This is a genomic window from Streptomyces sp. NBC_00289 (assembly GCF_041435115.1).
Lineage (GTDB): Bacteria > Actinomycetota > Actinomycetes > Streptomycetales > Streptomycetaceae > Streptomyces.
The window spans coordinates 6,599,814-6,657,339 of record NZ_CP108046.1 but is presented as its reverse complement, the minus strand read 5'-3'; the positions used below and the strand labels follow the sequence as shown (position 1 = coordinate 6,657,339).

Here is a 57,526-nt window from a genome sequence, read left to right as displayed (position 1 = left end):
CATCTTCATGGCCGCGCTGCTCGACGTACCGACGGAGCAGTACGAGGCGGCGGAGCTGGACGGCGCGTCGGCCTGGCAGCGCTTCCGGTACGTCACGCTCCCGAACATCTCGCCCATCGTGATGTTCGCCGTCGTCACCGGCGTGATCCAGACGATGCAGTACTACACACAGCCCCTCATCGCCGGAAAGGTCGCCTCGGGCGTGATCCAGGGCGCGGGCACCCAGTTCGAGCCCGGCTACCCGGACAAGTCCACCCTGACCCTCCCCCAGCTCGTCTACAACCTCGGTTTCCAGCGTTTCGACTACGGCTCCGCCTGTGTGGTGGCACTGGTGCTGTTCGTCCTGTCGATGGCGTTCACCGCGTTGCTGATGCGGCGCCGGGGCGGTCTCATCCAGGCAGGTGACTGATGACTCAGCTACTCGACAAGCCCGTGGAGTTGACGGCGTCCGTCTCTCCCGCCGAACGCACCGCCCGCCGCCGGGCCGTGCTGGAATGGATCGCGGTCCACTCCATCGGTCTCGCGGCCGCCCTCTTCTTCACCCTGCCCTTCGTGTTCGTCGTGCTGACCTCGCTGATGAGCGACAGCCAGGCACTCAGCCGCGATCTGATCCCGCACAACTGGGAATGGGGCAACTACCGGAAGGTCTTCGACACGCCGGGCTTCCTGACCTGGTGGAAGAACACGCTGATCTACGCCGGACTCGGCACCGTCCTCACCGTCGCGTCGTCGATCCCGGTGGCGTACGCGCTCGCCAAGTTCCGGTTCCGCGGGCGGAACCTGTCACTCATGCTGGTGATCTCGATGATGATGCTGCCGCCGCAGGTGGTCATCATCCCGATGTACCTGTTCTGGGCGAAGCAGCTGGACCTGTCCGGCACCCTGTGGCCGCTGATCATCCCGATGGCCTTCGGTGACGCGTTCTCCATCTTCCTGCTGCGCCAGTTCCTGATGACCATCCCGAACGAGTACCTGGACGCGGCGAAGGTGGACGGCTGCGGCGACCTGCGCACCCTGCTGCGGGTCGTGCTGCCGATGGCGAAGCCGGGCATCGCGGCCGTCGGACTCTTCCAGTTCTTCTACGCCTGGAACGACTACTTCGGCCCGCAGATCTACGCCTCCGAGAACACGGCGGCCTGGACGCTGAGTTACGGCCTGGAGTCCTTCAAGGGCGCGCACCACACCGACTGGAACCTCACCATGGCCGCCACCGTGCTGGTCATGGCCCCCGTGATCCTCGTGTTCTTCTTCGCCCAGAAGGCGTTCGTCGAGGGTGTCACGCTCACCGGAGTAAAGGGTTAGCTGCATGAAACTCACCGTGGTCGGCGGAGGCTCGACCTACACACCCGAACTCATCGACGGCTTCGCGCGGCTCAGGGACACCCTGCCCATCGAGGAACTCGTGCTCGTCGACCCGGCGGCCGAGCGCCTGGAACTGGTGGGCGGTCTGGCCCGCCGGATCTTCGCCCGGCAGGGCCACCCCGGCCGGATCGTCACGACGGACGACCTGGACGCGGGCGTCGACGGGGCCGACGCGGTGCTTCTCCAGCTCCGTGTCGGCGGCCAGGCGGCCCGCGAGCAGGACGAGACCTGGCCGCTGGAGTGCGGCTGCGTCGGACAGGAGACGACGGGCGCGGGCGGCCTGGCCAAGGCACTGCGCACGGTCCCGGTGGTGCTCGACATCGCCGAACGCGTCCGCCGTACCAACCCGGACGCCTGGATCATCGACTTCACCAACCCGGTCGGCATCGTGACCCGCGCCCTGCTCCAGGCCGGCCACAAGGCGGTCGGCCTGTGCAACGTGGCGATCGGTTTCCAGCGCAAGTTCGCCGCCCTGCTCGGCCTCACCCCAACGGACATCCACCTCGACCACGTCGGCCTCAACCACCTCACCTGGGAGACCGGCGTACGGCTCGGCGGCCCCGAGGGCGAGGACGTGCTGCCCCGGCTGCTGGCCGAGCACGGCGACGCGATCGCCGCCGACCTGCACCTGCCCGGCCCGCTCCTCGACCGCCTGGGCGTCGTCCCGTCGTACTACCTGCGCTACTACTACGCGCACGACGAGGTCGTCCGGGAACTGCGGACCAAGCCGTCCCGGGCCGCGGAAGTGGCCGAGATGGAACGGCAGTTGCTGAAGATGTACGGCGATCCGAGCCTCGACGAGAAGCCGGAACTCCTCGGCAAACGGGGCGGCGCCTTCTACTCGGAGGCGGCCGTGGACCTCGCGGCCGGGCTGCTCGGCGGAGGCGGGAGCCCCTACCAGGTGGTGAACACCCTCAACCGGGGCACGCTGCCCTTCCTCCCCGACGACGCGGTGATCGAGGTGCAGGCGGCGGTGGGTCCCAAGGGCACCACCCCGCTGCCCGTGCCGCCCGTCGACCCCCTGTTCGCCGGCCTGACGGCGAACGTGACGGCCTACGAGGACCTGGCCCTGGAGGCAGCCCTGCGCGGCGGCCGGGACCGGGTGTTCCGAGCGCTGCTCGCCCACCCCCTCGTCGGGCAGCACGCGTACGCGGACGCCCTCACCGACCAGCTGATCGCACACAACCGGGAGCATCTCGCGTGGGCATGACCGCACGTGTCCTCGCCGTCGACGCGGGCAACAGCAAGACCGACGTGGCGGTGGTGGCGACCGACGGGACCGTCCTCGCCACGGCCCGCGGCGGCGGGTTCCGGCCGCCCGCGGTGGGCGTCGAGGAGGCGGTGGACACCCTCGCCGAGGCCGTGTCGCGGGCCTTCGCCGCCGCCGGGACCAGCTCGGTCGACCACGTGTCGGCCTGCCTCGCCAACGCCGACTTCCCCGTCGAGGAGGAGCGGTTGGCGGCCGCGCTGCGGGCCCGCGGCTGGGGCGCGAGCGTCGAGGTGCGCAACGACACGTTCGCGATCCTGCGGGCCGGCATCACCGAGCCGCGGGGCGTGGCGGTCGTCTGCGGCGCGGGCATCAACTGCGTCGGCATGCGGCCCGACGGGCGCACCGCCCGCTTCCCCGCGCTCGGCCGGATCTCCGGCGACTGGGGCGGTGGCTGGGGCCTGGCGGAGGAGGCGCTGTGGCACGCCTCCCGCGCGGAGGACGGCCGCGGCGGCCCGACCGCGCTGGCGCACACCCTGCCCGCCCACTTCGGGCTCGGTTCCATGTACGCCCTCGTCGAGGCGCTGCACCTGGAGGACGTCGAACAGGACCGCCGCCACGAGCTGACGCCGGTCCTGTTCGCCACGGCGGCCGCCGGCGACACGGTCGCCCGCGCGGTCGTCGACCGCCTCGCCGACGAGGTGGTGGCGATGGCCACGGTGGCACTGACCCGGCTGGAGCTGCTGGAGGAGGAGACGCCGGTACTGCTGGGCGGCGGCGTCCTGGCCGCTCGACACCCCCAACTGGACGACGGAATACGGGAGTTGCTGGCCGTACGGGCGCCGAAGGCGGTTCCCCTGGTGGTGGCGGCGCCGCCGGTGCTGGGAGCGGTGTTGCTGGGGTTGGACCGGGTGGCGGCGGGAGCGGAGGTGCACGAGCGGGCGCGAGCGTACTTCGGGTAGCGCACGCCCTCGCGTACGCCCTGGCCGGCGCGGGAACCGAACCGATTCCACCGGCGTATTCATGGAGAGGGGGTGGCGCGGGGCGCGGCTTCGTGCCGGAATACCGTCAAGCACACTGCGATCCCATCAAGATCCAGTGAAGGCCGGTGCGAATGTCAGTGTCGGCGGTGATACTTGCGACGACGGATGACCATGGGGGAGGTCAAACAGTGACACACCCGACGAAGAGCAGCGCGGCGCCACCACCGGGTCCGGGCGTGCCCACGATGCCGGCGATTCCGCCGCAGCCGGGCGGGCCGGGCCGGTCCCCCGCCGCCCCGCCGGTCGCCACGCCCGCGCCCGCCCGCCGCACCGCCTTCGCCGAAGGCCTCGACCGGCTGCGCGCGGGCGCCGCCACCGAGCCCGGCCGGCTGCGCGTCATCGGTGCCGTCGTCGCACTCCTCGTCGTCGCGTTCGGCGCCGTCACCGCCTGGCAGATGACCGAGCGGGCGGCCGCCGCCGACGACGTACTGCACAACAGCCAGCCCCTCAGTTCCGCCGCGGCCGACATCTACCGTTCGCTCGCCGACGCCAACACGGCCGCCTCCAGCGGCTTTCTCGCCGGCGGCGAGGAGACGGCCGCCACCCGCACGGTGTACGAGCAGGACATCGACAGCGCCGCCTCGGGGCTGGTCGAGGCGGCCGCCAACTCCGACCCCGGCTCCCCCGCGGCGAAGACCATCGCCCGGCTCAACGAACTGCTGCCGCAGTACAAGGGCCTGGTCGAGCAGGCCCGCACGTACAACCGCCAGGGCTTTCCGGTCGGCGGCGCCTATCTGCGGTACGCGAACGAGAAGATGCAGAAGGAGATGCTCCCGAAGGCGGAGGATCTCTACACCAAGGAGAACCAGCGCCTGAGCGCCGACTACGGCGACGCGACGCCCTACCCGTGGATCGCCATCGGTCTCGGCGTGCTCGCGCTGGCCGCGCTCGGCTGGGCCCAGCAGCGCAACTACCGGCGCACGAACCGGGTGCTGAACCACGGCCTGGTCGCCGCGACGGCCGGCACCACGGTGGTCCTGCTGTGGCTCGTCGTCGGCCACAGCCTCGCGCGCGCCGGCCTCGACGACTCCTACGACCACGGCGTCCGCTCCCTCAACGTGCTGCACGACGCCCGCATCGCCTCCCTCAAGGCCCGCGGCAACGAGAACCTGACGCTGGTGGCCCGCGGCGCCGAGACCGTCAAGGTGGGCGGCGAGACCCTCGACTCCTACGACGTCGACTTCGGCAAGGACATGGACACCCTCGGCAAGGGCCTCGCCGCGGCCGCGAAGCTCGCCGACGACCGGTCCGGGCAGCAGCCGGTCGCGACGGCCGAGAGCAACATGACGGAGTGGAAGAGACGCCATGCCTCGGCCCGCGATCAGGACGACAACGGCAACTACGAGCGGGCGCTGGCCCTGGTGATCGGCGCCAAGGGCGCCACCGGCGAGTGCTTCGCGGGAGTCGACAAGAACCTCGACAGGGCCCTGCAGCACGAGGAGGCCGAGTTCAAGCAGGCGGCCGGTGACGGCCGGAACGCGATGACCGGGCTGCCCGAGGGCGCCGCCGTGCTCGCGCTCCTGGGCGCGGCCGGCGCTCTGCTGGGTATCGGGCGCAGGCTTTCGGAGTACCGGTGAAAGGGGGCGTGACCATGCGCGCGCGACGCTTGCGGGCCAGCCTGCGCGGCTGGGGCGGGGTGGGTGCGATGGCGGTCGTCTGCGCCCTCGCGGTGGTCTTCACGCTGCTGCTGCCGCTGACCCAGTCGCGCGGCGACGGCAGTACGGGCACCGGCGGTCCGGGCCTCGCCCGCGGCAGCCAGGTACGTGCCGACGACCACTGCGCGGACCCCGCGATCAAGAAGGCCCCCGAAGAGCAGACGCTGTCCCCGTCCGGCGCGGACGGGGACACCATCGCGAAGATCAAGGCCCGCCCGGGCGAGAAGCGCAAGCTGATCGTCGGCGTCGACCAGAACAGCTACCGCTGGGGCTACCGCAATCCGAACAGCGGCCCGTCCGGCGACCTGGAGGGCTTCGACATCGATCTGGTGCACCGGATCGCCCAGGAGATACTCGGCGACCCGGACGACGTCGTGTTCAAGGCCATCCCCACCAACCAGCGCATCCCGGCCCTGCAGAGCGGCAGCGTCGACATGGTCGTCCGCACGATGACCATCTCCTGCGACCGCCTCGACGACGTCGCCTTCTCCGCCCCCTACTTCAAGACGGGCCAGCAGGTTCTGGCCCCCCGGTCCTCGGACATCAGCGGGTACGACGACACGCTGGCGCACAAGAGGATCTGCACGGCGGCGGGTTCCATCGCCAACACCCGGCTGACGGCGGACCACGACGCCAAGAAGCTGATCGCCTCCGCCGTCGTCGTCCCGCCCGTCCCCAACCAGCTCGACTGCCTGGTCAGGCTGCAACTCGGTGAGGTGGACGCCGTGGTCACCGACGGCGCGCTCGCCGCGAGCCAGGCCGCCCAGGACCCCACGGTCGAGCTCAAGGGTGGCACCTTCACGGACGAGTACTACGGCGTGGCCATGAACCGGGGCGCCGACGACCTGGTGCGCCGGGTCAACCAGATCCTGGTGGACTACCGCAAGGACACGACGGACGGCTGGCAGGCCTCGTACGACAGATGGCTGTCGGCCACACTGAACAAGGACTCGACGAAGTCGGAGCCGCCCCCGCCGGTGTATCTGCGGACGAGCTGACGGACCGCACCACCCACACACCGGCACCACAACCCACAGCAGCGAGAGGTGATCGATGGGCGTCACGGACCCCGCCGGGCCGGTGATGGACCGGGACGAGGTGGACCGTGCGCTGGCGCGGCTCGGCGCGGAGCACGAGGCCATCGAGACCTCGCTCCTCGCCCTCCAGGACCACGCGGGCCGCAGACTCCTCGAGGGCGCCGACCTCACCGGCACCACCAAGGAGCGCTGGGCCACCGCGGACGCGTCGATCACGCTGCTGTGGGCGTACTTCGACGCGTACACGGACGCGCTGCGTTCCGCCCGTGACATCCGCTCCCGCCGCCGCTGGTCCAGCCGCGAGGACCTGGCGGAGCTGACCGAGCTGCTGCGGGGCGAGTCCGTCACGGTTGCGGGCTCCACCACCGCCACGGCCAACGCGCCGACCCTGCATGGCGGTTCGGGGCGACTCAGCGAGCGGTTCTCGCTGGTCACCCTCGTGGACCGGATGAACGAGCTGTACGCGACCTCGCTCGACATGGTCGTCGCCGCCGACGCGGTCTGGTCGGCGCTGCCCGCCCGGATAGACCTGCTGGCCGCGGAGCTCCAGCGCACCCGCCGGCTCGCGCACTCCGTCGGGGTGCGCCCCGGCGAACACCCCGCGGGCGACGACCTGGAGCGCATCACACGCGTCCTGACGTCCCTGCGCGAGCAGGTGGTGTCCGACCCGCTCGCCTTCTGGGTCCGCGCCGAGGGGCGAAGCACCGCGCCGGGCGGCGGCAGGCCGGACACCACGGTGTACGACCGTGAGGCGCGTGCCCTGGAGGACGTGCGCCGGGAGATCGACGCGGTGCTCACCGTGCGGCAGGACGCGGAGCAGCGGCTCGTGCGGCTGCGGGACGTGCTCAGCCGCGCCGACCGCACGCTCGCCGAGGCGCGCACGGCGCGCGGCGAGGTCCTCGCGAAGATCGCCGCCACCGAGGTGCCCGTGGTCAGCGGCCCGCCGACCGTGCTCCAGGAGCAGTTGGCGACGGCGGCGGACTACCGCAGACACGCCCAGTGGCACCGGCTGTCTCCTCTCCTGGAGTCCCTGGAGCGGAAGGCGGAGGACGAACTGCTGCGCGCCCGCGAGTCGTTGACCGCGGTCACCCAGCCGCTGGCGGTCCGCGCGGAGCTGCGCGGCCGTCTCGACGCCTACCGGGCGAAGGCCGCCCGGCACGGGCTGGCGGAGGACTCGCTGCTGATCGAGCGGTACGACGCGGCGCGGCGCATGCTGTGGAGCGCGCCCTGCGACCTGCGGGTGGCCGAGCAGGCCGTGCTGCGCTACCAGCACGCGGCCGCCGAACAGCTCGGCGCCCCGCGGCTGCCGGAGCAGGGCGGGCCACAGGACCGGAGGGGACCGGGCCGTGAGTGAGAAGGGGGACGCAGCGTCATGACCGATGCACAGCAGACCTGTCAGCGGCCCGGCTGCGACGGGGCGTACGAGGACATGGGCGGCGGCGAACTGTACTGCGACACCTGCGGTCTCGCGCCGGTCGTGTCGGTGAGCGGCCCGGCCGGATCGCCGTCCTCCGGTGTCGGCGCCGCCGGGGGGAGCTCCCGGGGTTCGGGCAGCACCGGCGCGCGCGTCGGCAGCCGCGGCAGTTCCCGTACGTCCTCGCAGTCGTCGAAGTCCCGGCGCTCGGTGTCGGGCCGGCTGTCGCGCTCCGTGTCGGGCCGCTCCACGGGCCGTTCGGTGTCGGTGCGCAGCTCCGGCTCGGCCTCCGGTTCGTCCACCCGCGGCCGACTCGGCGCCGGTCTGGTCGAGGTCCCCGGGGTGCCGCGGCCCGACCCGCGCGCGATGGTGCTGGAGAACCCGGAGGTGCCCGAGCGCAAGCGGTTCTGCTCGCGCTCCGACTGCGGGGCGCCGGTGGGGCGTTCGCGGGGTGAGCACGCCGGGCGCACGGAGGGCTTCTGCACCAAGTGCGGCCACCCGTACTCGTTCGTCCCGAAGCTGAAGGGCGGCGACGTCGTCCACGGCCAGTACGAGGTCGTGGGCTGCCTGGCGCACGGCGGTCTCGGCTGGGTCTACCTGGCGGTGGACCGCGCGGTGTCGGACCGCTGGGTGGTCCTCAAGGGCCTGCTCGACACCGGCGACCAGGACGCGATGGCCGCCGCGATCTCCGAGCGGCGCTTCCTCGCGGAGATCGAGCACGCCAACATCGTGCGGATCTACAACTTCGTGGAGCACCTCGACCAGCGGACGGGTTCGCTGGACGGGTACATCGTCATGGAGTACGTCGGCGGCAAGTCCCTGAAGGAGATCGCCAACGGACGCCGTACGCCGGACGGCAAGCGGGACCCGCTGCCGGTGGAGCAGGCCTGCGCGTACGGCATCGAGGCCCTGGAGGCCCTCGGGCATCTGCCGCCGCAACCTGCTGTACTGCGACTTCAAGGTCGACAACGCGATCCAGACCGAGGACCAGCTGAAGCTGATCGACATGGGCGCGGTGCGCAGGATGGACGACGACGAGTCGGCCATCTACGGCACGGTGGGCTACCAGGCGCCGGAGGTCGCGGAGGTCGGCCCGTCGGTGGCGTCCGACCTGTACACGGTCGCCCGCACGCTCGCGGTGATGACCTTCGACTTCCAGGGCTACACGAACGTCTTCGTGGACTCCCTGCCCGACCCCGACCACATCGAGGTCTTCCGCCAGTACGAGTCGTTCTACCGGCTGCTGGTGCGGGCCACCGACCCCGACCCGGGCCGCCGGTTCGCCTCCGCGCAGGAGTTGTCCGAGCAGCTGACGGGCGTCCTTCGCGAGGTCGTCTCGCTCCAGACGGGGAAGGCGCGGCCCGCGCTGTCCACGCTGTTCGGTCCCGAAGTGCGGGTCACCGACACGGAGTTGTTCCCGAGACTGGACGGCGAGGTCTCGAGACTGGGGGCGCGGGTGGTGCGCGCCAAACGCGGCGCCGCCGCCCCGGCCACCGCCTCCGCCTCCCCGGCCCCGGGCACCGCTCAGGCTCCGGGCGTTCCGCCGGCACTCGCCGGGCAGCCGTCCCCCGGCTCCGCGAGCATCGTCAGAATCGTCGACGCCGCCGCGGCGGCCCTCGCCCTGCCCGTGCCCCTGGTGGATCCGGCCGACCCCAACGCCGGGTTCCTGGCGGCCCTGCTGACCACCGCGCCGGCCGAACTCCTCGGGGCCCTGGCCGGGGCGCCGGCCCAGTCGACCGAGACCCGGCTGCGGCAGATCCGCGCCTGGCTGGAGAACGGCGACGCGCACGCGGCCCTCGAAGCCCTGCGGAGGCTCGAGGAGGAGCGGCCCGACGACTGGCGGGTCGTCTGGTACCGGGGCGTGGCCGCGCTGGTGACCGGCGACCACGAGGGCGCCGCGCTCGCCTTCGACGCCGTCTACGACGCCTTCCCGGGCGAGCCGGCACCGAAGCTGGCCCTCGGCCTGTGCGCGGAGGTGCTGGGCCAGCTCGACAACGCCGCCGAGTACTACCGCCTGGTGTGGTCGACCGACCCCAGCTATGTGAGCACCGCCTTCGGGCTGGCCCGCGTCCAGCTCGCGACGGGCGACCGCCGAGGCGCCGTACAGACACTGGAGTCGGTGCCGGAAAGCTCCATCCACTACACGGCGGCGCGGGTGGCGGCGGTCCGCGCACGGCTGCGTCAACGCACGGCGGTCGCCGGTGACGTACCGTTTCTGGACGACCTGGTGGCGGCCGCGGGGCAGGTCGAGGCGCTGGACGCCTACGGTCTGGATCCGGCCCGCCGTGAGCAGTTGTCGGCCGAGGTGCTCGGCTGCGCGCTGGACTGGATACTCTCCGGGGGCCAGGGTTCCGCCCCTGCCCCGCTCTCGGCTCCGGCCGGGCAGGGGGACCCCCATGCCGCCGGGGGGCGGACGCTGCTCGGCAGCGACCTGGACGAGCGGGGCCTGCGCTTCGGCCTGGAGCGTTCGTACCGCACGCTGGCCCGGCTCGCCCGCGGCGGCGAGGAGAGGATCGACCTGGTGGAACGAGCCAACCGTTACCGCCCCCGGACGTGGGTGTAGTTGATGTCGCAGATGCCCCAGTTGTCCGCCTGCCCGAGCTGCGAGGAACCACTCGAGTCGGGTGACCGTTTCTGCGGTGCGTGCGGATACGACCTGTCCGCTGTCACCGCACGGCCGGACGACAACCCGACCATCGCCATGAACGGCTGGACACCGTCCGCGGCGGAAGCCGACCCGTCCTGGCCCGTGGCCCCCGAGCCCGGCAGCTCCGGCCGTCCCGCGCCGGTGCACCTGCCGACGGATCTCCAGGGCACCGACTCGGGCGGCGGCGCGCTGCCCTCGGCCGTACCGCAGCAGCCGGCCCCTGTCACGGGCTCACCGGTCTCCCCCGCCTCGGGCGTACGGTTCGACCGCGGGCCGGAACCCGAGGAGTACCCGCTGCAGGCGCCCGACCCGCGCGCGACCGCCGAACCGCCGACGCCGGCCGCGGGCACCCGGGTGTGCGTGGCCTGCCGGGCGGGCCGGGTCGACGACGACGGCTACTGCGAGAACTGCGGGCACGCCCAGCCGCGCGAGCGCGACCACATGGAGCAGGAGGCCGGCCCGGTCGCCGCGGTCAGCGACCGCGGGCTGCGCCATCACCGCAACGAGGACGCCTTCGCCCTCGGCACCACCGTGCTGCCGGACGGCTCCCCCGTGCTCCTGTCGGTCGTCTGCGACGGCGTGTCCTCGGCGACCCGCCCGGACGACGCCTCGCTCGCCGCGTCCCGGGCCGCGAGCGAATCGCTGCTGGCGGCCCTGCCGGCCGGCACGCATCCCCAGCAGGCCCTGCACGACGCGATCATCGCGGCCTCGCACGCCGTCAACGCGCTCGCCGAGGAACCGGCCACCGCCCGAGAGCACGCCCCGCACCAGAACGCCCCCGCCTGCACCTTCGTCGGGGCGGTGGTGACCGCCGGGCTGCTGGTCGTCGGCTGGGTCGGTGACAGCCGCGCCTACTGGGTCCCGGTGGACCGCGCCGCACCCCCGGCCCGGCTCACCGAGGACGACTCGTGGGCCGCGCAGATGGTCGCCGCCGGTCTGATGAACGAGGCGGAGGCGTACGCCGACGAGCGCGCCCACGCGATCACGGGCTGGCTCGGCGCGGACGCCTACGAACTGGAGCCGCACACCGCTTCCTTCAAGCCGGACCGGCCCGGTGTGGTGGTGGTGTGCTCCGACGGACTGTGGAACTACGCGGAGGCGGCCGAGGAGATGGCCGAGGTCGTCCCCCTGGACGCCGCGGTGCGCCCCCTGCACGCCGCCCAGGTACTGGTCGGTCACGCCTTGGACGGCGGGGGCCACGACAACGTAACAGTGGCGCTCCTGCCGTTCCCTGCCCCGCCGCGGGGGGCAGGATCGGCGTAGGCCCCGTCTTCGGACTCCCGTCCGCCCCACCAGGCCCCTGTAGGCACGCTCGCCGCAGGGCCGCTCGCCGGGCGACGACGGGAATCCGACGACATGGCCGAGGGCCGCGTACGGGGAAGCCCGGACGGACCGGTGGGGACCGGTCCGTCCTCAGTCATCGCTCCGCTTCGGCGGAGTACGAGGGGGATGTGAGCAGGCATGGCCAATTTCTCGAAGTCGAACGTGCCGCAGTTCGCGGTGGACGTCTACCAGAACGAGTTCCTGCCGGAGGGCGGCCGCGAGGTCAGCGCCATCGTCACGGTGACCGCCACCGGAGGCGGCACCGTCGGCAGCGCGGCCGCGACGCCCCACCACTACACGCCCGGACAGGGCCCCTCCGCGGCCGTGGCGATCATGGTCGACTGTTCGGGCTCGATGGACTACCCGCCGACGAAGATGCGCAACGCCCGCGACGCCACGTCGGCGGCCATCGACACCCTGCGCGACGGCGTGCACTTCGCGGTGATCGGCGGCACCCACGTCGCCAAGGAGGTCTACCCCGGCGGCGGGCGCCTCGCGGTCGCCGACGCCACCACCCGCGACCAGGCCAAACACGCGCTGCGCAAGCTCACCGCGACCGGCGGTACGGCCATCGGGACCTGGCTGCGCCTCGCCGACCGCCTGCTGTCCTCGGCGGACGTCGGCATCCGCCACGGCATCCTGCTCACCGACGGCCGCAACGAACACGAGTCGCCCGAGGACCTGAAGAGCGCCCTGGACTCCTGCGCCGGACGCTTCACCTGTGACGCCCGAGGCGTGGGCACCGACTGGGAAGTGAAAGAAGTCACAGGGATCGCCTCCGCCCTGCTCGGCACCTCCGACATCGTCGCCGACCCGGCCGGTCTCGCCACCGACTTCACGCAGATGATGGAGACGGCGATGGGCAAGGAGGTCGCGGACGTGTCGCTGCGCCTGTGGACTCCGGTCGGCACGGCGGTGAAGTTCGTCAAGCAGGTCGCACCCACCGTCGAGGAACTCACCGACCGCCGCACCGAGGCGGGCCCGCGCTCCGGCGACTACCCCACCGGCTCCTGGGGGGACGAGTCCCGTGACTACCACGTCTGCGTCGAGGTTCCGGTCGCGGGCCTCGGCCAGGAGATGCTCGCCGCCCGGGTCGCGCTGGTCGTGCCGCAGCCCGACGGCAGCGCCCACAACCTCGGCGCGCAGGGTCTCGTACGGGCCGTGTGGACCGACGACATGGTCGCGTCGACGTCCATCAATCCCCAGGTCGCCCACTACACCGGGCAGGCCGAACTGGCACAAGTCATCCAACAAGGGCTGGATCTCCGCAAAGCGGGAGACTTCGACGGAGCAACGGCCAAACTGGGTCGGGCCGTTCAGCTCGCGGGCCATTCCGGAAACGCGGATACTGCGAAACTGCTTGCGAAGGTGGTGGACGTGGTCGACGCCGCGACAGGTACTGTGCGACTGAAGGCGAAGGTCGCGGAGGCCGACGAGATGACGCTCGAAACTCGGTCCACAAAGACTGTTCGTGTAAAGAAGTGACCTGGTACGTCACGAGCCCGACCCTCCCGGGGTTGGAGAAATCCGGTCGAAAGGCCGGAAAAGGAGAGGGGGAAGCGCCGACATGCCGACATGCCCGAACGGACACCAGTCGGGTTCCGACGACTGGTGCGAGGTCTGCGGTCACCGCATGGCCGGTGCCGTGCCCCCGCCCCCTCCGCCCCCTCCGCCCCCGCCGCCCGGCGGCGGTTACGGCTTCCCGCCCCAGGGCCAGCCCGGCGGTCGGCCGCACCTGTCCGCCGTGCCCGACCACGAGCCGGAGCTCTGCCCGCAGTGCCGTACGCCCCGTGAGGGCGGCGCGCCGTTCTGCGAGGAGTGCCGGTGGAACTTCCTGACGAACACGGCGACTTCGTACACCCCGGCCGCCCCGCGCCCGCAGGCGCCCGGCCCCGGCCAGGCCCCCCGCTTCCAGCAGCCGCCCGGACCGTCCTACGGCGGCGGTGACTCCTACGACTACCAGAGTTCGCGCCCCTCGCAGATGAACCGGCCCGCCGAGCCGATCCCGCCGTACGGCGGGGACCCCTCGCGCCCCGCCGGCCCGCAGGGCGGCCCCGGTGGTTACGGCGGCCCCGGTGGTCCCGGCCAGGCCGGCCCTCCCGGTGGCTACGGCGGCCAAGGGGGCCAGGGTGGGCAGCCCGGCTATGGCGGTCAGGGTGGCCCGGGCGGGCAGTCCGGCTACGGCGGCGACCCGTCGCGGCCGGTTCCGCCGCCGCCCGGACCCACGCAGGGCGGACCCGGCGGGCAGGGCGTTCCGCAGGCGTACCAGCCGTCCGCTCCCATGGGTCAGGGCGCCCCGACCGGCTATCCGCAGGAGACCAGGCGCCCCCAGCAGGGCGGTCCGTCCTTCGGCGGCGGTGACGACGACTGGGTGCTCCCCCCGCCGTCCGCCACCGCGCCCGGCGGCGGCTACGGCTATCCGCAGCCCGGTTCGGGCCAGGCCCCGCCCTCGCCGCCCAACCTCGGCTTCCCGCAGCAGCCGGCGACCTGGACGGCGACCATCGGCCCGGACCGCGAGTACTTCATGGCGATGATGCACCGCTCCGGCCCCGAGGCGGCGGGCCTCAACCTGCCCGCGTACTCGCCGGAGCAGCAGCGCACGCTCACCGGCAACCAGATCACCATCGGCCGCCGCCGCCACTCCACCGGCGACACCCCCGACATCGACCTGTCGGTGCCGCCGGAGGACCCGGGCGTCTCGCACCAGCACGCGGTCCTGGTCCAGCAGCCGGACGGCAACTGGGCGGTCGTCGACCAGAACTCGACGAACGGTACGACGGTCAACGGCTCGGAGGAGCCGATCCAGCCCTTCGTCCCGGTGCCGTTGCAGGACGGGGACCGGGTGCACGTGGGTGCGTGGACGACGATCACCGTCCGCCGGGGCTGACCCGCCGTCTCAGCGGAGGGGCCAGGTGTACGGCCCCTCCGGATCGTCCAGCCAGGCCCACTCGTGTGCGCCGTCGACCGTGATGCCGTACCGCTCGCGCCTCGGCATGTCCTCGCGCTCCCACAGTTCATATGCCTCCCGCGGTTCGAGGGCGCCGCGCGTCAGGGCCAGCAGGAAGCGGAACAGTTCGTGGTCCGCGGCCCGGCGGGGCACCCCTTCCGGCCGCCTCGGTTCCGTCTCCGGCTCCGTACGGTCCGCGCCGCGCAGGGGCACGAAGTAGGCGGGTGTGTGCAGGAAGCGGCCCTCGGCGTGCCCGGCGTTCCGCACCGTCAGGGCGATCAGTCCGGTCGCGAGCGGGGCGAGGACACGGGCGCCGGGGCGGCACTGGGCCGGCCAGGCGAGCGGGATCGACGGCAGGGTGCAGGTCGCGATGATCCGGTCGTAGGGGGCGCGTTCGGGCACTCCACGGGCGCCGTCACCGGTGACGACGGCCGGGTGGTGGCCCGCCGCGGCCAGATGCCGTCGCGCCGACTCGGTGATCTCCGGCTCCAGGTCGACGGTGGTGACCAGGTCGTCGGCACCCAGTCGGTGGGCGAGCAGGGCCGCGTTGTAGCCGGTGCCCGCCCCGATCTCCAGAACCCGGTCACCGTCCCGTACGCCCAGTTCGACCAGCATCATCGCCATCAGGGAGGGCTGACTGCTGGAGGAGACCAGCTCGCCGTCGCGCAGCCGGGTGGCCAGCGGCGCGTCCGCGTAGGCGCCGCGCAGCCAGCGCTCGCGGGTGCCCGGGTCCGGGCTCTCGCCCCAGCGCCGTTCGTAGCCGCCCCGGATGCCGACGTAGTAGTACGGCACGAAGAGATGGCGCGGGACCGCCTCGAACGCCTGCCGCCAGACCGGGTCGGCGTCCCAGGCCCCGCTCGCGTCGATCTCGCGCACCAGGGCGGCCCGCGCCGAGAGGGCGAGGCCGGACAGGTCCCTGTCGAGGGCGTGAGCGCTCATACGTCCACTGTGCTGCGGGACGCGGCGCGAGGCGAGCGCCGGAACCGGCCGATCCGGAATCACCTGGTCCGCCGGAGATCGGCCGATCTGGAACCAGCAGGTCCGCGCGGGGCGATCGCCCGGTTCCGGGGGCGGTCCGGGGGCAGGTCCTAAGCCCCAAGTCCTCGGTCATCCCGTCTGAGACCATGGACGGGTGAAAGAGATCCGGCGCGGCACGCTTCAGGAGCAGACCTTCTACGAGCAGGTCGGCGGGGAGGACACCTTCCGTCGCCTCGTCCACCGTTTCTACGAGGGAGTCGCCGAGGACCCGGTCCTGCGGCCCATGTATCCCGAGGAGGATCTGGGTCCGGCCGAGGACCGTCTCACGCTGTTCCTGATCCAGTACTGGGGCGGTCCGACGACGTACAGCGACAACCGCGGCCACCCGCGGCTGCGGATGCGCCACGCCCCCTTCACCGTCGACCGCGCGGCGCACGACGCCTGGCTGAGGCACATGCGGGACGCCGTCGACAGCCTCGGCCTGTCCGAGGAGCACGAGACGACGCTGTGGAACTACCTGACGTACGCGGCCGCCTCGATGGTCAACACCCCGGACTGACACGCTCGTAGGCGCGTGTGCTGCGTGGCAGGTGGCCCGAAGCGGGGGCGTGATGCGCGGGCCCCAAACGGCGGGGCGTGATGTTCGGGGCTGACGCGCGGATTCCGGTCGTAGAACGCCGGATTGCGGTCACAATACGGTCAAGGCCGGTCTACAAGCGCTTACCCCTGCCCCGCCGCCTCTGACAACATCGCCCGGAGTCGGACATCGGCGGGGGGCCGGGTGACGGGGGTTACGGGGTTCGTCGTGCTGCGGGCGCGGGCACACCGCCTGCTGCTCGCCGCCGCGCTGCTCACCGTCCTGCTGACGACGGCCGTGCTGGCGACGCTGACCGCCTACTCGGGCGCGATCGGCGACGCGGCCCTGCGCCACTCCCTGAAGGACCCCCGCAACGCCGCCGACACCGCGCTGATCGTCAAGGCCGACGTGCCGGCCGCCGGTCGCGCGGCCGCCGGTCGCGCCGTACGCGAGGGAGCCCGGCAGATCTTCGGCGGACTGCCGGTGACCGTGCGGACGCTGGTCCGCTCGGGCCCGTACGCCCTGCCGCGCCCGCCGAGAGCCGAGCGGTCCGAGAACCCCGACCTGACGTACTTCGCGGCGCTGGACCGGACACAGGTGCGGGTCGTCGCCGGACGACTGCCACGGCCCGCCGACGATCCCTCCGGTTCCGGCGAGAGGGTCGAGACCGCCCTCCCCCGGACCGCCGCCCGGGCCCTCGGCCTGGCTCCCGGCTCCCGCCTCACCCTCGTCGACCGGCTCGGCGGCCCGAGGACTCGCGTCACGATCACCGGCCTGTACGTGCCCGCCCGGGCGGACGCGACGTACTGGCAGCTCGACGACCTGCGCGGGCGCGGAATCACCGAGGCCGGCTTCACGACGTACGGACCGATGCTGGCCGATCCCGGCGTCCTGAGCGGCGACAGGGTCAGCGCCGGGCGGTCCGCGTGGCTGGTCTCGGCCGACTTCTCGGCCCTGACGACCGGACGGATCGACGCGCTGCGGGAGGCGGCCCGCGCCGGGAGCGCCGCGCTGCGCAAGCAGCCCGCGCTCAGCGGTACGACGGCCGCGGGCACCGCACTGCCCGAGGTCCTCGACCGGGTCGACCGTTCGCTGCTGGTCTCCCGTTCCACGCTGGTGATCGTCGCGCTCCAGCTGGTGCTGCTCGCGGGCTGTGCCCTGCTGCTGGTGGCCCGGCTGCTGAGCGCCGAGCGGGCGGGCGAGACCCGGCTGCTCAGAGCGCGCGGTGCCGCCCGGTCCCGGATCGCGGGGCAGGCCGCCCTGGAGGCCCTGCTGCTCGCCGTCCCCGCGGTGCTCTGCGCTCCGCTGCTCGCGGGGCCGCTGACCGGGCTGCTGGCCGGGCAGGGGCCGCTGGCCCGGATCGGGCTACGGCTGGAGGTACCGGCCGGCGGGGGCACCGAGGTGTGGCTCGTGGCGCTGGGTACGGCACTGGGATGCGCGCTGGCGGTGACGCTGCCCGTGCTGAGCTCCGACGGGTTGGGCTCCGGACGGCTGCGGGCGGCGGCGTCCTCCCTCGCGCCCGGGCGGGGCCGGACCGCGCCCCCGGTCACCTCGGGGCGGGCCCGGGCGCTGCCCGGCGCGGTGCGCGGGGGCGCCGACGTGGGGTTGCTGGTCGTGGCCGGTGTCGCCTACTGGCAGCTGCGCCGCCAGACGTCGGGCGTGGTCACGGAGGACCTTTCCCGGTCTCGGCCCGGCTCGGGCGGGGGAACCACCGTCGGCACCCCCGGCATCGACCCGCTGCTGGTGGCCGCGCCGGCGCTCGCCCTGCTGGCCGGGACGGCGCTCACCCTGCGGCTGCTGCCACCGGTGGCCGGGCTGGCCGAACGCCGGGCGGCCGGCGGTCGCGGTCTGACCGCCGCGCTGGCGGGCTGGCAGCTCAGCCGCCGCCCGATGCGCGGTGCGGGCCCGGTGCTGCTGCTGGTCCTCGCCGTCGCGCTGGGCCTGCTGGCGATCGGGCAAGGGGCTTCCTGGGACCGCTCGCAGGACGACCAGGCGGACTTCCGGGCCGGAGCGCCGGTGCGTGTCCTGGGCACCGGGGAGAGCGGCCCGGGCCGCACCGACGAGTACGCGGCCGTCCCGCACGTACGGGAGGCCGCCCCCGCGGTCCGTGCGACGCTGCCGCTGTCCGGCAACCGCACCGCGACCGTGCTCGCCCTGGACACCGCCCACGCCGCGGACGCCGTGCTGATGCGCCCCGACCTGGCCGCCGACCCGATGCGCCCCCTGCTGGCGGAGCTCGCCCCGAAGGGGGCGACAGCGGGCGCCGAGGTCCCCGCGGGCACCGCCCGGCTGCGGCTGACGGCGACCCTGCGCAGCTCGGACCGCGCCGCCGCGGCGGACGTGACCGTCACGGTGGAGGACAGCCATGGCACCCCCTACCGGCTGCCCGCCGGTGAACTCCCCTCCGACGGCCGCCCGCACGCCCTGGACCTCACCGTCTCCCCGGGGCCGCTGATGCTCACGGGCCTGGAGCTGGTCATGCCGCAGCCGTTCGGCCGGCCGCGGCAACAGCGCCTGTCCCTCGACGCGTTGACAGCCACGGACACCCACGGAACGGTACGGCGGCTGCGGCTTCCCACCGCCTGGACGGCTGTGGCGGAGAGCGACGCGGATGCCTCGTCCGGGGACACGAGCACCCTGCCGACCCGGCCACGCGCGAGCGGTTCCGGGCCGCCGGCCATCGCGTACGGAACGGGCTATGTGCCGCGCGAGCAGACGTGGGGCGTCTCGACGCTGACGGTGCGCATGCAGGTGGCTCAGCCCGCCCGTCCGGAGGTCACGGCCGTCGCCACCGACCGCTTCCTCGCCTCGGCGGGAGCGGGGGTCGGTCAGCGCGTGGACGTGACGTTCGGTGCCCGTGAGGTGCCGGTGCGGATCGTGCGCTCGGTCCGGGGGCTGCCGACCGCGGCCGAGGAGGAGAGCGGGGACGTGAGCGCGGAGCCCGGAAGTTCCGTGAACGGTGGGAGTGGCGACACGGCCGGTGGCGGTGCCCTGCTCGTCGATCTGCGGTCGGTGAACCGGGTGTTGGAGGCGCGGTACGGCGAGGGCGTCACGCCCACCGAGTGGTGGCTCGCAGCCGATCCCGGCGAGGCCGCCGGGGTCGCCGCCGCCCTGCGGGCCCGGCCGGACCTGGATCCCGCACAGGTGGTGGTGCGGGACGAGATCGCCGCGCGGTTGCGTGACGACCCGTTCGGCGCGGGCCCCGAGGCCGCGTTCACCGCGGCGGCCGGGGTGGCGGCGGCGCTGGCGGCGGTCGGGTTCGCGGTGAGCGCGGCGGGCTCGCTGCGGGAGCGGGGCGCCGAGTTCGCGGTGTTGCGCGCCCTGGGCGCCCCGCGCCGCCGGCTGGCCCGCACGATCGCCGTCGAGCACGGGGTGCTCGTGGCGTTGGCGCTGCTGGTCGGCGCGGCCCTGGGGACCCTGCTGACCCGGGCCGTGGTCCCGCTGGTCGTCCTGACCTCGGAGGCGAGCCGGCCGGTGCCGCCGGTACTGGTCGAGCTGCCGCTCGCGCCGGCCGCCGCCCTGCTCGCGGCCGTGGCGCTCACTCCGCTGCTGGTGACCGTCGCGCTCGCGCTGCGGCGGACGGACCAGGTGGCCTCGCTGCGAGAACAGGGAGGTGAGTGAGATGAAGGCGGCCGTCCCCGCACGGGTCGTGGCTCCCTGGGTTCGCACCCGGCTGCGGGCCGCTCCCGGCGCAGCCGTCGCCCTCGCCCTCCTGGTGGCGCTGACCGCGTGCCTGGCGTCCGCGTTCCCGCGGGCGGTGGACCGCTACGAGGACGCGGGCCTGCGCCGGTCCCTGGAGCAGGCCCGGCCCGACCGGACCACCCTGCAGCTGTACGCCGAGATGTCCGACGCCGATCCGACGGCGGGCGGGTGGGACGAGGCCATGCGCCCCGAGGTCCTGGGCCGCCAGTACGCCCAGGTCCTCGCCACGGTCCGGCCGCCCCTGGTCGTCGACCGCGACCAGTCGACGTACGGCGTGCGCACCGCGAAGAACCTGGTCGCGCTGGACCGCTGGCTGCCCATGCCGAGCGGGCTGCCCGCGCGGGTGAGCCTCTTCGCGCAGCACGGCCTGGCCGACCACGCGACGATCCGCACCGGCCGCCTTCCACGCGCGGACGGCCGCGTCACCTCGACCACGGCCGAGGTCGAGGCCGCTGTCACCGCCGAGACCGCCGAGCACCTGCACATCAAGGTGGGTTCGGTGCTCCACGTACCCGTCACGCAACGCGCCCCGCTCGCCCTCCGCGTCACCGGCATCCTCACCCCACGCGACCCCGCCGGCGCCTACTGGTCCACCCAGCCCCTGCTGCGCGCCCCCTCGCAGGCCCGGGAGCCCAACTCCGGCCCCGAGCCGGACACGTACTGGCTCGGCGCCCTGCTGCTCGCCCCCGAAGCCGCCCCCGTCATGCCGGCGACGGGCGGAGAACCCTGGCGCTACTGGCAGCTGGCCCCTTCCCTCAGCGGCCTGCACGCCCACGACGTGCGGCGCCTGCGGTCCGCCGTGGCCTCCCTGGAATCCGGCCCGGGCCTGCGCGGGATCCGCTCGGCGACCGGCCCCCTCACGAACGTCGGCACCAGCCTCGACGACGTGCTCGCCGCCTACAGCCGGCTGCGGGCGGGCGTCGGCCCACTCGTCGAGGTGGCCGCGTTCGGCACCGGCACGGTCGCCGCCGTGGTCCTCCTGATGGCGGGCGGCCTCGCCGCCGACCGCCGCCGCCCCGAACTCGCCCTGCTGCGCGCTCGCGGCGTCTCCCTACGGGGCATGACCGGCCGGCTGCTCGCCGAGACCGCCGTGGTCGCCCTGCCCGCGGGCGCCCTCGGCCTCGCGGCCGCGCTGCTCGCGGTGCCCGGCGGCCGCGTCGCACCCGCGATCACGGCGGCGGCGGTGGTCACGGCCACCGCCTGCGCCACGCTGCCCCTGCGGGCCGCGGCCGCGCACCGGGGGGTACGCGTGCACGGCGGCCGCGGCGACGTGACGTCCGTACGGCCGTCCCGGCGCCGTACGGTCGCCGAGCTCACCGTGGTGGTGCTGGCGGCCGGCGCGGTGGAAAGCCTGCGCCGGCGGGGCGCGGCGGGCTCGGCCGGCGACGGGCTGACCTCCCTGGCGCCGGTGCTGGTCGGCGTCATCGCGGCCCTGGTGCTGGTCCGCCTCTACCCTCTGCCGCTGCGCGGACTGGCCCGCCCGGCCGAGCGGCTGCGGGGCGCGGTGGGTCACCTGTCCCTCGCCCGCGCGGGCCGCACGTCCGCCTCGACGGCACTGCCCCTGCTGGCGCTGCTGACCGCGCTGACCACGGCGGCCTTCGGCGGCTCGGTCCTCGCGGGCGTGCGCGAGGCCCGGGACCACGCGGCGCTCCTCGCCGTCGGCGCGGACGCCCGCATCGACTCCTACGACCCGCTCCCGGCCGCCCTGCCCGACCGCGTCCACCGGACCTCCGGCGTGCGCGGCCTGACCGAGCTGAGCATCGCGTACGAGGCCCGGCCGAACGGCGCAGGGCAGCCGGTACCCGTGGTGGGAGTCGACCCCGGCGCGTACGCGGAGCTGGCCCGGCACACGGACCTCGGACCCTTCGGCGCACGGGAGTTGCGGCGACGGCCGGCCGACACGCAGGCGCCCCTGCCCGCCCTGGCCTCCCCGACGGTCGCCGAGGCGTACGGCACGCGGCCCTTCCCCGTGCTCCTCGGCGACGGCACCTCCGTCACCGTCCGCGTCACGCTGGTCCGGGATCGGACACCTGCGGTGTCCGGCGCCGACTTCCTGGTGGTGGGCCGCGCCGGGCTGAGCCCCGCCGCGGCCCGTCCGACGGCCCTGCTCCTGACCGGCGACCACCTGGACGCGGGCGCGCTGCGCCGGACGAGCGGCGCCTTCGGAGCCGTACACCTGCGGTCCGAGGAGCGCGCGCGATACGTCGACTCGCCCCTCCAGTCCGGCGCCGAACGCGTCTATACGGCGGCGGTCGCGGTCGGCACCGGTTACGCCGTCCTGGCCCTGCTTCTCGCCCTGCTGCGCGCCGCCCCCGAACGTGCCGCCCTGCTGGCCCGCCTCCGCACCATGGGGCTCATCCGCGCCCAGGCCCGCCGCCTCCTCGTCCTGGAGTCCCTCCCCCAGGCCGTCGTCGCCGCGGCGGGCGGCGCACTGACCGGCTGGGCGACCATCCGCCTCCTCTCCCCCGGCGTCGACCTGACCACCATTGCCCTGGCCTCCGTCCAAACCGTCTCCGACAAAGCCGAGTTGCAGGCGGACGCCCTGTCCTTGACGGTCCCGGCCCTGTCGGTGCTGCTGTTGGCGGTGGGCGTCGCGGTGGGGCAGGCGTGGTGGTCCGGGCGGAGGGGCGCTGTGCGGGAACTGAGGGCGGGGGATGCGCGATGAAGTGCCCCGGTGACTGCCGCGCCTGCGGGGCACCGAACCTGTCCGCGAACCCCCGCCCAGGAGACCGCCGATGACGACGAACCCCACCCTCGCCGACCTCGCGCACCGCGTGGCGGAAGGTCGCAACCGCCCCGCCTACGGCCACGACGCCCTCATCACCTGCGACCGTCTGGTGCGCGTCTTCAGCATGGACGGCATAGAGGTCCAGGCCCTCCAGGGTCTCGACCTGCTCGTCCGCGAGGGCGAACTCATGGCTCTCGTGGGGGCTTCCGGCAGCGGCAAGTCCACGCTCATGAACATCCTCGCCGGGCTCGACACGCCCACCGCCGGCGCGGCCCGGGTGGCCGGCCGCGATCTGCTCGCCATGACCGCCAAGGACCGCCTCGCCTATCGCCGGCACGTCGTCGGCTTCGTGTGGCAGCAGACCTCCCGCAACCTGTTGCCCTATCTGACCGCGGCCCAGAACACGGCCCTGCCGATGCGACTGGCCGGCGACCGTCCCCGCGGAGCCCGCCGGGCCCACGCCGAACGCGCCCTGGAGCTGCTGGAGTTGCTGAACGTGGCGGACTGCCGCGATCGCCGCCCGCACCAGATGTCGGGCGGCCAGCAGCAACGCGTCGCCATCGCCGTGGCCCTGGCCAACAACCCCGCGGTCCTGCTGGCCGACGAACCGACCGGCGAACTCGACTCCCACACCGCGGAACAGGTCTTCGCCGCCTTCCGCACGGCCAACGAACGTCTCGGCACCACCATCGTCATCGTCACCCACGACCAGGCGGTCGCCGACGAGGTCCGCCGCACGGTGGCCATCCGCGACGGCCGCACCTCCACGGAGGTTCTGCGTCGCCACCAGGTCGACGCGACGACCGGCCACGAGACGGTGGTCGCCCGCGAGTACGCCATGCTCGATCGCGCGGGCCGCCTCCAGCTCCCCGCCGACTACACCGAGGCCCTGGGCATGCGCGACCGGGTGGCCCTGGAACTGGAACCGGACCACATCGGCATCTGGCCGGACGACAGCGAACAGGGCTGACCACAGCGATCAGGTGAGTAGGTTCCGGTCCCGCATGTGCCGGTGGCGGTGGCGGTACCAGTCGCTGTACCAGTGCTGGCAGAGGGCAGGCGGTAGGACCGTGTTCAGCGGACGCTGACGTCCAGGGTCCCAAGCCCCGCCCTGCGTACGGCGATCGATCCGTAGGGCGTGCGCAGCCTGAGCCATGCCCCCGACGAGAACAGCCCCAGCGGCGCGTCCTCGGGAGCCCGGGTGCTCTCGGAAACGGCGGAAGGCCGGAGGAAGCCCAGCGACTGGGCCGCGTGCACGGCCCGCACGGTCAGCGGGGTGTCCCCGACCGTCCGGGACCAGATCTCCCGCCCGACGCGGTCGAGTTCGGACCGCGTGCGCTGCTCGGGCGCCAACTCCTGCGTACGGGAACGGAATTCGGCGACCGCGGCGGCGACCATCGCGCGCAGGCGCTCCGGCTCCGGCAGACCTGGCTCGGCCCGCCAGCCACCCCGCGGCGGCAGCACCCCGGCCCACGGCGGACCTGTCACCGCGGCCGGAACGGCGGCCGTGGCCGCGGACTCGTCCACCGCCTCCAGGAGTTCACCGGCGGACACCGTCACGTCCAGGCTCACGTCGAGCCCGTTCTCGTACGGCTTGGCGAGCCGCACCGCGCGGACCGCCAGCACCTCGAAGGACGGCGGCCGCCCGAAGACGGCGAGCGCGGTCCCGGCCGCCTGGAGGCGCACCGCGGCCGCACGGTCGTAGTGGATCAGCCGGGAGAGGAAGGCCGCGAGGTCCGCGGCCTCCCCCACGTCGGCGAGGTGGAGCACCGTCATGCGGCGACGGCCTCCTCCTCGTCGTCGTCCCGGTATTCCGCGAGGAACTCCCGTTCCTCCGCGGTGATCCGGCGCGGCCGCTGCGCCTCGAAGTCGAACGGCACGATCACCGTCAGGGCCCGGACGTAGACCTGGTCCGGGTCCTTGACCTCGTACGTGAGCGTGAAGGAGGCCGCCCTGATCTCGGTGACCCACAGCTCGATGTCCACGGGCGAGTGCCGGTGCACGAGCTGCCGCTTGTAGTCGATCTCATGCCGCGCCACCACGGACCCCTGCTGGAAATCCTTGTCCGGGCGGAACAGGAAGTCGATACGGGCTTCCTCCAGGTACCGGAGGAAGACCACGTTGTTGACGTGGCCGTACGCGTCCATGTCCGCCCAGCGCAGTGGGCAGCGGTAGATGTGCCGCAAGAGATCAGCCCCGGGTCAGCTTCTTGTAGGTGGCGCGGTGCGGACGAGCGGCTTCCGCCCCGAGACGCTCGATCTTGTTCTTCTCGTACGACTCGAAGTTGCCCTCGAACCAGAACCACTTGGAGTCACCCTCGTAGGCGAGGATGTGCGTGGCGACCCGGTCCAGGAACCACCGGTCGTGGGAGACGACCACAGCCGCGCCCGGGAACTCGAGCAGCGCGTTCTCGAGGGAGGACAGGGTCTCCACGTCGAGGTCGTTGGTCGGCTCGTCGAGGAGCAGCAGGTTGCCGCCCTGCTTGAGCGTGAGCGCGAGGTTGAGGCGGTTGCGCTCACCGCCGGAGAGGACTCCGGCCGCCTTCTGCTGGTCCGGGCCCTTGAAGCCGAAAGCGGAGACGTAGGCCCGCGACGGCATCTCGACCTGGCCGACATTGATGTAGTCGAGCTCGTCCGAGACGACGGCCCACAGCGACTTCTTCGGGTCGATGTTCTCGCGGCTCTGGTCGACGTACGAGATCTTGACGGTGTCGCCGACCTTGATGGAGCCGGAGTCCGGGTTCTCCAGACCCTGGATCATCTTGAAGAGGGTGGTCTTGCCGGCGCCGTTCGGCCCGATGACGCCGACGATCCCGTTACGCGGCAGGGTGAAGGAGAGGTCGTCGATGAGGACCTTCTCGCCGAAGGCCTTGCTGAGGTTGTTGACCTCGACGACGACGCTGCCCAGACGCGGGCCCGGCGGGATCTGGATCTCCTCGAAGTCCAGCTTCCGCATCTTGTCCGCCTCGGCGGCCATCTCCTCGTAGCGGGACAGACGCGCCTTGGACTTGGCCTGACGCCCCTTGGCGTTGGACCGCACCCACTCGAGCTCTTCCTTGAGCCGCTTCGCCCGCTTGGCGTCCTTCTGCCCCTCGACCTTGAGGCGGGAGGCCTTCTTGTCGAGGTACGTGGAGTAGTTGCCCTCGTACGGGTGGGCGCGGCCGCGGTCCAGCTCGAGGATCCACTCGGCGACGTTGTCGAGGAAGTACCGGTCGTGGGTGACGGCGACGACGGTGCCGGCGTACTTGGCGAGGTGCTGCTCCAGCCACTGCACGGACTCGGCGTCCAGGTGGTTGGTGGGCTCGTCGAGGAGCAGCAGGTCGGGGGCCTCGATCAGCAGCTTGCAGAGCGCGACGCGGCGCTTCTCACCACCGGAGAGGTTGGTGACCGGCCAGTCGCCGGGCGGGCAGCCCAGAGCGTCCATGGCCTGCTCCAGCTGGGCGTCCAGGTCCCACGCGTTGGCGTGGTCCAGGTCGTCCTGAAGCTTGCCCATCTCCTCCATGAGCGCGTCCGAGTAGTCGGTCGCCATGAGCTCGGCCACCTCGTTGAACCGGTGGAGCTTGCCCATGATCTCGGCGGCGCCGTCCTGCACGTTCTCCAGGACCGTCTTGGACTCGTCGAGCGGCGGCTCCTGGAGCAGCATGCCGACGGAGTAGCCGGGAGAGAGGAAGGCGTCACCGTTGGACGGCTGCTCCAGCCCGGCCATAATCTTGAGAACGGTGGACTTACCGGCACCGTTCGGACCGACCACACCGATCTTCGCGCCGGGCAGGAAGCTCAGCGTCACGTCGTCAAGGATCACCTTGTCGCCGTGCGCCTTACGCGTCTTGCGCATGGTGTAGATGTACTCAGCCAAGAGAAACCGTCCGGCAGCTTGAATTCTGGCAGTGGGCAGATACACCCCATCTTGCCTGACGGCTAGCCCTGGGGGGAAACGCGTTCCGCGGGGCGGCGCTGACCTGGTGTTTTCGCGCCCCACCCCGTAGCTCCCCCGTCACCGTCGGTTGTCGTCGACGCCGAGCCGCGTCGGGCGGTGGGCAGGGGGGAGCACGGGAGGACAGACCCTTTGATCACTCTGGAGTTGCCAAGGATCGGTTCGGCCCGGGCTCGGTCGCCCGGCACCCGGCACCCGGTCAAGCTCAGTCCCGGGGCTGAGGCTTCCTGCCGACGAGGACGAGGGCCGCGCCGCCGATGACCACCAGGGCGATCGCCGTACCCGCGATCAGGGGGGTCGCGCTGGAGCCGCCCGTTTCGGCGAGGTTGGTGTCCGCGGCGGTGCCGCCGACCGTCGCGGGGCTCGGCTCGCTGAGCGTCTGCACCGCGTCGCCGGCTTCGCTGCCCTCCGTCCGGCAGTCCAGCACGCCCGTGAACCGCTTCTGGAAGCCGCTGGGTCCCGTGATGGTGAAGTCGTACGCCTGGTCCTCCTGCAGCGGGATCGTCACCGTCCGTGACTCGCCGGCCGCGATGGTGTGCTCGCTCCCCATGAGCTCGAAGGTGAACTTCTCGTCGCCCACGTTGGCAGCGGTGATCTCCACCCCGCCGTCGGCGCAGTTCTTCGCCGCCGACAGCGCCGGTATCGCACCCTGCTCACCCCAGACCGCGCTCGCCGTGGCGGAGACCGTCGACTCGCTGGAACCGGCCAGGATCTGCGTCTGGCTGCGGCTCTCGGAGGCGAAGGCACGGCCGACCGGCACCGTGGTGGAGGCCTGCACGGTCAGCTCGGCCGTGCCGGCCGTCGCGTCCTCGGGCACGTCGAAGAAGATCTGGCTGCCGTCCGCGGCGGACGTGAGCTTCTTGCCGTTCTTGCCCACGATCCGCACCCCGCTTGTGGCGGCGTCCGCCGGCGGTGCCACCGTGACGCTGCCCGCGTTGGTGTGCACCGTGACCGGGCCGAGCAGTTCGCCGGGGTGCCCGGAGACCGCGGGCGGGTCGAGGGTCAGCGACGCCTTCGGCTCCGCCAGGGCTCGGGCGCTCTTCTCGAGGTAGTCCGCGAGCTTCTCGGCCTGCGGGTCGACGGCGTCGACGTTCGCGCCGTCCGAGTAGCGCCAGATGGCCACCTGCGTGCCGGCGGCCGCGTCCTCCTCGGTGAGGCCACTGCGGACACCCACCTTGGCGGCCAGCGCCGCGAGGTCGTTGACCTGCGGATAGGAGTTCTGCAGGATCCAACGGATCCTGCCCGCGTCCTTGTTGACACCGAGCGAAGTGCCGCTCCAGGGCGTCTCGTGGTACTTGGAGTCCTTCTGCGTGGGGTTGTGGAGGTCGATGCAGTACGTCTGCAGCGTGCCGCCGCCCTCGACGGACATCTCGAACAGGCCCGCCGAGACCTGCAGGTCTCCGGTGACGTCATGGATCACGGCCGTGCCGTACGTCTTCAGGCCGCCTATGGTGGCGGTGGCGCCGCTCTGGTCCTGCGCGGTCGCGTCGGCGGCGGCCGCACCGGCACCGGCACCGGCCAGCACGCCCGCGGCGGCGAGTCCGGACACCAGCGTCAGGGCGGCGAGGCGGACAGCGCCTCGCCCGCGCACCGACAGTGCAGTGAACGAAGAAAGCACAGAGTTCCCCTTCGAGCAGGACCCGTTGACGTGGGGGGCAGGGTCCCACCAGCAGAATCAGAAGCCACGAGAGCCACGCTCGGCATCCTAGGGACGCGGCGCACCACGCTTCCCGGTGATGCCGTCGGATGGCCGATCCGACTCGGAATCGTTATCGCCAAGATCACGAACGGGCCGGGGCTTAGCGACAAATCCACCGGTTCGGTCGGGTTGTTCGACGTGCATTCACCGATAAGCCCGCGCCGGTCAGCGTGGTGCGAAACGCGACATCACGTCACCGCGACCGGTTCCAGGCGCTGTTGGGCGGCCTGGTCTGCGGAATCCCCCGCCGGCGTCTCCCAGTTGGGCTCCGTCGGCGGTGGTGCGGCCCCTGCCTCCGGCCGGGTCGTGCGACGGAACGCCGAGGTGCCGCGGGCGAGATCGTGGCCGATCGCCACCGCGTCGATGTCCGCAGAGGTCCAGCTCTGGGCCTCGCGCGCCTCCGTGCGCACCTTCAACCGGCCGTGCACGACGACGGGATCTCCCACCGACAGCGAAGCCCCCGCGTTCGTGGCGAGCTGCCGATTGGCCCACACCGTGAAGAAGTTGGTGTGCCCGTCCGTCCACGCGTTCTTCTCGCGGTCCCAGTACCGCGAGGTCACCGCCAACCGGAACCTCGCCGATGCGCCCGACGCCAGCTCCCGGTACACCGGCTGCGTCGCCACGTTGCCCACCGCGCAGACCATCGTCTCGTTCATCACGAACCCCTCCCTCGCCCGGCGCCCGCGCCGGATTCACACGCGTACGGGCCTCCCGTACGGCTGCGTCTGCCGTGCCGGCCGCGGGACACCATGCCCGCCGCCGTCACCGTGACCACCACGAGCCCCGTCGCCCGCCGCCGTCACGTCGGCGACCGTGTTCGTCGCGATCGCCGTGCAGCCAGACTGCCCCCGCCGGGCCGATCCCGCCGAGCGCTGTGGACCACCGCCCGCCTGGGGAAAACTTCGTCACCCGGACGAGGGAACGGCCCGCCGGCCTGAGCCCGGCAGGCCCAGACCGGCGGGCCGACCCAGCAGACCCAGGCGGGCGGGCCGGAACCCAGCAGGCACAGGCGGGCGGGCCCGACCCAGCGGCCCAGGCGGGCAGAGACGGCCGACAGGTACTGCCGGCAGATATGGCTGGCAGGCACGGACCGGTAGGCACGCCCGGCAGACATGGGCGGCAGGCTCAGACCGGCAGAGGCCGCCGCAGGTACGACCGGCAACGCCGCCCGGGCTGCCGGGCTACCCGGGCTACCCGGGCTACCCGGGCTACCCGGGCTCGGGCTACCCGGTGTGAGGGTGCCGGGCAGGGCGCCGGGCAGGGCAGGCCGCCGGGAGGCCAGGAGAGGCAGTCCGTTCGGAGGCCCGGAAAGACAGTCTCCCGGGGGCTCGGAAAGACAGTCTCCCGGGGCTCGGAAGGGCAGTCCGCCGGGGCCAGGAGACGCAGCCCGCCGGAAAGACCTCACCCCACCATGGCCTACCGCGCCGCGGCCCCCGCCCCGATGACCCGCCCGTACTGCTCCCGTACCTCCCGGTATCGCAGCAGCTCCGCCGCCAGCGGATCGAGGACCCGAGCGCGCCCGCACCCGGCGGCCGCCTCGCGCAGTCGCCGCTCCGCCTCCGTGCCGTACCGCCGCGCAGGTCCCCGCGCCGCCATCCGACAGCCCCACTCGACGAGCGGTCCCCCGACGATGCCGCACACCATCAGCAGCACCGGCACCCCCAGGTTCGGCGTCATGAATCCGATGATCTGGCCGAGCAGCCACAGGCCGCCCACGATCTGGAGGATCGTCATGGACGCCTGCGCCAGCACCGCCGCCGGCCACCAGCCGGGGCGCGGCGGGCGCCCGGGAGGCAGTCCCGCGCGCGTGGCCAACTCGTCCAACGCCTCGGGCAGCCCCTGGGAGCCGCGTACGGCCGCTTCCCGCACCGCCTGCGCCCAGGGCGCGGGTAGCCCCGCCGAGGCCCGGTCGGCCACCGTCCGTACGGCCTGCTCGACGCGCTGACGTGCCGTGGCCTCCTCGTCGGCCTGCGCCCGCAACGGGAGCCGTCCCGTGGTGGGTTCGCTCCGGTCCTGGTACCAGCGCCACAGCCGCAGCCAGGGCGTCCCGCACGCGCGGTTGGCGTTGCGCAGCCAGGCGCGCTCGGCCGCCTCGCCCGCAGCCGTGGCGCCCACCGAGTCCGCGAGCCGGGCAGCGAACTCGTCCCGCGCCTGCTCGCTGAGCCCGGTCCGGCGCCCGGTGGCGTAGACCGACCGCAGCCGCACCGCCGCGGCGTCCACGTCGGCGGCGATCCGACGCCCCGGGGCCCCGCGCTCGGTCACGAAGTGGCCGAGGGACTCACGCAGTTCACCCAGACCGTCCCCGGTGAGGGCCGACACGGCGAGCACGGTCGCACCTGGTTCGCCGTGCTCGCCCAGAGCGATCCCGTCCTCGTCGAGCAGCCTCCGCAGGTCGTCGAGGACCTGCTCGGTGGCCTCTCCGGGCAGCCGGTCGATCTGGTTGAGGACGATGAACATGACCTCCGCGTGTCCCGCGAGCGGCCGCAGGTAGCGCTCGTGCAACATGGCGTCCGCGTACTTCTCGGGGTCGACCACCCAGATCACCGCGTCGACGAGGGCCAGGACGCGGTCCACCTGCTCGCGGTGCTGCACGGCCGCCGAGTCGTGGTCGGGCAGGTCGACCAGGACCAGTCCGCGCAGCTGCGCCTCCGCCTCCGCACTCTGCACCGGGCGACGGCGCAGCCGCCCCGGGATGCCGAGCCGGTCGATGAGGCTCGCCGCGCCGTCGCTCCAGCTGCACGCGATGGGCATCGCGGTGGTCGGACGGCGTACCCCGGTCTCCGAAATGGTCACTCCGGCAAGCGCGTTGAACAGCTGCGACTTGCCGCTGCCGGTGGCACCGGCGATGGCGACGACGGTGTGCTGTCCGGAGAGCCGGCGCCGCGCCTGCGCCTCGTCGAGGACCCGGCCGGCCTCGGCGAGGGTCCTGCTGTCGAGCCGGGTACGGGACAGCCCGACCAGCTCGCGCAGCGCGTCGAGCCGCGACCGCAGCGGCCCGTCGAACGCCAGCGGCGTCATGGCCTGCGGGCTCGCGCTCGTGCTCGTCACCCTGCTCTCCGCCACAGGAACGTGCTCCCCGGCGGTGCCCTCGGTGACCCGCCGCGCGATCAGCCCGTCGTCCCAGGCACTCGCGGCCTCGGTACGTCCGGACTCAGGACGACCGGACTCAGGACGACCGGACTCGCTCTCGCTACGGCGGAATGCCGTACGACCGGATTCCGTACGACCGGATTCCGTACGACCGGGCTCCGTACGACCGGGCTCCGTCCGAGCAGAGCCCGTCCGAGCGGAGTCCGCGCGACCAGCTTCCGGACGAGCCGAGTTCACGCGCCCGGCTCCCGTGGGGCCGGAGTCCGTACGGCCCGAAGCCGCCCGCTTGGTCTCCGTACGGCTGGGACTGTCACCGTCGCCGTCCACTCCCGCGCCGCCGTCGTCGCCCTCCACGCGCACGGAGTCACTGTCCGGCTCGGCGTCGCCCTCCACGCGCGCGTGGTCGTCGTCGGCGCGTTGCCCCTCGCGAGACTCCTCGTCCGCCACGTGTCCCTCCGCGCGTTCGCCGTCCGAGGCGTCGTCCCCGGCGTGCTCGTCCTCAGCAACGCCCGCAGCGTCCTCGGTGTCCTCGGTGTCCGCAGCGGCCGCGGTGTCCGCGGCGGCCTCCACCGGCGCCGGTTTCCCGACCTCCTGGTCCGCCGCGTCCGCGTCCTCGACGCCCTCCCCGTCGTCCGTGTGCTCTTTCCGCACGGCGTGATCGCTGTGCTTGCCGTGCTCGCCCTGATCGACGCTTTGCTCTGCGTGCTCCGTGTGATCGGTGTGCTCCGCGTGATCGGTGTGCTCGGCGCGATCGGTGTGCTCCGCGTGCTGGTGGTGCTGATCGTGGTCATGGTCTGTGACGGCGGTCACCGGTCACCTCTCCTTCTGCAGTACGGACAGCGCGGCGATGAGCTCGGCCTGCGGTTCCGGATGGACCTCCAGCGCGTCGAGGGGAGCGAGGCGGCGTTCGCGTTCCGAGTGCATGACCCGGTCGAGGTGGTCGGTGAGCAGCCGTCCGGCGCGGTCGCGCAGCCGCAGCGCCCCGTGGGCGCCGATCCGCTCGGCGAGCCCCTCACCGGCCGGCCGCGCCCTGCGGCCGCCCAGCAGCGCGGTGGCGACGAGCGCGGCGACGACCTCGGGGTCGGGCGCCACGCTCCGTTCGAGGTCGAGCACCTCCTCCTCGGCGTACTCCTCCAGCTCCCGCCGCCAACGCCGTACGGCGATCCCGATACGGTGCTCGGCGCTCTCCGGGGACGGATCAGGTTCGTCGAGCTCCGGGGCGTCTGCCGCCGGTTCGCGTCGCCACGCCTCCTCGACGCGCTCGTCGGCGGCGGTGACGGCGCACAGAAGGAGCGCGCCGAGGCTTTCCATGAGGGCGTCGAGCAGTTCGCCCGCGGTGCAGTCCAGCGGGAACGCGCGCCAGCGCTTCAGGGCGTCGCCGGCGAGCACGGCCCCGGCCTGGAGGCGCCCGCGTACGCGCGCGTACTCGCTGTCGTACGCCCCCTCGACGGCGTTGGTCAGCCGCAGCGCGGCCGCGTACTGGGCCGCCGCCGCGCTGGCCAGCTCGGGCATCCTGGCCTTGAGCGAGTCGAGGACGCCGTGGGCCGTACGGGACAGGGTGTACTGCCGGGCGGCGACGTCCTCCACCTGATGGGCGAGCCAGGTCCGCAGCGGGGCGACGGCGGTGGCCGGCAGGAGGCCGCCGCCCCAGGCGGACTCGGGCAGTTCGGGCACGGTGAACCGGGGCACGTGGCCGAGTCCGGCCTTGGTGAGCAGCGCGCCGTACTGCCGGGAGACCTCGGACACGACCTGGTGGGGTACACGGTCCAGGACGGTGACGAGGGCGACGTCGTACTCCTTGGCGGTGCGCAGCAGATGCCAGGGCACGGCGTCGGCGTAGCGGGCGGCCGTCGTGACCATGACCCAGATGTCGGCCGCGCAGATGAGCTCCGCGGCGAGGACCCGGTTGTCGGCGATCAGGGAGTCGACGTCGGGTGCGTCGAGGAGAGCGAGGCCGGGCGGCAGTGTCTCGGCGGTTTCCACCCGCAGTACGCGCGCGGAGCCCCCACCGGGCAGCAGCAGGTCGTCGTCCGGCTCCTGTTGGGGCACCCACACGCGTGTGAGGTCGGGCAGTACGCGCATCCCGCTGAACCAGTGATGGTCCTCCGGATGGCACACCAGGACAGGGGTCCGTGTCGTCGGCCGCAGCACGCCCGCCTCGCTGACGCGGCGGCCCACGAGGGAGTTGACGAGCGTGGACTTGCCGGCCCCCGTGGATCCCCCCACGACGGCCAGCATCGGCGCTCCGGGCTCTCTCAACCGGGGCACCAGGTAGTCGTCGAGCTGGGCAAGCAGTTCGTCGCGGTTGGCACGCGCGCGTGGAGCTCCCGGCAGGGGCAGCGGGAAGCGCGCGGCGGCGACACGGTCGCGCAGGGCGGAGAGTGCGTCGAGCAGCTGAGGCCGTACGTCCAAGGTCACCACATGCGAAGAATGCCCAATTTTAGGGGAATTCTGAAGCATATGCGCATGTCTGCGCGCCGACAGGACACATCGGGCGGAAGGGATGACTGGGACGCGGGCACAGTCCAGGCATAACGAGTACACAACACCCGGTGCGCGTGGCGCCAAAAGCGGTGCACGATTCGTACCTGCCTGCGATTATCAGGACCGCTTCACCGAACCTCCACATCAAGCCACGGAGGCGAAGCAACAGGGACAAGTGCGCGGGAGCCCTATCCTTGTCCCCGGCAACGTCACGGAACGGCCCACGCCCGGGCACCCACGACAGAGGCCACCACACCCGGCCCCCGTAGCTCAGTGGATAGAGCAGGCGCCTTCTAAGCGCTTGGCCGCAGGTTCGAGTCCTGCCGGGGGCGCAAGTCTCCGCCCTCCCTTTGGGAGGGCGTTTTTGCTGTTCAGAGCGTGTATCGCTCGGCACGACGAAGCCCCGGGCGCCCCCTCGATGATCAAGGGTGGGCTCCGGGGCTGTCCGGCTGTCACCGGGTTTTCGCGGGTGGCTGTGTCGAATACGTGTCGAAGTTCTCAGCCGAGAGGGTCAGGACCCTCTGGAAGATCTCCGGCGGCTTCGAGCCGCTTCTTCAGGTCGGGGAGCTGCCCCTCGACGCATCGGGCGTAGGTGGCCAGCAGCACAGGGACGCTGTTCCCGGCCCACTCTGCGACCTGGGCGGGCGGGATCCCGTCGTTGAGCCACTTCGTGAGGCGCGTGTGCCGGTTGTCGTACACCCGCTTGCCCGTGGGCGACTCGAAGACGTGCGGGGGCAGGACGGCCTTGCGCGCACTGCGCCAGGCCCGGCGGATGACCGAACCCGCGAGGATGCCGCCCGTTTCACCCTGGAACAGGAGTTCCCCCGGCTTGAGCTGTTCGTCCTCGATGTGCTGCCGCAGAATTCGCGTCAGAGCGGGATGTCCCGGCGCGGTGCGCGTCTCGCCCTCGGCGCGGCCCTTCAGGTCGCGCGTCTCGTGGATCTCGCCGGTGTCGGTCCACTGCTTGCCGACCTCCGGGGTCGCCGTGTGGATCAGCAGCTCGCACCACTGATCCCCGTCCTCAGAGCCGGGAAGCGTCACGTCTTCCACTCGCATGGCTACGGCTTCCTCCGGGCGCAGACCGCAGTAGTACAGCGTGGCGAAGAACGCGTGCAGTCGCTTCCCTCCACGGGGCCGGCGCCGGATCCAGTCGAGGAGTGCGGCCGCCTGATCCGCGTTCATCAAGGACCGCTTGTCCACGGCGTTACTGGTCTTGGTGACAGCCGTCGACTCCTTCCCCTTGGGCAGGGGGTTGGTCCGCAGGACGCGCCGGCGGATCGCGTGCTTCATGACGACGTTGAGGATCCGGCGGTGGCGCTTCCTGGACCAGGCAGCCGCCTGCTTGCCGTCGAGGCGCGTGTCGATGGCTCGCAGGATCTCGTCGGCCTTCTCCGGGTCCTCCCAGGCCGAGACTGGAAGGGAGTTCCGTTCGACCCACCTGAGAATGGTCACCACGTCCCGGGGCGCTTCTGCTCGCCGGTTGGCGTTGAACGCCCATTCACGCACCGCGGTCCGCACGGCGACAGGGTCGAACTGAGTGGGCTGGACACGCAGCAGTGCGATGGTGGTCGCCGTGAGGGCCTTCGCGGTGTTCTTGCGGCTGTTCGCGCCGAGTTGAGGCCAGCGGAAGTCCATGTACTCAACGGCGAACTTGTACCAGCTCGTGGCGGCCGACTTGGAGCGATGAGAGACCGGCAGGCCGGTGGCAACGACGAACGCCTCCCCCTTGCCCGTCGCCTGTATGAGTTCGGAGCGGAATCCCTCGGCCAGCGCAGCGGTGCGGAAGGGCTCACGCCAGCGCTTGCCAGCAACCACCCAGCGCACTGTGTGCGTGGTCTTCCGGGCGCCCTTGTACGTGAGGATCTTGTAGATCTTGACGTCGTACGTGGTCTCCATCAGGCGGCGTCCTCACGGTCGTCGAGCCAGTGGTCGAGATCGCTCCGCCGGATCCTCAGGTCGCCGTTCGGGAGCTTGATGCAGCGCGGGGCACGTCGCTTCGCCCGCCAGTCGTAGAAGGTGGACCGGGAAATCTTCAGCTCCGTGCAGACTTCGGCAAGGGTGAGCTTTTCGTCTCGCGACCTGACAACGGGCGTCGTCACGGCATGGCTCCTTCCAGCTCTGTCAAGGCTTCGCGGGCGGTTTCGCGGTTGTGCTGGAGGGCGCGGGCGATGGTGGCGGCGAGGGCGGATTCGCCGGGGGTATGGCCGTGGCCGGCGTACTGCCAGTCGGCGAGGACGAGAACGGTGTCCGGCTCGACGTCGTCCAGGCCGAGGGCGGCGTGTTCCTGGGCGGCGCGGTAGTCAGCGCGGGCCTGGCGGAGTTCGCCGAGGGTGGTGGAGTAGCGGCGGGACTTGGAGGAGAAGTGACCGCGGAAGCCGAGCATGTGCGCCCAGGCCCACAGGCGCCGGTCGGGGTAGAGCGGATCGAGCTGCTTGCAGGCTTCGATCAGGCGGCGCGTGTGGTCGGGGACCTGGTGGCGGTCGAGTTCGCAGAGTTCGCCGATGCGGCGGTCGAGGGTGCCGGTGTTCTCGGCGGCTTTGGTGGCGTACTTGGCGACGTAGGAGGCGACGGCCTGTTCGGTGATGTCGGAGCCGTCCCCGAATGCCTTGATGGGCCGGACGTCTAGCTGGGTGCCCCAGCGGAAGGTACGGGCAGGTTGGTCGGCGGCGGCCGGGACCGACACCGAGGTGTAGGAGTGGGCGGCGGCGGCCTGAATGGCGTCGGTAAGCAGCTGGACGGTGGCCCAGGCAGGGGGCGGCGTGTCCGGGCCGTCGGGCCCGTCGAGGCGGATGACGGCGTGGAAGTGGAGGGCGCCGCGTTTTTGGAACTCGGCGACCTTGCCGTAGGAGAGCCGGGCGCGCTCCTTCAACTCGCGTTGGGAGATGCCGGCGCGGGCGGCGATTTCCCGGCGGAGGCGGTTGGTGAAGCGCTGCCACAGGTTGCCCGCGTGGTTGTTGAACAGGATGGCGCCCGCGTAGTCGTAGGTGGCCGGGTCGAGGGCGGTGCCGAGGCCGGGATCGTCGGTGGCGTGGCGGGTGCCGCAACGGCAGATGCCACGGTCGGGGCGGTTGTGGACGGGGCCGAAGGAGGGGGCGGTGAGGGTGGCGAAGACGCGGGGGTGGTCGCGGACGGTGGAGGGGATGTCGCGGCGGTCGTCTCCGGCGAGGCCGGCGCGGATGAGGTGGTAGGTGTCGCCCGCGTACGTCCAGGCGCAGGAGAGGCAGCGTGAGGCCCGCCGGTTGCCGCAGGCGAGGCGGAGGCGTCCGCCCGGCTCGCTGTCGGTGGAGTAGTGGTGCAGGGTCTCGCCGGTTGTCTTGTCCTTGGTGAGGGTCCAGCCGGTGAGGTGGATGGGGTCGGAGCAGCCGCCGGTGCGGCGGATCTGTTCGTGCCAGCGGTCGTAGTCGTCGGCCGAGGCCACCCTCAGCAGGTCGCCGAGGGTGACCGGGTCGAGCAGCTGGTCAGGCACGGGCGCCCTCCCGGGTGCGGGTGGGGCGGTTGGTGGTGCCGGTGCCGTGGCAGGCGGGGCAGTGCGCGGTGATGGTGTGCAGGTGGCCGCTGGCGTTACGGCCGCCGAGGGTGATGGCGACGCAGGCGAAGCCGTCGCAGGCCGGGCAGATCCTCGGCGGGGGCGGGGTGTGGTGGGCCATGATGGTGGTTCCTTTCGATTGCGGTTGGAGGGAACGGCCCGGGTGGCGGCGTGCTTGGCGGCTTGTGCGCCACCCGGTGTCCGGTCAAAGAGCGGTGCGGGAGCCCCGGCGGCCACGGCCTTTCGCCGCATACATGGCGGCGTCGGCGGCGGCGAGCGCATCCGCCAGGCAAGGCGCCGGCAGATCGGCGAGCAGGCAGGCCCCGACCGAGGCGGCCAGCGGCAGAGCGAGTCCGTCGTAGGACAGCGGCCGGTGCAGCGAATCGGTGAGCGCCTCGAGATCGGCGGCGGCCAGGTCCCGGAGCACGGCCACGAACTCATCCCCGCCCAGGCGTCCGGCGGTGCCGTTGTGTCCGCACCAGGTGCGCAGCCGGTCGGCGGTGGCGACGAGGGCGGCGTCTCCGGCGGCGTGCCCGTGGGTGTCGTTCAGGGTTTTGAAGTGGTCGAGGTCGACCAGGAGGACGGCGGCGGTGGGGTGCCGGCGGATGAGGCGTTCGGCGCGGGCGGTCCATCCGGCGCGGGTGTGCAGGCCGGTGAGCGGGTCGCGGCGGGCGGTGGCGAGGCGGCGGGCGAGGATGCCGCCGTGCACGGCCCAGCCCAGTAACGGCACGATGCTCGCGGCTGTCTGCGGATCCATGGCGTTTCTCCCTTTGGCGATGGCGGTTGGCTGACGCGAGCGGTCCCGGGAGCGGCGGCGTGCTTGGCGGCTTGTGCGTCGCCCCGGGGCCGTTCAGCGGCGGTGCTGGGAGGTGATGAGCGAGCGGATGACCAGGGCGCAGACGGCGATCGAGGCGGCGGTGACGGCGACCGCCAGGAGCATGGAGACCAGGACAGTGCCGACGACCAGGACCACAGCCGTGCCGCCACCGACCAGGGCGAGCACCGAGCCCGGGGTGAGCTGCACGGTGGGCCGGGAAGACGCCGGCACTTCCATCGGGGCGGCGGTCGGCTGGTGGTGGTCGACGGCGGTCGGTGTAGTCGGCAGCGGGACGACGGCGCCGGTCGGCGTCGGGTTGGCGGGGATCTTCGGGCGGAGCATGGCGGATCTCCCTTCACAGGCGGTTACTTGACGGCGGTGTCGATGACCGGGGCGAGGAGGCTGTCGGCGATGAGGTAGCCGCCCAGGAGCAGGACCAGGACCAGCCAGAGCGGCGGGCGGATGAGCTTGCAGCCGAGGTAGCCGACGACGGCGAGGGCGAACCAGAGCGGGACCTGCATGGCGGTGTCTCCTAGCGGACGCGGCAGCGGTGGGTGCGGGCGGCGAGCTGAGCGGCGCTCTGGCTGGTGTAGTCGGCCGACCAGCCGCAGCGGTCGTTGGTGCACACGGCGGCGTGCTTGGTGTGGCCGTGGCGGTCGCGGTGGGTGCCGATCTGTACCGGGCCGATCCGCATGACGGAGTGGAAGTGGTCGCGGGCAGGCATGTCAGTCGCGCTCCGTTCGGGTGGTCACCGGGTCGGGGAAGCTGGCGCGAATGCCGGCGGCGGTGGCCGGGTCGGCGGTGCGCTGGGCGGCTTCCTCGGCGAGCAGATACGCGAGGTAGGGCCGGTCGGCAGCGACCATTTCGCGGGCACCGTCGAGGTAGTCGGAGACGGTCAGGTCAGCGGGGTCACGTGTCATGGGTCTTGCTTCCTTCCGGTTTCAGGCGAGCTGGGCGGCGATGGCGTCGGCCAGCTGCGGCGGGACGCCGAGGCGGGCGCGCAGGGTGTCGGCGTCGATCCGGCTCCCGGTACGGGTCTGGTGGTCGGCGGCGACCTTGCGGGCGTGATCGACCAGCGCGGCCGGGACCGGCGGAACAGGAGTAGCGGGTGTAGCCGGGGCGGGTTGTGGCGTCGTGACAGGTTCGGCGGCCGGGAGCGCGGCGAGGTCTCCGGCCTCGGTCAGCGCATCCGGGATGGCTTCCGGCTCATGCGCGGTGACCGGTACGGGTGCGGCGGTGGTGGCAGGCACTTCTGCCGCCGGGTGGTCGGTGGTGGAGTGGGCGAGGAGAGTGCCGCCCATGAAGGCCAGCGCGGGCCAGGCGGCGACGAGGATGCTCAGCCAGGCCGGGACGTGGTGGAGGTCGAGGAGTCCGGCGGTGGCGACGTTGGCGCCGAGCGAGGCCACCAAGGCAATCAGGAACCAGCACCAGGCCAGCCGGGACGGGCCATCGCTCCGCAGCCGCCGCCAGGAGGCGACCAGGAGCAGATCCACGGACACGGGGTAGGCCCAGGCTTTCCAGCCGTCCTGTCCGGCAGCGGCGGCCAGATCGTGGAGGTGGGCGAAGGACAGGGCCCCGGCAATGACGGCCTGGACCAACACCGCGTCCACGCGCAGGGCGGGGCGGGCCATCAGAACCCCTCACCCGGGTAGGGCGGGCCGTCGCTGGGGTCGTAGCCGGGCGGGAACGTCCCCGGCGGCGGCTCCGGCAGGGACGCGGCCAGAGACGTACCGACGATCTCGATGAAGTAGGCGTCGGCTCCGGCGGTGTCACCGTAGAGAGCGAGCTGACCGAGCATCAGGACGGTGCGGGCGAAGTCCTCGCAGTGCGGGCACATGACGGGGCTTCCTCCCTTCTGCAGACATGGCGGGGGTAGGGACCTGGCGCGAAGGCGGTCACGCCGACCGGGGGTGCGGGGAAGGGTCAGGCGGTGGCGGGGGCTGTCTTGGACAGCGGCACCCGGGCCGGAGCCAGCGGGGCGAGCGCGGGCCGGAAGGCCGCCAGGGCGGGCAGGTCCGGGGTGCGCTCCGCATGCTTGTTGCAGATATTCACGGCCTCGCGCAGCGAGGTGTGCGGGGCACGGATACGGGCCCAGCCACCGGAGGAGTCACCGGTCACGGCGATGCCGGGGGTGTCCGTCGGGATTTGGATGGCGGCGAGGACGGCGTCCGGGGAGATGTCGCCGAAGGCCATGTTGGCGGAGGATTCGTCGTTGACGCGATGCGCGGTACGGCCCGTGAGCTGGGCGCGGAGCATGGTGATGCCCTTGCCGAGTTCGGAGCCGAAGCGCTGCCCGCAGATTTCGAGGTAGATGCCGGCGGCCCGGCCGAGCTGGGCGAGGCGGACCAGGGCGGTGATGATGCGGTCGCGCCGCTTCTCCTCCTCCTTGGTGGCGAACAGGGCGAGTTCGGCGACCTCATCGACCAGGACCACGACCGGGACCGGGCGCAGGTGGTCGGGCAGGTCCCAAATGTCGGCGGCGATCTCCGCGTCCGGCACGTCCACCGTGATCCGCTGCTCGGCCCGGATCATCTGGTAGACGCCCTCCATGTGCGTGACGAGGGCCTCCAGGAGGTCGACGGCGGTGTCCGGGTTGTCGGCGAGCGCGGAGAAGCGGCGGGCCAGCGGGAACAGCTCGACGCCCTGCTTGCAGTCGATGCCCACCAGCGCGACATCCAGCGGGGCCAGCCCGACGACCAGGTTGCGCTGGAAGACGGACTTCCCCGACTCCGTGGCGCCAAGGGTCAGCCCGTGCGGGACCGTCCGGTAGTCGCGGTAGTGGACCGAGCCGTCCTCCCGCAGGGCGACCGGGACCCGCATCGGGCGGGTGTCGGTCCTGGCAGGCATCTGGACCCGCTTGAGGACGTCGTAGCCGGTCATCCTCACCTCGACCACACCGGAGCGCAGTTCACGCGAGGTGACGCCGTACAGGCCGAAGGAGTGGCGCAGCCGGTCGGAGGCCGCCGCGACGTCGAAGGCGTCCTGACCGGGTCGGAGCTTGAGCCGCAGGACCAGGCCCGTGCGGGTGGGGCGCAGCCGCAGGATGCGGGGGGCCCGGGGGCCGGGCGCCGGCCGGTTGCCTATCCGGGCGAGAGCCAGGCGCCAGCGGGAGGGCGGGACCGTCAGCCCGCAGGCGTCCATGACGGAGGAGTAGCGGACCAGGACCCGCAGCCCGGCGAGGGTGACGCCGAAGGTCAGCCAGTACCAGGCGGGGCGCCGCCACCGCAGAAGACCCGCAGCAGCGACGACCAGCACCAGCGCGACCATGAACCAGGTCATGATCAGGCAGCCTTCGGCTTCGAGGCAGCGGCGACAAGCGAGGTCACGGCGACCGCCCGGAAGGCGATCCCGTGGCGCTTCTGGCCGTTGAACTCGTTCTCCCACGCCGAGGCGACCAGACCGGTCAGCGCGACCGGAGTCCCCATCGCCAGGTCCTCGGAGACGCCCGGCTGCGGAACGGTGAGCTTGAGGATCTCCACCTCATCCGGCGTGGAGAACATGACCTCCACCGTCATCAGCGTGACGCCGTCCTTGTCGAGGGCGATCTCACCGGTACGGCGGTCCTTGACCTTGGGCTGCGGAGCCTTGGCGACCATCACGGTCGCGGCGGACGTGTCTACGGGAATCTGACGCACAGCGATTCACTCCTCTATAGAGGCTGGACTCCGTCACTTATGTACATGAGTGACATGAAGAAGAGTGCATGACTCCTGTACATGAGTCAACCCGCCGCGAAGAAGAAGTCGCGACGGGCTGAGGGGAGTTGAGGATGCGTCAGTCGAGGGCGGGGATCCGGTACTCGAAAACGAACTGGTCAGCGGCCATGAGCGTGTCACAGACCTCGACCACGCGTCCCTCGGTCGTACGTGCTTCACGGATCAGGTGGATGACGGGGGCGCCGGGGCTGAGAGCCAGCTCCGAGGACTCCGCCTTGGAGGCCGGCCGCCCTTGCAGGGTCTCGACGAACTCCTCGAACTCGTGCCCGTGGTCTTCGAGTCGGGCGTAGATGCCGCCACCGCCGGGGTTCTCGGCGAACAGCTCAGGGATGTCCTTCACGACGTCCCACGGGAGGTACGACGTCGCCGTCTCGACGGGCGTGCCGTTACGGAAGTAGAGGCGTCGCCGGGCGAGCACCTGAGTGCCGGCGGGGACGCCCAAGCGCTCCGCAGCATCCTCCGGGGCCTCCATTGGGCCGATGTAGAGGACGCTCACCTTGGCCGTGGCGCCGGACTGCGCAGACTCGGCGAGATAGGCAGCTTTGCCACCCTGCCGAAGTGAACGCCGGAAGCGGTCGGAGGACCGATGGCGCACGGGCGGCCGATCCTTCACGATCGAGCCCTTGCCGTGCCGTGTCTCGACCAGCCCGCTCGCACGCACCTCGACCATGGCCTTACGGATCGTGCCGCCTGATACGCCGTAGCGGTCCACCAGCTCGGACTCACTGGGCACCATGTCGCCGGGCTTGATGACACCGGCCCGGATCTGCTGCACGATCTCGTCTGCGATCTGTACGTAGCGAGGTACGGACCGCTCACCTCCTACTGCTGTTCCCATAGTCCTTCTCTTCCTCCTATGCTCCTGCACATGAGTAACAGTGCCCAGGAAGGCGAGTCAACGCCGCTCCACTCCGTGTCCGTGGCCGGAGTGGTCATCGGCGAGGACGGCCGACTCCTGGCGATCCGCCGCGCGGACAACGGCACTTGGGAACTTCCCGGCGGCGTACTCGAACTCAACGAGACCCCCGAGGCCGGCGTCGCCCGCGAAGTCTTGGAAGAGACGGGCATCCACGTCGAGGTGGACCAGCTCACCGGGGTCTACAAGAACACCACCCGGGGCATCGTCGCCCTTGTCTTCCGCTGCAAGCCTTCAGGCGGCACAGAGCGCACCTCCAGCGAATCAACCGAGGTCGACTGGCTCACGCCCGAAGAGGTCAGCGAACGCATGGCCGAGGTCTTCGCCATCCGGCTCCTGGACGCCTTGGACGGCAACGGGCCTCACGTGCGGAGCCATGACGGCAAGAGCCTGATCGCAGCGCGGTAGAACTTTCCCTACTTCATCAAGGCCCGCGCACGGCGCGGGCGCGCGCCGCCTCTGCGGCGCGGCCTGCCTCCTGTCTGCGCCCCGGCTGGCCGCGCCCGGCGGCGCGCTGGCGAGCTGCGGGCATGAAGTGGGAGACACCCTCTGTGGCTGGGGCGGTCGGCTCCACGGCTTTAGGCAGCCACTTTGGGGCGAGCCTCTAAGATCATGGCCCCAACGTCGTGCTTTAACGGGCAGGTCCACAGACTGCCCGACGCGCCGGAAGCTTACGGGGCCATGATCACTCGCCCCAAAGCAGCTCCAGCCCAAAGCCGTTCCACCGACCTTCTCGGAACCAGACTCCCGCCCCACCCAACGGATCTAGAGTTGCCTTATGGCTCCTCGCGATCAGAAAAGAATGGACCGGCATACCTGGCTACCTCATAAAGCAGTGCGCGCCTGCATTCGACTCTCCAAGCGACACGAAAAGAAATTCCAAGAGGCGCGGCACTTTATGATCGACGTCGCCGCATTCATCTCCATCATGTCGCATCCGTCCCGCGGAACGCGCAGAACAGATCAGGACATGCTAGACGCTCTGACTCTAGTGGCTGAAATGCAGGTACTCGTGGAGGCTTCAGAGGAGCGGCTGCTCCGAGAGGCTCGACGTCGAGGGATCACGTTTCGCGAGATAGCCGATGCCATGGCCATGCGAAGCAGGCAATCCGCAGAGCAGCGCTTCATTCGCCTCGCCGGAGGCAAGGGAGAAGCCGAGCAGAATCATATGAATCGCCGCCGTCAGGCGCGCTTCGGGTACGTCGCAGATGCCCAGGACAGGCATGAGAACCACCTCATGAACCTGAACCTGGCATTCCGCTGGATTGCGTTTGATGCAGACCTTCCGGAGGAAGTAGCGCAGGATCCTGAGGACGAGAACTAGACGCGCCCGCGCCCCCTCCGCGAACGGAGGCTTGTTGGATCAACAGGAGCATCCCTGACACAGCCGTCATCTGCTCTGGACTGACGAATTGCGAACAAGCGATGAGTAACCCGATTTGAACGAACATCCTCACATCCAGAACGCGCGCGAGGGCCATCATTTTCCCGTATCGAGAGTTTCGCATTAGCAGTTCCACCCCTTTTCCTTCACGGAACACCGCTACCGACTAAGCAATAGTGGCACTCGCAAAAGAAGGGGCCGCAGCACAGGAAAATGTTATCCGAGCCTATAAGGCCCCCTCAGCCCGCAACGTCACAGGTGAGGGCCCCGAACGTCTCGGCCAAGGATTGCAAGCTCGTCAACGAATGATTGACTACGCAGGACGGCAACGCACTGTGAGCAGGACGAGAAGCGACGGCGGACACTCACGCACGAGCGCCCTCCCGGGCCGCCCTCGGGCCGCGGAAGGGCGCTCAACGTTGACCAACGTCGACAGCTACCGACAGCTCAGCAGCAGGTCAGGGCGTTGATCCATAGCGCAGCCGCAGGTCACGGCCGCCGGTGATCAGTTGTGGATGGTCTGAGAGACGAGCGTGCGTTGGACGCCCTGGCCAGATCGCCCCCTTGTGCGCCCTTCGTGTACGTGTCACACAGTTCAGTGGGCCGGACCTGGGGGAGGGGAGCACTGCATGTCGGTGTTGGGTGGCTATCCGGTAGGGCCGTCGGCCTGGGCCATCGAGCGGTTTGGGCGGCACGCTGGCGCACTTGCCGCTGCGGTCCCGGTGCAACTGGCCAAGGCGCACGGGAAGGCTCACGCCGCGCACCTCGCCGCGGGACTGAAGAAGCGGAGTCCGTACGGTGTCGCCCTCGCTGGGGTGGTGCGCGAGAACCTGGCGGAGACGGCGCGAGAGCTGGGGGAAGCCGTGCGCGACGTGCGGGGGTACGAGTATGCGGTGATCAATGATCACGCACTCTTCCCCTTCCGGTACGCGGACAGGCCGAAGCCCCTGGATCGAGCCCGGTTGCCGGCCAACGCATCGCCTACTCGGCATCGGCTGTTCAGGGCGCACGGGCCGCAGCCTCCGGAAGGCCTGTTCGATGTCGATGAGGACCTGGCGACCGAGGAGTACCTGGGGCTGCACGAAGTGTTCGAGGAGCTGGGAGCTTCCACCAGGCTGGTCTGTGTGTTCTTCACGGCCGACGCCGAGAACGGCATCCATGCCATCCACTGGGGGGACGCGCACCTCGAGCCCGATCGCACTTTCACCTGGCCCTACAGGGAACAGCTCCCGGTTGCTCCCGTGCAGATGGAGTGACGGACGGTGGCACCGCTGCCTGGGCACGGCCGGTCGAGGCCGACTGAGTCCTGGGCCGTCCCTGGGCCGTCCGAGGCCGACCGACGCCGACAGACGACGCGCAGGGGTCCCCCTCCCACCCCGCTCTGGCCTGGGCCCCCGGCGATGATCTGCCACCCTGGACGCGTTATGTCTGCACCCGGAGAACTGGGGCGACGATGCCGGGCCGGCTGACTACGGTGGTTCCGTGCTGGAAGACGATGGTGGTCTGGCCGCCTGGCTGGAGTCGAAGCGGTTACTCACTAGCCCTGAGCGTCACATCGACACGTTGCGATGCCTGCTCGCCGAGGACGACGACGCGCTTTTGATGTACGACTACGACCTGATCAGTGATCCGCAGACGGTCGCCATCGTGAGAGCTCAGCAGGGCACAGCGGGACAGCGCCGCCGCAGGCTGCGGCGACTGGCAGCGCGCCGGCCCTCCGCGACGTGACATCAGCGGATGACATCAACACCCCTGGACGGCAACGGACTGGAACGGCCGCAGGGGGGCACCACCAACCCTCAGCGTCGCGGGCGCGGAGCAGGCCGCACGGCCCCATGATCGAACTCTTAAATCGGGTGTCGGACTTACCTTCGGCGTCGGATGTACCAACCCGCCACCAGCACGATGAGGATGGCAACGACGAAGGCCCACACGGTCGTTGCGCCGTCGTACGAGCGGTAGGCAATCAGAGCAAGCATGTTCAGGCGGATACCCTGGGCGTGTGGCTTCAGCAGACACGCGTCGTCCGCCCCTCTGCCGAATGCGTGTCGAAGACGCCGCACGTCCGCAATCGTCAGCCGAAGAACACGAGGTCAGAGGGCATGCACCGGCGAACTCACCAAGCGCCTTCTAAGCGCTTGGCCGCAGGTTCGAGTCCTGCCGGGGGCGCCACACCCCGCCCTCCCCCCGGGAGGGCGTTTTTGCTGGTCAGGGCGGTTTGCGAGTCCGGTGGAGTGGGTGGACGGGAGCGGCTGGACTTCTGGTGAAGTCGGCGGGAGTCCCGTTGGGGACAATCGCGGCCGGTTCTTGGGAACCTTCCGAATCCCGGTGCGGTCTCTCCGCGGTCGGCGAGAGATGCCTGTGATGTCGCGACTGCCCGGACGCGGGCACATCGGCATGCAGGCTGAAGGAGGGTCGCATATCGGATCACCCTTGGCGCCATGCGTCTCGCCTTGACCTCCCGCGACGCGCCCGCCACGGGCGCTTACACCCATGACCGGGCCCCGGTCCATGGGGAGACCTCGGGACTCACAGCCGACTCACAGCCTGGCGAGGCAGTGTGCTGTCCGTTGCGGTGAGCATGATCGGTCCGGACGGTGAACAGACCGGGAAGTTCCGGTCGGGGGTCTCCCGGGCGGCCGCAGTCGCGCCCCCGACCACCACGTCACAGCGCTCCCCCCATCCGCGCCTTCGCGAGCCGAGGGCCGTGCGGTCCGGATCCGTGCTGCTGGTTCTTCGCGGCAGAACTGCCGGAGATGCCGGACGTACATGATCGCGTGACGATGACGTGCGGAGCTCACCGGGCTCGGATCTCTGCGAGGTCGGACTCCCAAGTCCCGTGCTGTGCACAGGACATGCGCACGCCACCCTGCCTCGATACCGTCCACATGCTGGGAACGGCCGACTTCGGCCGTCCGGCGCGCCGCGCGAGGACTAGGCTGCCGTACAGACGTCCAAGACCCCGACGGCATGTCGTTGCCGAGCACAGATCGCCGCAAGGAGCGGGCCCGTCGCCCGGCGCATCCCTGGAGACAACCGGGTGTGTCCGCAGTCCTGCCGCGCAGGCGGGGCCGGTCGGCCGTTGCCCGACCTCCGCCGAATGTACTCCGCTGCCGGAAGTGGGCCGAAGGAGCCGGGATTCCGGCACCAGACGTCCACTGCCGGACGGTCTTCCGAAGCGAGGCGTCATGCCCCTTCCGCCGCTCACGATCCACCGTCACGACCGAAGAAATCGGGCACTGATCACGCTGGCCGGTGAGATCGACCTCGAGACGGTGCCCCTGGTGCGCGCATCACTGGAACGGTGTCTGCGCGACGGCATCCGCACCATCGACGTCGACCTCGCCCCCGTCACCTTCTGCGACTGCAGCGGCCTCAACGCCTTCCTCCACGCCTCACACCGCATGACCGCGGCCGGGGGAACGCTGCGACTCCACCATCCGCCGCCGACGCTGGTCCTCATGCTCGACGTCGCCGGCTGCGACTTCCTGCTCCCGGGCGTCCCATTCGGGCGTCTGCCGCCTCCTCCCGGAAACGCCCCGGCGGCCAGGGCCACCGCCGTCCCGCCGCATCGGCCTGTCCCGCCTGCGTCTGCCCTCGCGGGCGGTGCGGTGTGATGGCTCGGCCGCATCAGGGATGGTCGCGGCAGCCCCGCAGAGACGAGAGGGCCCGTGTGGACTTCGGCGCGGACGCGGTGCGGTTACGACGGGTGAACCGATGGCTCGTGGAGGACATCCGTGAAGATCTCGGGGATCTCTACGAGGAGTCCTGCGCAACGGGATCCGGTAGGACATACCGGAGTCCCAGCCGCCAGGACTTCCTGAACCGTCTGGCGGGCGACATCCGCCGGCCGGGGTTCGCCATGGTGATCGCGGAGACGGACGGTCTGTCGGGGTGCGCCTTCGGTTTCCCGGTACTCGGTGACGGCAGCTGGTGGCTCGGATTCGACGGCGCCCTACGACACAGGATTGAGCGGATCACCAGATCCAGCGGTGTCTTCGCGATCAGCGACACCGTGGTCCGGCCATACCCGAAGGACGAGAAGCTGGCCCAGCGTCTGCAGGAGAGGCTGCTGACCGACCACCAGGCCGCTGTCGGCGCCACCTTGGTGGATCATGCCGACCTTCCGACTCTCGACTCGCTCCGCTCCTCTGGATGGCTTGACATCGGAGTGGTTCGGAAACAGACGAGCGCCACCACGTTCCGCGCGCTGGTGCTCCCCCTCGTGGAGCGGACGACGGCAACGGAGGGTCGTGCACACGAAGCCTGGACACGGTGGCCCGGGTGAGGTCCGACAGCCGGTCGTCCCGGATTCAGGTACTGGTCGCCGAGCAGGCGGCCCGGCGGGGTGCCCGGGTCGGCGTGGTGGATGTGTGCACCGCGGCCGCGGCCGCTCTGCCGGTCGGCGGAGCCGGACTTTCCGCGATGTCAAAGTCCGCGGCGAGCCATCCGTTGTGCAGCACCGACGATGTCAGCGAGCAGCTGGAGGAGCTCCAGCTCACCTTGGGCGAGGGGCCTTGCGTGGATGCCTTCACACAGGGCTCGGCGGTACTGACGCCCGATCTGCTCGCCACTCAAGTGCAGCACCGCTGGTCCGTGTTCGCCGACGCCGCCCTGGAAGCCGGGGCACGCGCCGTCTTCGCCTTCCCTCTGCAGATGGGGGCGATCAGCCCCGGAGTTCTGGACCTGTACTCCCAAGCCCCGGGCCAGTTGGACGCAGAGGAGCTGGCCGACGCGTTGGCTTTCGCCGACACCGCCACTCTGGTCCTGCTCGACTCCCGGATCGACGGGGAAGAGGACCTGGCCGGCGGACGGTCGACGGACCGTCGCTTCGAGGACCTGGGCGCGTACCGCGCGGAGATCGACCAGGCCACGGGCATGCTCACGGCCCAGCTCGGAGTGTGTGCCGAAGAAGCCTTCGTCCGCCTGCGCGCCCACGCCTACGCCAGAGGACGCCGCCTCGCCGCGGTGGCCGCCGACGTGGTCGCCCGCCGTCTCACGTTTTCCCCGCGCGCGGACACGGATCAGGCCGACGATGAAGCCTGAGACCTCTGCCGGGCCAGGAAGCCGAGCCGACGATCCGGACGGCGAACCGAACCCGAGAACCGCGCCCAGGAACCACGCCGGGAAACCGGACAAGAAGTGAGTTGCGCCTCCCGTCCCCTCATTCGGGCCGGATCAGTCTCAACGGAGGGTGTGCACGATGAACAAGCGACTCCTGGCCAAGACCTTCGTCGAGCTGGCGGACAACCTGGTCGCCGACTTCGACCTGATCGATTTCCTGCGCCTGCTGACCGACCGCTGTGTGGGCATGCTCGGCGCGAGTGCCGCAGGCGTGCTGCTCGCGGACCGCGACGGCGCACTCCGCGTCATGGCCGCCTCCGACGAACAGGTACGCCTCCTGGAGCTCTTCCAGCTGCAGAACGACGAAGGGCCCTGCCTGGACTGCTTCCGCACCGGCGCACCGGTCATCGTGGCCAACCTGAGCGAGGAGTCCGACCGCTGGCCACGCTTTGTCGCGGCGGCCCACCGCAGCGGGTTCGGGGCGGTCCAGGCTCTGCCGATGCGTCTACGGGACGAGGTCGTCGGGGCCCTCAACCTCTTCCACGCCGCCCCGGGCCCCTTCGAGCCGGACGCCACGCCGCTCGCCCAGGCCCTGGCCGACGTCGCCACCATCAGCCTGCTGCAACAGCGCACCGCGCACCGCAGTACCGTCCTCAACGAACAACTGCAGAACGCGCTGAACAGCCGCGTCCTGATCGAACAGGCCAAGGGGAAACTCGCCGAACGCCGGGGCATCGACATGGAACAAGCCTTCACCACACTGCGCGGTTACGCCCGTGCTCACAACCGGCGCCTGTCCGACCTGGCCCGCGAGTTCATCGACGACTCCGACGCCCTCCCCGGCCTGAGGTCCTGACCGATGTCGCCGCAGGTCAGCAGCACCGCCCTGGCTGCGGTTCACGGGCTGCGGTCCAGGAGCTGTGGTGGTCCAGGAGCTACGAGTCACAGAACCTGCGTTCCGGACCGGACGGCCGCCGCCGATGGTGTTCGGCGACGGCCGTGGTCGCGAGGACGCGAGGCCCCCCGGCCATCGGGTCGTCGCGCGCTGTCCTCCGCGGCGACGGGGTGGCGGGAGCACCCCGAGTGGAAAACGCCAGGAGGACGGAAGCTGGAGCCGCGTTCTCCGGCGATGCGGCTCCGGCCGGCCTCGATTGCGACTCGGGGGCTGGGAGCCTGAGCGGGGGACTTGCCAATCGCGTGGATTCCTGACACGAACGCAGTCCCGCCTGCCTTGCTCTGACCGTAGAGCAGATGCGCGACGAGCGGAACAGGGCATGCCGTACGCGTTCCGGTCTTGACGCTGTTTCGGAACGGACCTGGCAGCAGCGGCCGGCCACCGTTCACAGGAGGCGCCGGCGACACTTGTCGGTCACCCGTGGCGCTCGCGGTCCCGCCGGTCCTCGCGGTTCCAGCGCTCTCGGTGCTGACGGCTGTAGCGGCGATCCCAGCGGTCCTGACGCTCCCGGCGGTCCCGGTAGTCCTGGTACTCACCGAAGTCGGATCCACCGCCGCGGCCTCGGCCCCCGCGGCCGTAACGGGTCGCTCCGAAGACCAACACAGCCGCGGCGACCCACCAGATGGGGTTGAGGAAACCGAGGCCGAACAAGAACACGATCAGGACGAGATACAGAACGGACACAGCGCGCCTCCCCGGGAGCAAAACACAGCGTCGGTACCGGGGACTGGGGCCTCACCGCACAGCGTAGTCCTGTCCGAAGGCTGCCGACAGGTTCTACCCGAAGACTGCCGACGGCGACCGACGGACACCTTCACCGTGGCTCCTCCACCCTCAGCAGCCCCAGGGCCCGCCGGAGGAACTCCCCCATACGCAAGTACCGTTGACACGCGAGGGCGCCGGGCGTTGACTGGCAGCACGGCGTAGGGCCATGCCGCTCCGGATCATTCGGGCGAGGCATCCCCCCAACCCGCTCCGCCCGGCCCCCGCGGAACCAGGAGATTCCCGCCATCCGGAGGTCCGGCGATGTCACGGAGTTCTCTCTCCGGCCGGGGGCACGCCCGGCCGCGTGGGCCGCAGTATGGTTGGTTATGGGTTGGTTCACTCTCACGTGCGACCGCCCGGAAGGGCGGCTCCGGCGTGTTTGCGCCGGAGCCGTTGGCTCATGCCTCGTGAGGGTGTCGCGCCCGGAAGGGAGAGGGCATGATCCAGGCAGCCGATATCCGCGAGTGGCGCGACCATGATGTCGTGGACGCGAAGGGGCGCAAGATCGGCGTGCTCGAAGCGATCTATGTGGACACCACCACCGACGAACCGGCCGCAGCCACCGTGCGAACCGGACTGCCCACCCGCCAGCGCCTTGTTTTCGTCCCCCTCGACGAGGCGATCCTCGGGCCGGGCTACCTCAGGGTCTCCTACGCCAAGAGCCTGGTGAGAAAGGCTCCTTCGATCGGCACGGACGACATCCTGCCCGCTGAACAGGAGAAGGGGATCTTCCAGTACTACGGCATGCCCTACCAGCCGGGCGGGAAGGGCGAACGACAACTCGCGCGCCGCTGAGCGTCCACGCCCCGTCCCACCCGGTCCGGTACGGCCGAGTCCGGTACGGCCCGGTCCAGCGCAGTCCGGTCCAGTCCAAGGGAGGCGTTCAGGCGATGGTGCTCTTCCTTCTCCTCGTCCTCGTGGCCGTTTTCCTGGGAATCGTCGGCGTGGCGGCCGAGGGTCTGGGATATCTGCTGGTCATCGGCGTCGTGGTTCTCGCGGCCGACGTGGCCGTCGCCTCCGTCCGATGGTCCCGGCGCGCCGGCCGTCACTCCATCCGCTGACGGCGGGCAACGGGCACCCATGTCCCGGCACGCCGTGGAACTCGCGCCACGGCAACCGGCCATCGACCCCTGTCCAGGAGTATCGTGGAGATACCGAGGGTACTTCGTACACCGGCTTCGATGCCCGTGCCGTCCCCGGCGATTCACGACACCGGGCCGGTCCTGGCCGGCCCGGGGGCAGGGTCCGCGTGATGACCGCAACCACGTTCGACAAGCCCGCGGCCGAAGACCGGATCTCCCCTTCTTCACCACCACCTCTCCGGCTGCAGCTGGCGCCGCCCGGCACTTCCCCCGCGCTGATCGACGGCGCATGGTGGCCGCGCTCCCGCGACCTGACGGCCGAACTGCCCGCGCTCACCGCGGTTTTGGACCCGCTGTGGGGGCGGATCACCCGCGTCACCGTGAATCCCACGTTCTGGCCGGTCATCCCCCGCAACATTCCCGTCCAGGGCCATGTGGTGAAGGTCGGCTGGTTCAAGGCCGAGCAGGACCCGAACAAGCTGCTGCTGCTCTCCTATACCGCCGGCCGCTGGGACCTGCTGGTGATCCCGCCCGAGACCGACGCCGTCACGGCGGCCCGGCTGATGACCACAGCCACCGACCCCACCCGACAACTCACCGCGAGCGGTCTGATCCAGGAGGCCGTGCTCTTCGGCACGGCCGACGAGGCCGCCGCATGGGACTCGGCCCGGGAAACGGTCTGGGACTCCGAAGGCGGACACGACGCCCGGCACACCTCTTCACACGCGGAGGCCGCCATCGGCCGGGTGCCGATTCGGGCGGCAGGCATGTGACGCTGGTCTGGATACCGGCGCCTCGCCCGGGGCCCGTTCGACGCGCTGCGGGAGTAGCGTGGAGGCATCGAGAGTATTTCGCACACCGGCCGCCATGCCTGTGTCGTTCTCGGCGAGTGACGACACCGGGCCGCGCCCCGAGCAGCGGCCGGGAGACAGGTGCGCGCGATGTCCGCGACCACCGACCAACCCCCGCTGCGGATCGTGCCGTTCAGAGCTCCGACCGCTCGCCTCGCACTGAAAGCCGTGAGCACGTCCCGAGGGCCGCTCGACGGTGCCTGGTGGCCCCGCTCCCGGGACCTGACGCACGAACTCTCCGCTCTGGCCGACGTACTGGACCCGTTGTCCGGACGGATCACCCGGATCGCTGTCAACCCGACGTACTGGCCCGCCCTCCCGAGCAAGGTCTCCGTCAACGGTCTGGGGGTGAGAGTCGGTTGGTTCACGACGGAGCTCGACCCCCACAAGATTCTGCTGCTGTCCCACACCACGGGCAGTTGGAACCTGCTGGTGATACCACCGGAGGCCAGCGCCCCCGCAGCCGCCCGCCTGATGGCCGCCGCAAGCGACAGCGCCCGCCCTCCGACGACGGCGAGCGCGCTCATGGCAGCGGAAAACGCTCTCCACGACAGTTCCCATGCCGACCGGGACAGGGGTTCCGAGGACACCTGGGAGGACCGGGATGCCGCCTCCTCCTACCGGGCAGCGGGCGCCCGGCCGTGCCGCCTGGTCTCGGCGAAATGAGCGTCATGGTCACCGCCGTGGCCTGCAGCGCCCTACTGATTCTGACCGTTGCGGCCACTCGTGTGATCAGCCGGCTCACCGCACAGGCTGCGGAGAGCAGCGGTCCCCACTCCTACGACACCCCACCGACCGCGAGAAACAACCGGGGCAAGCCGTCGTCGAACCCGCGTCGTCGGCCGCCCCCGAGGCCGGAGGCCGCCGGAACCACTCTCCCCACTCGTGCTGTCGGCTCACTCCAGGACGGCGAGGTGGTCGACTGCGCCCCCGCGCCATTCGATCAGGAAGAGGGTCGCGTCGTCGCTGGTGCGGCCGCCCCGTTGCCGCTTGAGGGCATGGGAGAGTGAGCGCACCACCGCTCGTACTCCCATCTCCCCCTGTTCGATGCGGTTGACCCAGTGGATGAGCTACCGAACTGTTCCTCGCCCGCCTCGTGCTCCTCGATCAGGCCGTCGGTGAAGCACAGCACCCGGTCGCCGCGTCGCAGCGTCTGCCGGCTGATCCGGGGATCTTCACCTCCGAAGCCGACCGGCAAGGTGGTCGGGCCCGCCAACTGGCGCACGACCCGTCTGTCGCGGATCAGCAGCGGCGCGGGGTGGCCGGCGTTGACCCACTGCAGGTGACCCGTCGCGATGTTCAGACGCATCATCTGCGCGGTGACGAAGTGGTCGGGCCCGAACTGCTTGGCGATGGCCCGGTCCATGAACGCGTAGATCTCGGACAGGCCGACGTCGGCACGTCTGGCGTGCCGGTAGGCCCCGACGGCGACGGTCGCCATGGTGGCGGCGTCCAGGCCGTGGCCCATCGCGTCGACCATGGCCACGTGCAGGATGTCTTCGTTGAGGGCGTAGTCGAAGCTGTCGCCCGCGACGTTGTAGGCGGGCTCCAGGATTCCGGCCACCGCGACCTGCGGGGTGGACATCGCCAGCGGCGGCAGCAGGGACCACTGGATCTCCGCGGCCACGCTCATCGGTTCGCGGCGCCGGGCGAGGAAGAACTGATCGGTGTAGCTGTGCTTGGTGACCAGCAAGTCAGCGACCAGGCCGGCGAGTCTGCGCAGCAGCCGCCGGTCGTCGTCGACGACGGTGTCCAGGGTGAGGGCCATCACGCCCACCTGGTCGCTGCCGTCCAGCAAGGGCAGATACATCCGGACGCCGTCGGCCTGGGGCACCTCGGCAACGGTCGCGTACAGGAAGGCCCTGCCTGCGGGAGAGTCGTCGATCGACTCAGGCTCGCCGACCATCAGCCGCCGACCCGGTAGCGGCACCAGCACCAACTGGCCGTAGTCCTGCAGCAGGATCGAGACGTCGCGGCCGCCGACCCTGGCCACCTCTTCCGCGATCAGCGGGGCGATCAGCTGGGGCGGCATCTCGTGTGCCCGATCCAACAGCACCCCCAGCAGCCGCTCACCGAACCCTTCCGACCGGTCCACCATGCCCTTGTCGGGCCGCCCATCACCTTCCGCCACAGCCGAACCCCCGCACCGGCGTCTTCAAAGTCTCGGCCACCGTCTTCCTTCTCATCTCGTGCCACGGATCCAGCGCCCGCCCCGACGTCCGCGGATCCGCCGGCGGCCACGGCGCGCGCTCGCCCCGTCACCTGGTCCGTACATTCGAGCTCCCGAGACGGCCGTGATCAACCCGCACAGAGTGACGCGGCCAACCAACTCGAGGAGTCCATTACGCCACATGCGGCATGTCACACACGGTCAGGACGAATGGCGGGCATGCCGGGCGGGTTGTCCGCACCCGCCGACGCGCGTGATCGCGGAGCCCGGGTCCAGTCCTGCGACCGAAGGCCGGTGGCGGGCTCCGCCCCGGGTAGAGGCGACAGCGCAAGGGATTCGGTGGATCTTGATTCACACGGGTGGTCTCGCGTTGTCGAGTCGGGCTCCGGTGGGGGTCGAGTTCAACTCCCCTTCTTGGCACGGCTGTTCATTACGCTGCCCGGTATGTGGTTGATCGGGGTCGGTGGTGGGATCGTCGTGCTGGTGCTTCCGGCTCTGCTGGGGCGGCGGCTGCTCGGGGTGAACGCCGGGGTGCTGCGGGTCGCGGTCGCCTCGGTGGTGGGGATCTCCGTGTCGGGCGCGACGCTCGGCGGGCAGATGCAGGATCCAGCGCGGCGCGCCGCGCTGTTCCCGCTGATGCTGGGGACGGGTCTGCTGTCCGCGATGGTGTGTCTGGTGGTGCTCGAACTGGTGCTGCCGGCGGGCGGCCCGGGGCTGCTGTCCCGGGCGCGGGCGGTGCGGGCTCGGCTGGCCCGCGCCCGGCGCTACTCCGAGATCGTGTCCCTGCTCGGCCGGCACGGCCTCGGCCCGTATCTGACCGGCCGCACCAGAAGCGGCGGCGGCCTGCGGCACGAGCGGCTCGCCCGGGAGCTGCACGGGGCGCTCCAGGCGGGCGGCACCACGTTCGTGAAGCTCGGCCAGGTGCTGTCCACCCGGCGCGATCTGCTGCCCGAGCCGTACGTCACTGAGCTGAGCCGGCTGCAGGACCGGGTGCCGCCCGCTCCCTGGCCGCAGGTGGAGGCCGTACTGCTGGAGAGTCTTGGCGCGCCCCCCACCGAGGTGTTCGCACGCTTCGAACGCGAGCCGCTCGCCGCCGCCTCCATCGCCCAGGTGCACGCCGCCGAACTGCATGACGGCAGCCGCGTCGTCGTGAAGGTGCAGCGGCCCGGCATCCGTGAGGCCGTGGAGTGCGACCTGGACATCGTCGCGCGGCTGGCGCGGACCCTGCGGCGGCGCACCGAGTGGGGGCGCGGGCTCGGCCTGACCGAGCTCGCCGACGGGTTCGCCGAGGCGTTGCGCGAGGAGCTGGACTTCCGGGCCGAAGCACGCAACCTGACCGCCGTACGGCGGGCCGCCGAGGCGCGTCGCGACCACAGCGTGACGCTGCCCGCGCTGTACGAGGAGCTGAGCACCGAACGGGTGCTGGTGCTCGGCCGGATCGACGGGGTGCCGCTCGGCCAGGTCCGGGACACCGACCCCGGCCAGGGCGGGAAGCTCGCGCACACCCTGCTCACCGCCTTCCTCGACCAGATCGTGTACGACGGTGTCTTCCACGCCGATCCGCACCCGGGCAACATCCTGGTCCTGCCCGACGGCAGTCCGGCACTGCTCGACTTCGGCTCGGTGGGCCGGCTGGACGCCGGGCTGCGGGCCGCCATGGCGGGGTTGTTCGTCGCCGTGGACCGGGGTGACCCGGCCGCGCTCCACGACGCGCTGCTGGAGGTCACCGACCGGCCCGAGGAGGTGGACGAGCAGCGGCTGCAGCGGGCGCTCGGCCAGTTCAGCGGCCGCCACCTGGGCCGGGGCGCGACCCCCGACGTACGGATGTTCACCGATCTGTTCCGGCTCGTGGCCGACTTCCGGCTGGCCGTCCCGCCCGAGATCGCGGCCGTGTTCCGGGCCCTGGCCACGCTGGAGGGCACGCTGTGCCGTACGGCGGAGGGGTTCGACATCCTGGCCGCTTCGCGCGAGTACGCCGCGGCCCGCTTCGCCCGGCAGCTGGAGCCCGCGACCCTGCGGGACACGGCACGTGACGAACTGCTCGCCCTGATGCCGGTGCTGCGCCGCCTCCCCCGGCGCCTGAACCGGATCGGCGGAGCCCTGGAGGAGGGGCGGCTCGGCGTCAACGTACGGCTGCTCGCGGACGCGCGCGACCGGCGGGTGATCGGCGACCTGCTCAGCCGGGTGATGCTGGCGATGTTCGGGATCTTCTTCGGGGTCCTCGGCGTACAGCTGCTGGGCATGGACGGGGGTCCGGCGACGGCCGGCGGACCGGGTCTGTACGCGCTGATCGGCTACCACCTGCTGGTGCTGTCCGCCGCGGTCGTCCTGCGGACCGTCCATCTGCTCGGCCGTCCGCTGTCCTGACCGGACGGACGGGCGGACGGGCGGACGGGCGGGCGGACGGACGGACGGACGAGCCGGGCAGACGGACAGCCGGGCAGACGAACGACC

Annotated in this window: 50 protein-coding genes, 1 tRNA gene and 2 pseudogenes (1 of these 53 running past the window's edge); 29 read left to right on the top strand and 24 right to left on the bottom strand. The window is 71.5% G+C overall.

Annotated features, from left to right (window positions below; translation table 11 throughout):
- The 11 genes and pseudogenes from OG985_RS30210 to OG985_RS30160 form a co-directional block, all read left to right on the top strand.
- Positions 1-409, top strand: the end of a protein-coding gene (locus OG985_RS30210; RefSeq protein ID WP_371671503.1) for a carbohydrate ABC transporter permease. 533 nt of this gene lie to the left of the window's left edge; the window shows 409 of its 942 coding nt (coding positions 534-942); its start codon lies off the left edge, out of view; the stop codon is at positions 407-409.
- Positions 409-1,302, top strand: a complete 894-nt coding sequence (locus tag OG985_RS30205) for a carbohydrate ABC transporter permease (RefSeq protein ID WP_371671502.1) — start codon at positions 409-411, stop codon at positions 1,300-1,302. The genes OG985_RS30210 and OG985_RS30205 overlap by 1 nt, the downstream gene beginning before the upstream one ends.
- Before the next feature lie 4 nt (positions 1,303-1,306).
- Complete coding sequence (locus tag OG985_RS30200) at positions 1,307-2,572, top strand: 6-phospho-beta-glucosidase (RefSeq protein WP_371671501.1); 1,266 nt, start codon at positions 1,307-1,309, stop codon at positions 2,570-2,572.
- Positions 2,563-3,531 carry an N-acetylglucosamine kinase gene (locus OG985_RS30195; RefSeq protein WP_371671500.1) on the top strand — a complete coding sequence of 323 codons (969 nt, stop codon included), beginning with the start codon at positions 2,563-2,565 and terminating at the stop codon, positions 3,529-3,531. The genes OG985_RS30200 and OG985_RS30195 overlap by 10 nt, the downstream gene beginning before the upstream one ends.
- 266 nt (positions 3,532-3,797) lie before the next feature.
- Positions 3,798-5,189 carry a hypothetical protein gene (locus tag OG985_RS30190; protein WP_371674535.1) on the top strand — a complete coding sequence of 464 codons (1,392 nt, stop codon included), beginning with the start codon at positions 3,798-3,800 and terminating at the stop codon, positions 5,187-5,189.
- Between the two features lie 14 nt (positions 5,190-5,203).
- Complete coding sequence (locus OG985_RS30185) at positions 5,204-6,265, top strand: glutamate ABC transporter substrate-binding protein (RefSeq protein WP_371671499.1); 1,062 nt, start codon at positions 5,204-5,206, stop codon at positions 6,263-6,265.
- Positions 6,266-6,320: 55 nt separating this feature from the next.
- Positions 6,321-7,658, top strand: coding sequence for a hypothetical protein (locus OG985_RS30180; RefSeq protein ID WP_371671498.1), 1,338 nt, complete (start codon positions 6,321-6,323; stop codon positions 7,656-7,658).
- Positions 7,659-7,676: 18 nt separating this feature from the next.
- A pseudogene (locus OG985_RS30175) lies at positions 7,677-10,281 on the top strand (tetratricopeptide repeat protein).
- A complete protein-coding gene (locus tag OG985_RS30170) occupies positions 10,282-11,628 on the top strand; it encodes a protein phosphatase 2C domain-containing protein (protein ID WP_371671497.1) in 1,347 nt (448 codons plus the stop codon). It abuts the pseudogene before it with no gap.
- Positions 11,629-11,826: 198 nt separating this feature from the next.
- Complete coding sequence (locus OG985_RS30165) at positions 11,827-13,173, top strand: VWA domain-containing protein (RefSeq protein ID WP_371671496.1); 1,347 nt, start codon at positions 11,827-11,829, stop codon at positions 13,171-13,173.
- A gap of 82 nt (positions 13,174-13,255) precedes the next feature.
- Positions 13,256-14,575: an FHA domain-containing protein gene (locus OG985_RS30160; RefSeq protein ID WP_371671495.1), complete on the top strand. Its 1,320-nt coding sequence runs from the start codon at positions 13,256-13,258 to the stop codon at positions 14,573-14,575.
- 9 nt (positions 14,576-14,584) lie between these two features.
- On the opposite strand, the gene OG985_RS30155 is transcribed toward OG985_RS30160, so the two are convergent.
- Positions 14,585-15,574 carry a methyltransferase domain-containing protein gene (locus tag OG985_RS30155; RefSeq protein WP_371671494.1) on the bottom strand — a complete coding sequence of 330 codons (990 nt, stop codon included), beginning with the start codon at positions 15,572-15,574 and terminating at the stop codon, positions 14,585-14,587.
- Between the two features lie 193 nt (positions 15,575-15,767).
- Between OG985_RS30155 and OG985_RS30150 the strand changes: the two genes are divergently transcribed.
- From OG985_RS30150 to OG985_RS30135, 4 genes are all read left to right on the top strand, one after another.
- Positions 15,768-16,172 carry a globin gene (locus OG985_RS30150; RefSeq protein WP_371671493.1) on the top strand — a complete coding sequence of 135 codons (405 nt, stop codon included), beginning with the start codon at positions 15,768-15,770 and terminating at the stop codon, positions 16,170-16,172.
- Positions 16,173-16,394: 222 nt separating this feature from the next.
- The gene (locus tag OG985_RS30145) at positions 16,395-19,811 is read left to right on the top strand and encodes an FtsX-like permease family protein (RefSeq protein ID WP_371671492.1); all 3,417 of its coding nucleotides are present in this window, start codon (positions 16,395-16,397) and stop codon (positions 19,809-19,811) included.
- Position 19,812: 1 nt separating this feature from the next.
- Positions 19,813-22,557, top strand: a complete 2,745-nt coding sequence (locus OG985_RS30140) for an ABC transporter permease (RefSeq protein WP_371674534.1) — start codon at positions 19,813-19,815, stop codon at positions 22,555-22,557.
- Positions 22,558-22,627: 70 nt separating this feature from the next.
- Positions 22,628-23,590 carry an ABC transporter ATP-binding protein gene (locus tag OG985_RS30135; RefSeq protein ID WP_371671491.1) on the top strand — a complete coding sequence of 321 codons (963 nt, stop codon included), beginning with the start codon at positions 22,628-22,630 and terminating at the stop codon, positions 23,588-23,590.
- A gap of 104 nt (positions 23,591-23,694) precedes the next feature.
- On the opposite strand, the gene OG985_RS30130 is transcribed toward OG985_RS30135, so the two are convergent.
- The 7 genes from OG985_RS30130 to OG985_RS30100 form a co-directional block, all read right to left on the bottom strand.
- Positions 23,695-24,396 carry a hypothetical protein gene (locus OG985_RS30130; protein WP_371671490.1) on the bottom strand — a complete coding sequence of 234 codons (702 nt, stop codon included), beginning with the start codon at positions 24,394-24,396 and terminating at the stop codon, positions 23,695-23,697.
- A complete protein-coding gene (locus OG985_RS30125; protein WP_371671489.1) occupies positions 24,393-24,806 on the bottom strand; it encodes an acyl-CoA thioesterase in 414 nt (137 codons plus the stop codon). Before OG985_RS30125 ends, OG985_RS30130 begins: the two co-directional genes overlap by 4 nt.
- 4 nt (positions 24,807-24,810) lie before the next feature.
- Entirely contained in the window at positions 24,811-26,475 is a 1,665-nt protein-coding gene (gene ettA / locus OG985_RS30120; protein WP_371671488.1) for an energy-dependent translational throttle protein EttA, read from the bottom strand.
- Positions 26,476-26,758: 283 nt separating this feature from the next.
- The gene (locus OG985_RS30115) at positions 26,759-28,171 is read right to left on the bottom strand and encodes a Cys-Gln thioester bond-forming surface protein (RefSeq protein ID WP_371671487.1); all 1,413 of its coding nucleotides are present in this window, start codon (positions 28,169-28,171) and stop codon (positions 26,759-26,761) included.
- Positions 28,172-28,440: 269 nt separating this feature from the next.
- Positions 28,441-28,908, bottom strand: coding sequence for a single-stranded DNA-binding protein (locus tag OG985_RS30110; protein WP_371671486.1), 468 nt, complete (start codon positions 28,906-28,908; stop codon positions 28,441-28,443).
- 760 nt (positions 28,909-29,668) lie between these two features.
- A complete protein-coding gene (locus OG985_RS30105) occupies positions 29,669-32,152 on the bottom strand; it encodes a GTPase (protein WP_371671485.1) in 2,484 nt (827 codons plus the stop codon).
- 3 nt (positions 32,153-32,155) lie between these two features.
- The gene (locus OG985_RS30100) at positions 32,156-33,763 is read right to left on the bottom strand and encodes a dynamin family protein (RefSeq protein WP_371671484.1); all 1,608 of its coding nucleotides are present in this window, start codon (positions 33,761-33,763) and stop codon (positions 32,156-32,158) included.
- Between the two features lie 322 nt (positions 33,764-34,085).
- On the opposite strand from OG985_RS30100, the gene OG985_RS30095 reads away from it, so the two are divergent.
- A tRNA-Arg gene (locus OG985_RS30095) sits at positions 34,086-34,158 on the top strand.
- A 166-nt stretch (positions 34,159-34,324) separates the two neighbouring features.
- Here the strand turns inward: OG985_RS30095 and OG985_RS30090 are convergent.
- The 14 genes from OG985_RS30090 to OG985_RS30025 all read right to left on the bottom strand — a co-directional run bounded on the left by OG985_RS30090 (position 34,325) and on the right by OG985_RS30025 (position 42,723).
- Complete coding sequence (locus tag OG985_RS30090) at positions 34,325-35,722, bottom strand: tyrosine-type recombinase/integrase (RefSeq protein WP_371671483.1); 1,398 nt, start codon at positions 35,720-35,722, stop codon at positions 34,325-34,327.
- Positions 35,722-35,925 (bottom strand): helix-turn-helix transcriptional regulator, encoded by a 204-nt coding sequence (locus tag OG985_RS30085; protein WP_371671482.1) that lies wholly within the window; start codon positions 35,923-35,925, stop codon positions 35,722-35,724. Before OG985_RS30085 ends, OG985_RS30090 begins: the two co-directional genes overlap by 1 nt.
- Positions 35,922-37,292 (bottom strand): replication initiator protein RepSA, encoded by a 1,371-nt coding sequence (gene repSA / locus OG985_RS30080; protein ID WP_371671481.1) that lies wholly within the window; start codon positions 37,290-37,292, stop codon positions 35,922-35,924. Before repSA ends, OG985_RS30085 begins: the two co-directional genes overlap by 4 nt.
- Positions 37,285-37,473, bottom strand: coding sequence for a hypothetical protein (locus OG985_RS30075; RefSeq protein ID WP_371671480.1), 189 nt, complete (start codon positions 37,471-37,473; stop codon positions 37,285-37,287). Before OG985_RS30075 ends, repSA begins: the two co-directional genes overlap by 8 nt.
- A gap of 84 nt (positions 37,474-37,557) precedes the next feature.
- Positions 37,558-38,109 carry a GGDEF domain-containing protein gene (locus tag OG985_RS30070; protein ID WP_371671479.1) on the bottom strand — a complete coding sequence of 184 codons (552 nt, stop codon included), beginning with the start codon at positions 38,107-38,109 and terminating at the stop codon, positions 37,558-37,560.
- 93 nt (positions 38,110-38,202) lie between these two features.
- Positions 38,203-38,511 (bottom strand): SpdD-like protein, encoded by a 309-nt coding sequence (locus OG985_RS30065; RefSeq protein WP_371671478.1) that lies wholly within the window; start codon positions 38,509-38,511, stop codon positions 38,203-38,205.
- A 23-nt stretch (positions 38,512-38,534) separates the two neighbouring features.
- Complete coding sequence (locus OG985_RS30060; protein WP_371671477.1) at positions 38,535-38,690, bottom strand: hypothetical protein; 156 nt, start codon at positions 38,688-38,690, stop codon at positions 38,535-38,537.
- A gap of 11 nt (positions 38,691-38,701) precedes the next feature.
- Positions 38,702-38,893 carry a mobile element transfer protein gene (locus OG985_RS30055; protein ID WP_371671476.1) on the bottom strand — a complete coding sequence of 64 codons (192 nt, stop codon included), beginning with the start codon at positions 38,891-38,893 and terminating at the stop codon, positions 38,702-38,704.
- 1 nt (position 38,894) lies between these two features.
- Complete coding sequence (locus OG985_RS30050) at positions 38,895-39,089, bottom strand: hypothetical protein (RefSeq protein WP_371671475.1); 195 nt, start codon at positions 39,087-39,089, stop codon at positions 38,895-38,897.
- 21 nt (positions 39,090-39,110) lie between these two features.
- The gene (locus OG985_RS30045) at positions 39,111-39,800 is read right to left on the bottom strand and encodes a DUF2637 domain-containing protein (protein WP_371671474.1); all 690 of its coding nucleotides are present in this window, start codon (positions 39,798-39,800) and stop codon (positions 39,111-39,113) included.
- On the bottom strand, positions 39,800-40,006 hold the full coding sequence (locus OG985_RS30040) for a hypothetical protein (protein ID WP_371671473.1): 207 nt from the start codon (positions 40,004-40,006) through the stop codon (positions 39,800-39,802). The genes OG985_RS30045 and OG985_RS30040 overlap by 1 nt, the downstream gene beginning before the upstream one ends.
- A gap of 86 nt (positions 40,007-40,092) precedes the next feature.
- Positions 40,093-41,448 (bottom strand): FtsK/SpoIIIE domain-containing protein, encoded by a 1,356-nt coding sequence (locus OG985_RS30035; RefSeq protein WP_371671472.1) that lies wholly within the window; start codon positions 41,446-41,448, stop codon positions 40,093-40,095.
- A gap of 2 nt (positions 41,449-41,450) precedes the next feature.
- Positions 41,451-41,804: a hypothetical protein gene (locus tag OG985_RS30030; protein ID WP_371671471.1), complete on the bottom strand. Its 354-nt coding sequence runs from the start codon at positions 41,802-41,804 to the stop codon at positions 41,451-41,453.
- Between the two features lie 139 nt (positions 41,805-41,943).
- Entirely contained in the window at positions 41,944-42,723 is a 780-nt protein-coding gene (locus OG985_RS30025) for a GntR family transcriptional regulator (RefSeq protein ID WP_371671470.1), read from the bottom strand.
- Positions 42,724-42,741: 18 nt separating this feature from the next.
- Here OG985_RS30025 and OG985_RS30020 point away from each other — a divergent pair, with 18 nt between their 5' ends.
- From OG985_RS30020 to OG985_RS29985, 8 genes are all read left to right on the top strand, one after another.
- On the top strand, positions 42,742-43,209 hold the full coding sequence (locus tag OG985_RS30020; RefSeq protein WP_371671469.1) for an NUDIX hydrolase: 468 nt from the start codon (positions 42,742-42,744) through the stop codon (positions 43,207-43,209).
- A gap of 370 nt (positions 43,210-43,579) precedes the next feature.
- Positions 43,580-44,125, top strand: a complete 546-nt coding sequence (locus OG985_RS30015; RefSeq protein WP_371671468.1) for a hypothetical protein — start codon at positions 43,580-43,582, stop codon at positions 44,123-44,125.
- Between the two features lie 689 nt (positions 44,126-44,814).
- Positions 44,815-45,441: a hypothetical protein gene (locus OG985_RS30010; protein ID WP_371671467.1), complete on the top strand. Its 627-nt coding sequence runs from the start codon at positions 44,815-44,817 to the stop codon at positions 45,439-45,441.
- Between the two features lie 226 nt (positions 45,442-45,667).
- Positions 45,668-45,913, top strand: coding sequence for a hypothetical protein (locus OG985_RS30005; protein WP_371671466.1), 246 nt, complete (start codon positions 45,668-45,670; stop codon positions 45,911-45,913).
- 1,460 nt (positions 45,914-47,373) lie between these two features.
- Entirely contained in the window at positions 47,374-47,802 is a 429-nt protein-coding gene (locus OG985_RS30000; protein ID WP_371671465.1) for an STAS domain-containing protein, read from the top strand.
- A 92-nt stretch (positions 47,803-47,894) separates the two neighbouring features.
- A complete protein-coding gene (locus OG985_RS29995) occupies positions 47,895-48,473 on the top strand; it encodes a hypothetical protein (protein WP_371671464.1) in 579 nt (192 codons plus the stop codon).
- Positions 48,470-49,231, top strand: a complete 762-nt coding sequence (locus OG985_RS29990; protein ID WP_371671463.1) for a GAF and ANTAR domain-containing protein — start codon at positions 48,470-48,472, stop codon at positions 49,229-49,231. Before OG985_RS29995 ends, OG985_RS29990 begins: the two co-directional genes overlap by 4 nt.
- A 157-nt stretch (positions 49,232-49,388) precedes the next feature.
- Entirely contained in the window at positions 49,389-50,105 is a 717-nt protein-coding gene (locus OG985_RS29985) for a GAF and ANTAR domain-containing protein (protein ID WP_371671462.1), read from the top strand.
- A 513-nt stretch (positions 50,106-50,618) separates the two neighbouring features.
- Here the strand turns inward: OG985_RS29985 and OG985_RS29980 are convergent.
- The gene (locus OG985_RS29980; protein WP_371671461.1) at positions 50,619-50,888 is read right to left on the bottom strand and encodes a hypothetical protein; all 270 of its coding nucleotides are present in this window, start codon (positions 50,886-50,888) and stop codon (positions 50,619-50,621) included.
- Between the two features lie 519 nt (positions 50,889-51,407).
- On the opposite strand from OG985_RS29980, the gene OG985_RS29975 reads away from it, so the two are divergent.
- From OG985_RS29975 to OG985_RS29960, 4 genes are all read left to right on the top strand, one after another.
- Positions 51,408-51,764, top strand: coding sequence for a PRC-barrel domain-containing protein (locus OG985_RS29975; protein ID WP_371671460.1), 357 nt, complete (start codon positions 51,408-51,410; stop codon positions 51,762-51,764).
- Positions 51,765-51,859: 95 nt separating this feature from the next.
- Positions 51,860-52,030 carry a hypothetical protein gene (locus tag OG985_RS29970; RefSeq protein ID WP_371671459.1) on the top strand — a complete coding sequence of 57 codons (171 nt, stop codon included), beginning with the start codon at positions 51,860-51,862 and terminating at the stop codon, positions 52,028-52,030.
- 191 nt (positions 52,031-52,221) lie between these two features.
- Positions 52,222-52,824, top strand: a complete 603-nt coding sequence (locus tag OG985_RS29965) for a DUF5994 family protein (protein WP_371671458.1) — start codon at positions 52,222-52,224, stop codon at positions 52,822-52,824.
- A 168-nt stretch (positions 52,825-52,992) separates the two neighbouring features.
- Positions 52,993-53,568, top strand: a complete 576-nt coding sequence (locus OG985_RS29960; RefSeq protein WP_371671457.1) for a DUF5994 family protein — start codon at positions 52,993-52,995, stop codon at positions 53,566-53,568.
- Positions 53,569-53,798: 230 nt separating this feature from the next.
- Here the strand turns inward: OG985_RS29960 and OG985_RS29955 are convergent.
- Positions 53,799-55,000, bottom strand: a pseudogene (locus OG985_RS29955) (PP2C family protein-serine/threonine phosphatase).
- 516 nt (positions 55,001-55,516) lie between these two features.
- Between OG985_RS29955 and OG985_RS29950 the strand changes: the two are divergent.
- Positions 55,517-57,439, top strand: coding sequence for an ABC1 kinase family protein (locus OG985_RS29950; protein ID WP_371671456.1), 1,923 nt, complete (start codon positions 55,517-55,519; stop codon positions 57,437-57,439).
- Positions 57,440-57,526: the final 87 nt, after the last annotated feature.

What these genes read in the sequence shown, in the direction of transcription:
- OG985_RS30055 (WP_371671476.1), bottom strand. Translation starts at nt 38,893, where the DNA reads ATGCCTGCCCGCGACCACTTCCACTCCGTCATGCGGATCGGCCCGGTA.
- OG985_RS30045 (WP_371671474.1), bottom strand. Translation starts at nt 39,800, where the DNA reads ATGGCCCGCCCCGCCCTGCGCGTGGACGCGGTGTTGGTCCAGGCCGTC.
- OG985_RS30040 (WP_371671473.1), bottom strand. Translation starts at nt 40,006, where the DNA reads ATGTGCCCGCACTGCGAGGACTTCGCCCGCACCGTCCTGATGCTCGGT.
- OG985_RS30075 (WP_371671480.1), bottom strand. Translation starts at nt 37,473, where the DNA reads ATGGCCCACCACACCCCGCCCCCGCCGAGGATCTGCCCGGCCTGCGAC.
- OG985_RS30140 (WP_371674534.1), top strand. Translation starts at nt 19,813, where the DNA reads ATGAAGGCGGCCGTCCCCGCACGGGTCGTGGCTCCCTGGGTTCGCACC.
- OG985_RS30185 (WP_371671499.1), top strand. Translation starts at nt 5,204, where the DNA reads ATGCGCGCGCGACGCTTGCGGGCCAGCCTGCGCGGCTGGGGCGGGGTG.
- OG985_RS30090 (WP_371671483.1), bottom strand. Translation starts at nt 35,722, where the DNA reads ATGGAGACCACGTACGACGTCAAGATCTACAAGATCCTCACGTACAAG.
- OG985_RS30025 (WP_371671470.1), bottom strand. Translation starts at nt 42,723, where the DNA reads ATGGGAACAGCAGTAGGAGGTGAGCGGTCCGTACCTCGCTACGTACAG.
- OG985_RS30160 (WP_371671495.1), top strand. Translation starts at nt 13,256, where the DNA reads ATGCCGACATGCCCGAACGGACACCAGTCGGGTTCCGACGACTGGTGC.
- OG985_RS29950 (WP_371671456.1), top strand. Translation starts at nt 55,517, where the DNA reads ATGTGGTTGATCGGGGTCGGTGGTGGGATCGTCGTGCTGGTGCTTCCG.
- OG985_RS29975 (WP_371671460.1), top strand. Translation starts at nt 51,408, where the DNA reads ATGATCCAGGCAGCCGATATCCGCGAGTGGCGCGACCATGATGTCGTG.
- OG985_RS29965 (WP_371671458.1), top strand. Translation starts at nt 52,222, where the DNA reads ATGACCGCAACCACGTTCGACAAGCCCGCGGCCGAAGACCGGATCTCC.
- OG985_RS30180 (WP_371671498.1), top strand. Translation starts at nt 6,321, where the DNA reads ATGGGCGTCACGGACCCCGCCGGGCCGGTGATGGACCGGGACGAGGTG.
- OG985_RS30205 (WP_371671502.1), top strand. Translation starts at nt 409, where the DNA reads ATGACTCAGCTACTCGACAAGCCCGTGGAGTTGACGGCGTCCGTCTCT.
- OG985_RS30200 (WP_371671501.1), top strand. Translation starts at nt 1,307, where the DNA reads ATGAAACTCACCGTGGTCGGCGGAGGCTCGACCTACACACCCGAACTC.
- OG985_RS30130 (WP_371671490.1), bottom strand. Translation starts at nt 24,396, where the DNA reads ATGACGGTGCTCCACCTCGCCGACGTGGGGGAGGCCGCGGACCTCGCG.
- OG985_RS30050 (WP_371671475.1), bottom strand. Translation starts at nt 39,089, where the DNA reads ATGACACGTGACCCCGCTGACCTGACCGTCTCCGACTACCTCGACGGT.
- OG985_RS29970 (WP_371671459.1), top strand. Translation starts at nt 51,860, where the DNA reads ATGGTGCTCTTCCTTCTCCTCGTCCTCGTGGCCGTTTTCCTGGGAATC.
- OG985_RS30065 (WP_371671478.1), bottom strand. Translation starts at nt 38,511, where the DNA reads ATGCTCCGCCCGAAGATCCCCGCCAACCCGACGCCGACCGGCGCCGTC.
- OG985_RS30110 (WP_371671486.1), bottom strand. Translation starts at nt 28,908, where the DNA reads ATGAACGAGACGATGGTCTGCGCGGTGGGCAACGTGGCGACGCAGCCG.
- OG985_RS30035 (WP_371671472.1), bottom strand. Translation starts at nt 41,448, where the DNA reads ATGACCTGGTTCATGGTCGCGCTGGTGCTGGTCGTCGCTGCTGCGGGT.
- OG985_RS29960 (WP_371671457.1), top strand. Translation starts at nt 52,993, where the DNA reads ATGTCCGCGACCACCGACCAACCCCCGCTGCGGATCGTGCCGTTCAGA.
- OG985_RS30165 (WP_371671496.1), top strand. Translation starts at nt 11,827, where the DNA reads ATGGCCAATTTCTCGAAGTCGAACGTGCCGCAGTTCGCGGTGGACGTC.
- OG985_RS30190 (WP_371674535.1), top strand. Translation starts at nt 3,798, where the DNA reads ATGCCGGCGATTCCGCCGCAGCCGGGCGGGCCGGGCCGGTCCCCCGCC.
- OG985_RS30020 (WP_371671469.1), top strand. Translation starts at nt 42,742, where the DNA reads ATGCTCCTGCACATGAGTAACAGTGCCCAGGAAGGCGAGTCAACGCCG.
- OG985_RS30015 (WP_371671468.1), top strand. Translation starts at nt 43,580, where the DNA reads ATGGCTCCTCGCGATCAGAAAAGAATGGACCGGCATACCTGGCTACCT.
- OG985_RS29985 (WP_371671462.1), top strand. Translation starts at nt 49,389, where the DNA reads ATGAACAAGCGACTCCTGGCCAAGACCTTCGTCGAGCTGGCGGACAAC.
- OG985_RS30010 (WP_371671467.1), top strand. Translation starts at nt 44,815, where the DNA reads ATGTCGGTGTTGGGTGGCTATCCGGTAGGGCCGTCGGCCTGGGCCATC.
- OG985_RS30135 (WP_371671491.1), top strand. Translation starts at nt 22,628, where the DNA reads ATGACGACGAACCCCACCCTCGCCGACCTCGCGCACCGCGTGGCGGAA.
- OG985_RS30155 (WP_371671494.1), bottom strand. Translation starts at nt 15,574, where the DNA reads ATGAGCGCTCACGCCCTCGACAGGGACCTGTCCGGCCTCGCCCTCTCG.
- OG985_RS30070 (WP_371671479.1), bottom strand. Translation starts at nt 38,109, where the DNA reads ATGGATCCGCAGACAGCCGCGAGCATCGTGCCGTTACTGGGCTGGGCC.
- OG985_RS30000 (WP_371671465.1), top strand. Translation starts at nt 47,374, where the DNA reads ATGCCCCTTCCGCCGCTCACGATCCACCGTCACGACCGAAGAAATCGG.
- OG985_RS30060 (WP_371671477.1), bottom strand. Translation starts at nt 38,690, where the DNA reads ATGCAGGTCCCGCTCTGGTTCGCCCTCGCCGTCGTCGGCTACCTCGGC.